Origin of the sequence: Tenacibaculum caenipelagi, from assembly GCF_004363005.1 — a bacterium.
Lineage (GTDB): Bacteria > Bacteroidota > Bacteroidia > Flavobacteriales > Flavobacteriaceae > Polaribacter > Polaribacter caenipelagi.
Genome location: NZ_SNYH01000001.1, coordinates 1 through 57,671 on the forward strand (window position 1 = coordinate 1; position 57,671 = coordinate 57,671).

General features: G+C 32.3%; 51 protein-coding genes and 1 other RNA gene (1 of these 52 running past the window's edge). 14 read left to right on the forward strand and 38 right to left on the reverse strand.

Annotated elements, in window-relative coordinates; translation table 11 throughout:
* Positions 1-355 precede the first annotated feature (355 nt).
* The 7 genes from DFQ07_RS00010 to DFQ07_RS00040 form a co-directional block, all read right to left on the reverse strand.
* Entirely contained in the window at positions 356-1,087 is a 732-nt protein-coding gene (locus tag DFQ07_RS00010) for a DUF4294 domain-containing protein (protein WP_133534238.1), read from the reverse strand.
* A gap of 107 nt (positions 1,088-1,194) precedes the next feature.
* Positions 1,195-2,448, reverse strand: a complete 1,254-nt coding sequence (locus DFQ07_RS00015; RefSeq protein ID WP_133534239.1) for an aminotransferase class I/II-fold pyridoxal phosphate-dependent enzyme — start codon at positions 2,446-2,448, stop codon at positions 1,195-1,197.
* Positions 2,449-2,590: 142 nt separating this feature from the next.
* On the reverse strand, positions 2,591-4,807 hold the full coding sequence (locus DFQ07_RS00020; protein WP_133534240.1) for a xanthine dehydrogenase family protein molybdopterin-binding subunit: 2,217 nt from the start codon (positions 4,805-4,807) through the stop codon (positions 2,591-2,593).
* Positions 4,808-4,819: 12 nt separating this feature from the next.
* Positions 4,820-5,281: a (2Fe-2S)-binding protein gene (locus tag DFQ07_RS00025; protein WP_133534241.1), complete on the reverse strand. Its 462-nt coding sequence runs from the start codon at positions 5,279-5,281 to the stop codon at positions 4,820-4,822.
* 125 nt (positions 5,282-5,406) lie between these two features.
* Positions 5,407-6,357, reverse strand: coding sequence for a phosphoribosylaminoimidazolesuccinocarboxamide synthase (locus DFQ07_RS00030; protein ID WP_133534242.1), 951 nt, complete (start codon positions 6,355-6,357; stop codon positions 5,407-5,409).
* A gap of 40 nt (positions 6,358-6,397) precedes the next feature.
* The gene (locus tag DFQ07_RS00035; RefSeq protein WP_133534243.1) at positions 6,398-6,991 is read right to left on the reverse strand and encodes a hypothetical protein; all 594 of its coding nucleotides are present in this window, start codon (positions 6,989-6,991) and stop codon (positions 6,398-6,400) included.
* Positions 6,992-6,993: 2 nt separating this feature from the next.
* Positions 6,994-7,947 carry a PhoH family protein gene (locus DFQ07_RS00040; RefSeq protein ID WP_133534244.1) on the reverse strand — a complete coding sequence of 318 codons (954 nt, stop codon included), beginning with the start codon at positions 7,945-7,947 and terminating at the stop codon, positions 6,994-6,996.
* A gap of 122 nt (positions 7,948-8,069) precedes the next feature.
* On the opposite strand from DFQ07_RS00040, the gene DFQ07_RS00045 reads away from it, so the two are divergent.
* From DFQ07_RS00045 to gldG, 4 genes are all read left to right on the forward strand, one after another.
* Entirely contained in the window at positions 8,070-8,930 is an 861-nt protein-coding gene (locus DFQ07_RS00045; RefSeq protein WP_133534245.1) for an SAM hydrolase/SAM-dependent halogenase family protein, read from the forward strand.
* Between the two features lie 4 nt (positions 8,931-8,934).
* Positions 8,935-9,231: a putative quinol monooxygenase gene (locus tag DFQ07_RS00050; protein ID WP_133534246.1), complete on the forward strand. Its 297-nt coding sequence runs from the start codon at positions 8,935-8,937 to the stop codon at positions 9,229-9,231.
* A 61-nt stretch (positions 9,232-9,292) separates the two neighbouring features.
* Positions 9,293-10,012, forward strand: a complete 720-nt coding sequence (gldF, locus tag DFQ07_RS00055) for a gliding motility-associated ABC transporter permease subunit GldF (RefSeq protein WP_133534247.1) — start codon at positions 9,293-9,295, stop codon at positions 10,010-10,012.
* On the forward strand, positions 10,005-11,645 hold the full coding sequence (gene gldG / locus DFQ07_RS00060) for a gliding motility-associated ABC transporter substrate-binding protein GldG (protein WP_133534248.1): 1,641 nt from the start codon (positions 10,005-10,007) through the stop codon (positions 11,643-11,645). Before gldF ends, gldG begins: the two co-directional genes overlap by 8 nt.
* Here the strand turns inward: gldG and DFQ07_RS00065 are convergent.
* Positions 11,642-12,400 carry an NAD(P)-binding domain-containing protein gene (locus DFQ07_RS00065; RefSeq protein ID WP_133534249.1) on the reverse strand — a complete coding sequence of 253 codons (759 nt, stop codon included), beginning with the start codon at positions 12,398-12,400 and terminating at the stop codon, positions 11,642-11,644. The genes gldG and DFQ07_RS00065 overlap by 4 nt on opposite strands.
* Positions 12,387-13,052, reverse strand: coding sequence for an MIP/aquaporin family protein (locus DFQ07_RS00070; protein ID WP_208107656.1), 666 nt, complete (start codon positions 13,050-13,052; stop codon positions 12,387-12,389). The genes DFQ07_RS00065 and DFQ07_RS00070 overlap by 14 nt, the downstream gene beginning before the upstream one ends.
* Positions 13,053-13,164: 112 nt before the next feature.
* On the opposite strand from DFQ07_RS00070, the gene DFQ07_RS00075 reads away from it, so the two are divergent.
* Positions 13,165-14,007 carry a DUF2911 domain-containing protein gene (locus tag DFQ07_RS00075; protein ID WP_133534251.1) on the forward strand — a complete coding sequence of 281 codons (843 nt, stop codon included), beginning with the start codon at positions 13,165-13,167 and terminating at the stop codon, positions 14,005-14,007.
* Positions 14,008-14,077: 70 nt separating this feature from the next.
* On the opposite strand, the gene DFQ07_RS00080 is transcribed toward DFQ07_RS00075, so the two are convergent.
* Positions 14,078-15,040, reverse strand: a complete 963-nt coding sequence (locus DFQ07_RS00080; RefSeq protein WP_133534252.1) for a succinylglutamate desuccinylase/aspartoacylase family protein — start codon at positions 15,038-15,040, stop codon at positions 14,078-14,080.
* Between the two features lie 11 nt (positions 15,041-15,051).
* Positions 15,052-16,485 carry an ATP-grasp domain-containing protein gene (locus tag DFQ07_RS00085; protein ID WP_208107657.1) on the reverse strand — a complete coding sequence of 478 codons (1,434 nt, stop codon included), beginning with the start codon at positions 16,483-16,485 and terminating at the stop codon, positions 15,052-15,054.
* Positions 16,486-17,050: 565 nt separating this feature from the next.
* Here DFQ07_RS00085 and DFQ07_RS00090 point away from each other — a divergent pair.
* Positions 17,051-19,408: a type IA DNA topoisomerase gene (locus DFQ07_RS00090; protein ID WP_133534254.1), complete on the forward strand. Its 2,358-nt coding sequence runs from the start codon at positions 17,051-17,053 to the stop codon at positions 19,406-19,408.
* Here DFQ07_RS00090 and DFQ07_RS00095 read toward each other — a convergent pair.
* A complete protein-coding gene (locus DFQ07_RS00095; RefSeq protein ID WP_133534255.1) occupies positions 19,401-20,072 on the reverse strand; it encodes a TrmH family RNA methyltransferase in 672 nt (223 codons plus the stop codon). The genes DFQ07_RS00090 and DFQ07_RS00095 overlap by 8 nt on opposite strands.
* A gap of 147 nt (positions 20,073-20,219) precedes the next feature.
* On the opposite strand from DFQ07_RS00095, the gene DFQ07_RS00100 reads away from it, so the two are divergent.
* On the forward strand, positions 20,220-20,900 hold the full coding sequence (locus DFQ07_RS00100; RefSeq protein ID WP_133534256.1) for an SIR2 family NAD-dependent protein deacylase: 681 nt from the start codon (positions 20,220-20,222) through the stop codon (positions 20,898-20,900).
* Positions 20,901-20,923: 23 nt separating this feature from the next.
* On the opposite strand, the gene DFQ07_RS00105 is transcribed toward DFQ07_RS00100, so the two are convergent.
* From DFQ07_RS00105 to DFQ07_RS00150, 10 genes are all read right to left on the reverse strand, one after another.
* Positions 20,924-22,042: a serine hydrolase domain-containing protein gene (locus DFQ07_RS00105; RefSeq protein WP_133534257.1), complete on the reverse strand. Its 1,119-nt coding sequence runs from the start codon at positions 22,040-22,042 to the stop codon at positions 20,924-20,926.
* Between the two features lie 8 nt (positions 22,043-22,050).
* The gene (locus DFQ07_RS00110) at positions 22,051-22,566 is read right to left on the reverse strand and encodes a DUF6495 family protein (RefSeq protein WP_317126674.1); all 516 of its coding nucleotides are present in this window, start codon (positions 22,564-22,566) and stop codon (positions 22,051-22,053) included.
* A gap of 20 nt (positions 22,567-22,586) precedes the next feature.
* Positions 22,587-23,297: a peptidoglycan DD-metalloendopeptidase family protein gene (locus tag DFQ07_RS00115; protein WP_133534258.1), complete on the reverse strand. Its 711-nt coding sequence runs from the start codon at positions 23,295-23,297 to the stop codon at positions 22,587-22,589.
* Positions 23,298-23,375: 78 nt separating this feature from the next.
* Positions 23,376-24,260: an anti-sigma factor gene (locus tag DFQ07_RS00120; RefSeq protein WP_133534259.1), complete on the reverse strand. Its 885-nt coding sequence runs from the start codon at positions 24,258-24,260 to the stop codon at positions 23,376-23,378.
* A 76-nt stretch (positions 24,261-24,336) separates the two neighbouring features.
* Positions 24,337-25,008 carry a Crp/Fnr family transcriptional regulator gene (locus tag DFQ07_RS00125; protein ID WP_133534260.1) on the reverse strand — a complete coding sequence of 224 codons (672 nt, stop codon included), beginning with the start codon at positions 25,006-25,008 and terminating at the stop codon, positions 24,337-24,339.
* A gap of 104 nt (positions 25,009-25,112) precedes the next feature.
* A complete protein-coding gene (locus tag DFQ07_RS00130) occupies positions 25,113-27,380 on the reverse strand; it encodes an aconitate hydratase (protein ID WP_133534261.1) in 2,268 nt (755 codons plus the stop codon).
* 172 nt (positions 27,381-27,552) lie between these two features.
* Positions 27,553-30,330, reverse strand: a complete 2,778-nt coding sequence (locus tag DFQ07_RS00135) for a bifunctional aconitate hydratase 2/2-methylisocitrate dehydratase (protein WP_133534262.1) — start codon at positions 30,328-30,330, stop codon at positions 27,553-27,555.
* Positions 30,331-30,885: 555 nt separating this feature from the next.
* Positions 30,886-31,194, reverse strand: an RNA gene (gene rnpB, locus DFQ07_RS00140) — RNase P RNA component class A.
* 182 nt (positions 31,195-31,376) lie between these two features.
* Positions 31,377-32,504 (reverse strand): molecular chaperone DnaJ, encoded by a 1,128-nt coding sequence (dnaJ, locus tag DFQ07_RS00145; RefSeq protein ID WP_133534263.1) that lies wholly within the window; start codon positions 32,502-32,504, stop codon positions 31,377-31,379.
* Between the two features lie 86 nt (positions 32,505-32,590).
* Entirely contained in the window at positions 32,591-33,166 is a 576-nt protein-coding gene (locus DFQ07_RS00150; RefSeq protein WP_243743902.1) for a nucleotide exchange factor GrpE, read from the reverse strand.
* A 197-nt stretch (positions 33,167-33,363) separates the two neighbouring features.
* Between DFQ07_RS00150 and DFQ07_RS00155 the strand changes: the two genes are divergently transcribed.
* Positions 33,364-33,555 carry a hypothetical protein gene (locus tag DFQ07_RS00155; protein WP_133534264.1) on the forward strand — a complete coding sequence of 64 codons (192 nt, stop codon included), beginning with the start codon at positions 33,364-33,366 and terminating at the stop codon, positions 33,553-33,555.
* Positions 33,556-33,635: 80 nt separating this feature from the next.
* Here the strand turns inward: DFQ07_RS00155 and murA are convergent, their stop codons facing one another.
* The 3 genes from murA to DFQ07_RS00170 are packed head-to-tail and all read right to left on the reverse strand — an operon-like array spanning position 33,636 to position 37,965.
* Complete coding sequence (gene murA, locus DFQ07_RS00160) at positions 33,636-34,952, reverse strand: UDP-N-acetylglucosamine 1-carboxyvinyltransferase (RefSeq protein WP_133534265.1); 1,317 nt, start codon at positions 34,950-34,952, stop codon at positions 33,636-33,638.
* The gene (locus DFQ07_RS00165) at positions 34,953-35,591 is read right to left on the reverse strand and encodes a DUF4290 domain-containing protein (RefSeq protein ID WP_133534266.1); all 639 of its coding nucleotides are present in this window, start codon (positions 35,589-35,591) and stop codon (positions 34,953-34,955) included.
* Between the two features lie 46 nt (positions 35,592-35,637).
* Positions 35,638-37,965 carry an ATP-dependent helicase gene (locus DFQ07_RS00170; RefSeq protein WP_133534267.1) on the reverse strand — a complete coding sequence of 776 codons (2,328 nt, stop codon included), beginning with the start codon at positions 37,963-37,965 and terminating at the stop codon, positions 35,638-35,640.
* Positions 37,966-38,193: 228 nt separating this feature from the next.
* Between DFQ07_RS00170 and DFQ07_RS00175 the strand changes: the two genes are divergently transcribed.
* The 3 genes from DFQ07_RS00175 to DFQ07_RS00185 are packed head-to-tail and all read left to right on the forward strand — an operon-like array spanning position 38,194 to position 40,023.
* Entirely contained in the window at positions 38,194-38,811 is a 618-nt protein-coding gene (locus tag DFQ07_RS00175) for a SatD family protein (RefSeq protein WP_133534268.1), read from the forward strand.
* Complete coding sequence (locus tag DFQ07_RS00180; RefSeq protein WP_133534269.1) at positions 38,808-39,521, forward strand: DUF3307 domain-containing protein; 714 nt, start codon at positions 38,808-38,810, stop codon at positions 39,519-39,521. The genes DFQ07_RS00175 and DFQ07_RS00180 overlap by 4 nt, the downstream gene beginning before the upstream one ends.
* Positions 39,511-40,023, forward strand: a complete 513-nt coding sequence (locus tag DFQ07_RS00185) for a DUF7935 family protein (RefSeq protein WP_133534270.1) — start codon at positions 39,511-39,513, stop codon at positions 40,021-40,023. Before DFQ07_RS00180 ends, DFQ07_RS00185 begins: the two co-directional genes overlap by 11 nt.
* Positions 40,024-40,049: 26 nt before the next feature.
* On the opposite strand, the gene DFQ07_RS00190 is transcribed toward DFQ07_RS00185, so the two are convergent.
* The 5 genes from DFQ07_RS00190 to DFQ07_RS00210 form a co-directional block, all read right to left on the reverse strand.
* Positions 40,050-41,207 carry a flavohemoglobin expression-modulating QEGLA motif protein gene (locus DFQ07_RS00190; protein ID WP_133534271.1) on the reverse strand — a complete coding sequence of 386 codons (1,158 nt, stop codon included), beginning with the start codon at positions 41,205-41,207 and terminating at the stop codon, positions 40,050-40,052.
* 26 nt (positions 41,208-41,233) lie between these two features.
* On the reverse strand, positions 41,234-42,064 hold the full coding sequence (locus DFQ07_RS00195; protein WP_133534272.1) for an N-formylglutamate amidohydrolase: 831 nt from the start codon (positions 42,062-42,064) through the stop codon (positions 41,234-41,236).
* A 7-nt stretch (positions 42,065-42,071) separates the two neighbouring features.
* Positions 42,072-42,908: a sulfurtransferase gene (locus tag DFQ07_RS00200; RefSeq protein WP_133534273.1), complete on the reverse strand. Its 837-nt coding sequence runs from the start codon at positions 42,906-42,908 to the stop codon at positions 42,072-42,074.
* Entirely contained in the window at positions 42,901-43,932 is a 1,032-nt protein-coding gene (gene gshB / locus DFQ07_RS00205; RefSeq protein WP_133534274.1) for a glutathione synthase, read from the reverse strand. The genes DFQ07_RS00200 and gshB overlap by 8 nt, the downstream gene beginning before the upstream one ends.
* 107 nt (positions 43,933-44,039) lie before the next feature.
* On the reverse strand, positions 44,040-45,365 hold the full coding sequence (locus tag DFQ07_RS00210; protein ID WP_133534275.1) for a dicarboxylate/amino acid:cation symporter: 1,326 nt from the start codon (positions 45,363-45,365) through the stop codon (positions 44,040-44,042).
* A gap of 121 nt (positions 45,366-45,486) precedes the next feature.
* On the opposite strand from DFQ07_RS00210, the gene DFQ07_RS00215 reads away from it, so the two are divergent.
* The 3 genes from DFQ07_RS00215 (at position 45,487) to DFQ07_RS00225 (ending at position 47,642) form a co-directional block, all read left to right on the forward strand.
* Positions 45,487-46,131, forward strand: a complete 645-nt coding sequence (locus tag DFQ07_RS00215) for a DUF937 domain-containing protein (protein ID WP_133534276.1) — start codon at positions 45,487-45,489, stop codon at positions 46,129-46,131.
* A gap of 84 nt (positions 46,132-46,215) precedes the next feature.
* The gene (locus DFQ07_RS00220; RefSeq protein WP_133534277.1) at positions 46,216-46,524 is read left to right on the forward strand and encodes a DUF6787 family protein; all 309 of its coding nucleotides are present in this window, start codon (positions 46,216-46,218) and stop codon (positions 46,522-46,524) included.
* Positions 46,525-46,679: 155 nt separating this feature from the next.
* The gene (locus DFQ07_RS00225; protein WP_133534278.1) at positions 46,680-47,642 is read left to right on the forward strand and encodes a hypothetical protein; all 963 of its coding nucleotides are present in this window, start codon (positions 46,680-46,682) and stop codon (positions 47,640-47,642) included.
* Between the two features lie 10 nt (positions 47,643-47,652).
* On the opposite strand, the gene DFQ07_RS00230 is transcribed toward DFQ07_RS00225, so the two are convergent.
* From DFQ07_RS00230 to DFQ07_RS00265, 8 genes are all read right to left on the reverse strand, one after another.
* Positions 47,653-48,519 (reverse strand): mechanosensitive ion channel family protein, encoded by an 867-nt coding sequence (locus DFQ07_RS00230; protein WP_133534279.1) that lies wholly within the window; start codon positions 48,517-48,519, stop codon positions 47,653-47,655.
* Positions 48,519-49,205 carry an aspartate/glutamate racemase family protein gene (locus DFQ07_RS00235; protein ID WP_133534280.1) on the reverse strand — a complete coding sequence of 229 codons (687 nt, stop codon included), beginning with the start codon at positions 49,203-49,205 and terminating at the stop codon, positions 48,519-48,521. The genes DFQ07_RS00230 and DFQ07_RS00235 overlap by 1 nt, the downstream gene beginning before the upstream one ends.
* Positions 49,206-51,911, reverse strand: coding sequence for a DNA gyrase/topoisomerase IV subunit A (locus DFQ07_RS00240; protein ID WP_133534281.1), 2,706 nt, complete (start codon positions 51,909-51,911; stop codon positions 49,206-49,208). It lies immediately after the preceding gene.
* A 222-nt stretch (positions 51,912-52,133) separates the two neighbouring features.
* Positions 52,134-53,990, reverse strand: coding sequence for a DNA topoisomerase IV subunit B (locus tag DFQ07_RS00245; protein ID WP_133534282.1), 1,857 nt, complete (start codon positions 53,988-53,990; stop codon positions 52,134-52,136).
* Between the two features lie 91 nt (positions 53,991-54,081).
* Positions 54,082-54,318: a hypothetical protein gene (locus DFQ07_RS00250; RefSeq protein ID WP_133534283.1), complete on the reverse strand. Its 237-nt coding sequence runs from the start codon at positions 54,316-54,318 to the stop codon at positions 54,082-54,084.
* A 12-nt stretch (positions 54,319-54,330) separates the two neighbouring features.
* On the reverse strand, positions 54,331-55,407 hold the full coding sequence (locus tag DFQ07_RS00255; RefSeq protein WP_133534284.1) for a type I restriction endonuclease: 1,077 nt from the start codon (positions 55,405-55,407) through the stop codon (positions 54,331-54,333).
* A 98-nt stretch (positions 55,408-55,505) separates the two neighbouring features.
* Positions 55,506-56,171: a helix-turn-helix domain-containing protein gene (locus DFQ07_RS00260; protein WP_133534285.1), complete on the reverse strand. Its 666-nt coding sequence runs from the start codon at positions 56,169-56,171 to the stop codon at positions 55,506-55,508.
* A 2-nt stretch (positions 56,172-56,173) separates the two neighbouring features.
* A protein-coding gene (locus DFQ07_RS00265) for a tetratricopeptide repeat-containing sensor histidine kinase (protein ID WP_133534286.1) crosses the window boundary here: on the reverse strand, positions 56,174-57,671 show its 3' portion. 284 nt of this gene lie beyond the right edge of the window; 1,498 of the gene's 1,782 nt are visible here — the last part of the coding sequence; its start codon lies off the right edge, out of view; its stop codon occupies positions 56,174-56,176.

Below are 57,671 nucleotides of genomic sequence, written 5' to 3' on the forward strand. Positions count from 1 at the left end.
TTTCTTATCGTATCTTAAACCCTATTTTAATGAACTCTTGCTAACTTCTAAGCCTTGCGCTTATCCGTTTGCGGGTGCAAATATAGAACCCTTTTTCCATTCAACAACTACTTTTTTCGCCTTTTTTCTAAACCTTTTTTTAACCTTTTATTTTCTAATTAGTTACAACCATTTTTTTTTACTTTCTCCTTTAAATCTCATAGCTACTAGGTGTCTTTTGAAGGCTTTTTTGTATACATCCCTCATTTAACCAAACGTTCTCTCCTATCTTAAGATTAATTTCTTACCTGTAAATAGTAGAGGTTCAACACTTATTATTGAGTAAATACATAAATCAGTAAACAAAACAACACTCCTACCTCCTCTTTTGCTTACGATCACGCTTCTTTCTCAACTTCGAAAACATCGCCTTATAATCTGAAACATCTACATAACCCCGACTCTTTGATATTATATTCATATAGTCTTTATTCAATTTCGGCAATTGATATTCTAACTTTTCATCTATATATGCACGTTGTATAATATCTTCTATCAGATAATCCTCGTTTTCAGTTTCTGGTTTATATTCTGACTTTAATGATAACTTAAACATATTTGCCGTGGTATTGTACCAAAAAGCTTTCCATCCACTTCGAATCTCTTTTACATTATCAAAGGCTGTTTTTCCTGTTTGACGATGAATTAACTTTAGCAATATTCTTCCTTCTGTCCTTGTCAACTTTTTTAAAGGTGCAGTTAATTCATTTTCGAGATACTTTTGTACACGTTTTACGTATTGTCTCTTTTTTCTTTTTGATTTGATTCTTGACAAACGAAAATTCACACTATCCACTCTTTTTGCCGCTAGAATTGCATAAGGATATGCTTTGAATACTTTTTTTCTCATCCAATAATAATAATGGATATCTTTTTTTTCTTCAAACTTTAATTTAGGTAAGACAGTTACTTCATTTAATCTTATCATTAAACTGTCTCCTTTTTTAATTAAAAAGTACTCGTCATTAAAATTAGGCAAACTGTCTTTTATTTGTCCATTAACTAAAGTAGCAAGCAATATTATATATAGGTAGAGTATTCTTTTCATGTTATTTTTATGTGCAAAAAGGATTCCAAATGTATCATTTCTGTTTTAAAACAAAAAACTCATGAAAAAATTCATGAGTTTTTTGTTTATATATAGCTAGCTCTTAATTATTCTGCCATTATAGATTCGGCCACTTTTTTGTAAGTTCCGTTTTCTAATTTTTCACGGATTGCTGTAAATGCTTCGATTGTTTCAGTTACATCATCCATTGTATGGCGTGCCGTTGGAATTAATCTTAATATTATTAATCCTTTTGGAATTACAGGATATACTACTATTGAACAGAATACTCCATGATTTTCACGTAAATCGTTCACCATCGCCATTGCTTCAGGAATTTCTCCTTTTAAGTATACTGGCGTAATACATGTTTGTGTTGTTCCTAAGTCGAATCCTGCTTCGCGTAAACCTGATTGTAAAGCATTGGTTATTTTCCAAAGATTTTCTTTTAACTCAGGCATTGTACGAATCATATCTAAACGTTTTAATGCTCCTTTAACCATTGGCATTGGCAATGATTTAGCAAACATTTGAGATCGCATATTGTACTGTAAGTATTGTACTACATCTTTATCTCCTGCAAAGAATGCTCCAATACCTGCCATAGATTTAGCGAATGTTGCAAAATACACATCAATTCCGTCTTGTACTCCTTGCTCAAATCCTGTTCCTCTTCCTCCTTCTCCTAAAGTTCCGAATCCGTGCGCATCATCAACCAATAAACGGAAGTTGTATTTTTCTTTTAATCCTACAATCTCTTTTAATCTCCCTTGCTCACCACGCATACCAAAAACACCTTCAGAAACCAACAAAATTCCTCCGCCAGTTTTTTCTGCCATTTTTGTAGCACGTTGTAAATTTTTCTCACAACTTTCAATATCATTATGACGATATACAAAACGTTTACCTGCATGTAAACGAACTCCATCAATAATACATGCATGAGTATCTACATCATACACAATAATATCATCTTTTGAAACTAAAGCATCAATCGCAGATACCATACCCTGATATCCGAAATTCACCAAGTAAGCAGCTTCTTTTCCTACAAACTCAGCGCACTCTTGTTCTAATTGTTCATGGTATTTTGTGTGACCTGACATCATACGAGCTCCCATAGGATACGCCATACCGTCAGTAGCTGCAGATTCTCCATCAACTTTTAATACTTCTGGATGATTTGCTAACCCTAAGTAATCGTTGATACTCCAAGTAATTAATTTTTTTCCATTGAAAGACATACGGTTAGAAATTGGTCCTTCTAATTTAGGAAACACATAATATCCTTCTGCTTTATCTGCCCATTTTCCTAAAGGTCCCTTATCTCCCTTAATTCTTTCAAATAAATCTTTAACCATTATTATTTTTGATTTTTATAGGTTGCGAAAATAGTGCTTTTTTAACAGATTTTCAAAATTGTCTATAGCTTCGTTTCTAATAAATTGGAGAAAGGTGCCCATACAGACACCTTTACCCTTCATTTAACGAACCTAATTAATCTTATCCCTGAATATTAGATTTTAATTCTTCTATAAATGGTTGTTTATACAATCTTTTACCTAAAGCTTTATGAATTGCATTTGCTACTGCTCCTCCTGCTGGTGGCAAACCTGGTTCACCTAACCCTGTTGGTGCTATCTCGTTTTCAACAAAGTGCACTTCAACTTTTGGAGTCTCATTTATTCTTATTAATCGATAGTTATCAAAGTTTCTACTGGATGGTTTTCCTTCATTAAAGGTTAAATTACCGTACATAGCATGCCCAATACCATCAATTACTCCTCCTACTACTTGGTTTTTAGCTCCTGTTGGGTTTACAACAATACCGCAATCAACTGCTGCGACTACTTTTGTTACGACAGGCACTCCTTCTTTTAGCTCTACTTCTGCAACTTCTGCTACATGGGTATTATGGCTGTAATAAGCTGAAAAACCTTGGTAAACTCCTTCTTTGGCTTTCCCCCAACCTCCTTTTTCAGCTGCTAATCGAATTGTATCTTGCATACGCTTTCCTGAATATTGGATTTTTTCGTCTTTGGTATCTTTTACATTTTCTAGTAAGTTTAAACGTAATTGTACTGGGTCAATTTCTAGTTCTTGTGCTAATTCATCAAAAAAACATTGTTCTGCATATCCTAAAAAATTGGTATAAGGTGCTCTCCATGCTCCTGTACTTATATTACTTTTGTAGTTTCCTGTGGATACTTTATAGTTTGGGATACATCCTGCTGGAAAGAAATGTGGAACCAATCCATACATATTATCATTAATTGCAGCTTCTTTTAAGTGATATCCTGTGATTTTTCCTTCTTTTATTGATGCAGCTATTCTGTATTTGATTGCTGGTCTATATGTTCCACTGATTACATCATCTTCTCTTGTTGAAACCATTTTCACTGGCTTCTTAATTTTATCAGATATTTCAAGAGCTTCATATACAAAATCTCCATACAGTCTTCTTCCGAATCCTCCTCCCATTCTTGTCATTTCTACATGTACCTGCTCTAAATCACACCCTATTATTTCAGCTGCAACTCTTGCTACAAATTCAGGTGTTTGTGTTGGCCCTACCAAATGTACTTTTTCTGAAGTTACATTAGCAAAGAAATTCATAGGCTCCATACAGTTGTGAGGTAAAAAAGGTGAATGATAAGTACGTTCAATTACTTTATCGGCTTCTTTAAAAGCTTTTTTCACATTTCCATCTTCTCTTCTTACATCTAAATCATTAGCCTCTAACAAGCTTGTTAGCTTTTCATCATGAAGTTTTGTATCTTCTAACTCAGAGTTATCTTTCCATGTAGCCTTAATAGCTTTTGCTCCTTTGATTGCTCCCCAAGTATTTTTAGCTAATACAACTACTTTATCTGTTTTTGTTAACTTAAACGTCCAATTAGTTTTTCCTGATTCGATAAAGTTTCTTGCTTTTTCTCCTATTGTTATAACATCTACTACTCCTGATATTTTTTTTGCTTCTGTTGCATCATACGATTCAAGTTCTTGTCCAAAAGACGGAGGTCTTACTACTGAGGCGTACAACATACCTTCTTCTTTATAATCTAAACCAAATAAAGGTTCACCGGTCACAATTTTTTCTAAATCTACATTTGTAGCACTTTTACCAATAATAGAGAACTCAGAAGGCTTTTTTAAAGTTACATCTTCAGGAACCTCAAGCGTAGCAGCTTCATTAACTACTTCACCATAACCTAAAGTTTCTCCTTTTTCATTTGTAATAATTCCTTTTGAAGCTGAACAAGTAGCAGCATCTACACCCCACTTTACCGCTGCTGCATTAATTAACATTTGTTTGGCTGTAGCTCCTGTTTGTCTTAAAACAGGCCAACTTACTCGAATAGATCCGCTTCCTCCTGCTAACTGACGTGTATAATTTTTTGTATCTAATGGTGCTTGTACTACATGTACTTTATCCCAATCGACGTCTAATTCTTCGGCAATAATCATCGGCATTGAAGTTTTTACTCCTTGACCTATTTCTGGATTTGGTGAATAAATAGTTACATAACCCTCTTTAGATATTTTAATAAATGCATTAAAATCATTAAAATTCAGGTTTTCTACATCTACAGATGGCTTTACATTAGGCTTACACGCTGTAAATAAATTAAACCCAATCATAATTCCTCCACTGGCTAGTGCTGAAGCTCTTAAAAAATTTCTTCTACTAAACGTTACTTTGTTTTCTTGTGTACTCATAATTGAATTTTTTTAAGACATTTTATCTGCAGCCAAAGCAACCGCTTTTTCTATTCTATTGTATGCAGCACAACGACAAATATTTCCTTGCATTGCTTCTCTTATCTCTTCTTTTGAAGGATTTGGGTTTTCTTTTAAAAAGGAAGCTGCAGTCATAATTTGTCCTGTTTGACAATATCCACATTGTGGCACATCAACTTCTTTCCAAGCTTCTTGTAACGGATGATTGCCTTCTGCTGACAAACCTTCAATAGTAGTAATTTCTTCATTCTCTAACGTTGAAACTTGTAATTGACAACTTCTCATTGCAGTTCCGTCTACATGAACTGTACAGGCTCCACATTGTGCTATTCCACAACCGAATTTGGTTCCTACCATATCGAGTTCATCACGTAAAACCCACAACAGTGGTGTATCAGCATCTGCTATAAAAGACACTGATTTTCCATTAATTTTTAATGTATAATTTGGCATTTTGAGTAGTTTTAAGAATTCGTAAAAGTTACAAAAAAAATAAATGCCAGTTTGTTAACGAAGTAATTTTAAAGTAATTTTAAAAAAAATTAAAAAAAGAAAGAGAAGCAATTGCTTCTCTTTCTTTATCTATTTTGTAAAAATGCATTCACATTTTTTTCTATTCTTTCGAGTACGTTTTCAGTACTTGCTTTTACAAAGGTTTCTCCTGTAATTTGTTCATACAACTCAATATACCTATTTGATATTTCATAGATTTTCTCGTCAGACATTTCAGGAATTTCTTGTCCTTCTTTTCCTTGAAATCCGTTTTCAATTAACCACTGACGTACAAACTCTTTTGATAATTGTTTTTGTTTTTCTCCTTTTTCTTGACGTTCTACATATCCCTCAGCATAAAAATAACGAGAAGAATCTGGTGTATGGATTTCATCAATCAATACAATTTTACCATCTTTAGTTTTTCCGAACTCGTATTTGGTATCTACTAAAATCAATCCTCTTTTTGCTGCTAATTCGGTTCCCCTTTGAAATAACTTTCTTGTATAGTCTTCTAATACTAAATAATCTTCTTCAGAAACAATTCCTTTAGCTAAAATATCTTCACGAGAAATATCTTCATCATGTTCACCATTATCTGCCTTTGTTGAAGGTGTAATAATCGGCTCTGGGAATTTATCATTTTCTTTCATTCCCTCTGGCATTGCTACTCCACAAAGCATTCTTTTTCCTGCTGCATATTCACGAGCCGCATGTCCTGATAAATAACCGCGGATTACCATTTCTACTTTAAAGGGTTCGCATAAATGACCTACTGCTACATTTTCGTCTGGGTTCGCTAATAACCAGTTTGGAACGATATCCGCAGTATCATTCATCATTTTAGTAGCGATTTGATTTAGAATTTGCCCTTTGAAAGGAATTTGACGGGGTAAAATTACGTCAAATGCAGAAAGACGATCAGAAGCAATCATTACCAATAACTCATCATTGATATTATAAACTTCTCTTACTTTTCCTTTATAAACTGTCTTTTGCCCTGGAAACTGAAAGTTAGTTTCGTTAATTGTATTCATTACTATTTTGTTGTGTTGTTGTGGCGCAAATGTAAGTAATCTAGTCTAGTTTTTGAATAGTTTTTATTTGTTTTATATTTTCTAAAATTGGTGTGACAGTTACATATTTATTCCCTTCTTCTACATAAAATATATAGGCACTATTTTGTCCTATTTGGGTCACTTTTAATTGAGAATCATCTTTAAAAACTAATGTTATATTATTCTCAAGCTTTCCATCTAACAAGTGTCCTCTAAATTTAATTCCCATCCCTAATCTGAACCCTATTAACAAAGAAGACATCATGAACGAAACAGAAATCATAAACGCTATTTTATTACTATACTCCACCTTTTTAGCTTTTGAGTCTACTCTCTTCTTTAACCATTTTATCTTATTTAATTTTTCATCTATTTTTTCTGAATTTTTAATATAAAAATACATAAGTGTAGAACATAGTAATACAATTACTGATAACGACCAATTATTTGCCAATAATGAAATTGGCGATAAAATTGTGTCAGTAATTGATATATACTGTAAATAATCTACACCTATAAAACGATAAAAAATAGTATCACTAACTAGTCCTAAAACAATCAAAAATATATACCCTATAGATAAATACTCTTGAATACCAAATCTTTTAAACATACTTACTCCGTTTCTATACTTTTATATGCTGTTATAATTTGTTTTACTAATCGGTGGCGGATTACATCTTTATCATCTAAATGTACTTGTGCAATTCCTTTAATATCTTTTAAGGCCAATAACGATTCTTTTAATCCTGACACTTGTCTGCGAGGTAAATCAATTTGCCCAGGATCTCCTGTAATAATAAACTTTGCATGCATCCCCATACGAGTTAAAAACATTTTCATTTGCGCATGAGTAGTGTTTTGTGCTTCATCTAAAATTACAAAGGCATTATCTAGCGTACGACCTCTCATAAAAGCTAATGGTGCTATTTGAATCGTTCCATTTTCTAAATAAGCTTGTAACTTTTCGTGTGGAATCATATCTCGTAAAGCATCATACAATGGTTGCATATACGGATCTAACTTCTCTTTTAAATCTCCTGGTAGAAATCCTAAGTTTTCACCAGATTCAACCGCTGGTCTTGTTAATATAATTCGTCTTACTTCTTTTTCCTTTAATGCTTTTACAGCTAATGCAACAGCTGTATATGTTTTACCTGTACCTGCAGGTCCTACAGCAAATAACATATCGTTTTTTTGCATCAACTCAACCATTTTATGTTGATTGGCTGTTTGTGCTTTTATTAATCTTCCGTTGACTCCATGAACTAAAACGTCATTAGGGCTTCCAGATTTGCGAATCTCTTCTTCTTTACCTGTTGATGTTAAAATACGTTCAATACTATTTTCATCTAACTTATTGTACCTATTAAAGTACTTAATAAGCATTTCCAATCGTTTCTCAAATTCGTCTAAGAGTTCAGGTTCTCCAAAAATTTTAAGTTTATTTCCTCTTGCTACAATTTTTACTTTAGGAAAGAATGTTTTTAACTGAGCAACTGTGCTGTTTTGAGCTCCAAAGAAATCATTTGGATTGATTTCTGTTAATTCAATTATACGTTCGTTCAAATGATAAAGGTTTTAATAATATTATTCACACTAAAAATAATGATTATTTTTATCGAATTACGTAGTTTTGTTTAAAATTTCAGCGTAATTTTTCACAAACTAATTAACAAACACCTAAATTAATGTCTCTTATTACATTAACTACTGATTTTGGAACTAAAGACCACTTTGTAGGTGCTGTAAAAGGAGCTATTTACTCTGAATTACCTGATGCTAAGATAGTAGATATAACACACCAAATATCTCCTTTCAATATTACTGAAACAGCTTATATTTTAAAAAATGCTTATAAGAGTTTTCCTGACAAAACTATTCATGTGATAGGGGTTGATTCTGAATTAAGCATCCGTAACAAACACATTGCCTTAGAGTTAGACAATCATTATTTTATTTGTCCTGATAATGGATTAATTTCTATGATTGCTTCTGAAATCAAGCCAACAAAAATTTTTGAGATTAATATCCATGACCGTATAGAAAGTAGTTTTCCTGTTTTAGATGTTTTTGTACAGGTTGCTAGCCATATTGCTCGTGGAGGTAGTTTAAGTGTTATTGGTAAAGAAGTTGAATCTTACAAGAAAATTATTGAAATACAACCTAAGGTAAATGAACAACAAAATATCATTTCTGGTGGAGTTATTTATATTGATAACTACGGAAATGTTATTACCAATATTAGCAAGAAACAGTTTAACACTATTGGTAAAGGGCGTGATTTTAAAGTTACTGCAAGACGTTATATTTTTACCAAAATTTACAACAGATATAATGAGATTGTAGATTATTCTGCCACAGATAATAGGCAATACGATGGTGAGAGGTTAGCTATTTTTAATTCTGCAGGATTTTTAGAAATTGCAATTTATAGAAGTAATTTAGAAACTGTTGGAGGAGCTTCTACCTTACTAGGATTAGAATATAGAGACACCGTTACTATTGAATTTGAAAATCCGGTTAAACCTGAATTTACCGCTTTAAATTAATTATATGTTTGTACGCATTGTAAAAATGAGCTTTCAGCCAGAAAAGATTGAAGAATTTTTAAACAACTTTAACGCTAAAAAAGAATTTATACGAAACTCTTCTGGTTGTCGTTTATTAGAATTGTACAGAGACAAAACAAATCCGAACATTTTTTTCACCTATAGTTACTGGGAATCTGAACAAGACTTGGAGAATTATAGAAACTCTGATTTATTTAAAGGTGTTTGGGCACAAACCAAAGTGTTATTTAATGATAAACCATTTGCTTGGAGCGTGGATAAAGTAGCTTCGTTACTTTAATTTTTTACAGACAAAAATATTTCATTAAATCAACGTCTAAAACTCAACATTTAAACTAAGTATGATTCCATTACTAAAAAAAGAATTTAACTCATTTTTTGCCTCACCTATTGCCTATTTGGTAATTGGAGTATTTCTACTCATAAATGGCTTATTTTTATGGATCTTTAAAGACAATTTCAACATTCTAAATGCTGGCTTCGCTGATTTAAATAGCTTTTTTTATTTAACTCCATGGTTATTTTTATTCTTAATTCCTGCCATTACCATGAAAAGTTTTGCTGATGAATTTAATAGCGGAACGATTGAAATTTTAAAAACCAAACCACTCACAGATTGGCAAATTGTATTGGGAAAATTTTTTGCTTCTCTTTTACTAGTTATTATTGCATTAGTACCTACATTAACGTATGCATATACTGTGTATCAACTAGGGAGTCCTGTTGGAAATTTAGACCTAGGTAGTACTATTGGTTCATATTTAGGTTTACTTTTTTTAGCATCAACCTATACAGCTGTTGGATTATTTACTTCTACGCTGTCTAAAAATCAGATAGTAGCTTTTATCCTAAGTGTATTCATCACTTTTGCCTTGTTCTACGGATTTGATGCTGTGAGTTCCTCTTTAGGAAATTCAGGATATACTTTACAACAATTTGGTATTAACGAACACTTTAAAAGTATTAGTCGTGGTGTGGTGGACACTCGTGATTTAATCTATTTTATCAGTGTTACATTCTTCTTTTTATTCATCACTAAACAACAGTTAAAAAATGAATAAGAAATTACAACATATTGCATTAGCACTTATCGGACTGTTAATTGTTAACTACATAGCTAACTCTGTATACAAACGTTTTGATTTGACACAAGACAAACGTTATACCTTATCAAAAGTAAGTGAAACTCTTATTGATAAAATCGACACTCCACTTAGCATTAATGTATATTTAGAAGGAGACTTTCCTGCGGAATTTAAACGTTTACAAATAGAAACTCGTCAGTTTTTAGAAGAATTACATGCCAAAAATGCTAATATCCGTTTCCGATTTATCAATCCTGATAACATTCGTGAACGTTTGGTAAAAAAAGGAATGATGCCAAGTCAGTTAACTGTTGAAGAAGATGGAAAACTATCGGAAGCTATTATTTTTCCTTGGGCAGAAGTAACCTATGGCAAAAAAACAGAATTGGTTTCACTACTACCTAACTCAATTGCTAAAACGCAAGAAGCTCAGTTGCAGAATGCAGTTGAAAAACTAGAATATTCGTTTGCCAATGCACTACATAGCATTACCCTAAAAGAAAAACAAAAAATAGCAGTATTAGCCGGTAATGGTGAGTTACAAGATATTTACCAATATAGCCTACTTAGTGAAATTGGTAAAAAATACCGTTTGGCTAAGTTTACCTTAGATAGTGTTGCTAGTAATCCGCAAAAAACCTTAAAAGATTTAAGAGCTTACGATTTAGCAATCATAGCAAAACCTACCAAACGTTTTTCTGAAGAAGAAAAATTCACACTTGACCAGTTTATAACAAACGGAGGAAAAAGTCTTTGGATGATTGATAACAATTATGCTGATACCGATAGTTTATATAATGAAGGAAAAATGTTATCCTTTCCACGTGATTTAAATTTAACCGATTTATTATTTGGATATCAAGTGCGTGTAAATAACAAACTAATTCAAGATTTATACTCTGCTAAAATTCCACTAGCAACAGGAAATGTAGGCAACCAAACACAGTTTCAGCACTTAAATTGGTTTTATCATCCACTAGTTAATGGAAATCCAAACCACCCAATTACCAAAAATGTGGCGCCAGTTCGTTTTCGTTTTACTACTCAGATAGATACTTTAAAAGGAAGCCTAAAGAAAACTCCTTTATTGGTAACCTCAGTACTTACCAAAAAAATAGGGACTCCAAATTTTGTAGAGTTACAGAGTATAGCAAAAGAACCACAAGAAAATGAATATTCTGCAGGTCCGCAATTGTTAGCTGTATTATTAGAAGGCGCTATTCCTTCTGCCTATAAAAACAGAATAAAACCTTTTGAAACTCCTGATTTTAAAACTGAAAGTGAAACGAATAAAATGATTGTAATTGCTGATGGTGATGTAGGTAGAAATCAAATTTTAAAAGGAAAACCACATGATTTATCGGTAGATAAATGGACGGGTGAACAATTTGGTAATAAAGAATTTTTAATCAATGCTATTGATTATTTATTAGACGACTCTGGATTGATTCAATTACGTAACAAAACGATTCAAATTAACTTATTAGATAAACAACGTGCTTTTGCTGAAAAACGCTTTTGGCAGTTTATCAATATTGGTATTCCACTAGTTTTATTAACTCTTTTTGGTTTTGGATTTAATTATTGGAGAAAGAAAAAATATTCTTAAATATCTAATAAGTTATTATATTTAAACTGATAGTTTAATACTCTTTGAAGTTTTTTACTGCTAATTATTTTATATGTTAACGGTTTTGAAGTATCAAATTCAGGAGCTGGTTTTTCTAAACTTTTTCTAGCGTTTATATAAAAATCTTCTCTGGTTGGATGATGATTAGCACATGCATTAAATACTTCTCCAAAAATATTTTGCTTGATCACCTGCTCTATAATAGCTATGCAATCTTCTCTGTGAATCATGTTTACATAGCCTTTAGGATGTGGTATTTTTCTATCAGTAAACCAATTACCTGGATGTCTTTTTCCTCCAAATAATCCGGAAAAGCGAATGATTGTTGTTTCAAAATTGGTATTCTTTAAAAATAGATTCTCAATATGAGATAAAGGAATATCAACAGTTTGATCTTCTTCAGTCATCTCTTTATTCAAACTGGGATATACCGAGGTTGAGCTAATAAAAATAACTTTCATTAAATTACTTTTTTCTATTTCAAAAATCAATCTTTTAAAATCTTCTATATTTTTTGAAGTGATTGCAATTACTAACACATCTGTTTCTAAAAACTCCTGATATGAGCTTTCCTTTGAAATATCAATTAAAAAAGGCTCAATATTAACTGTTTTGAGTTCATCAAACTTCTCCATTGAAGTTGTAGAGCCTTTAACGGTATATCCTTTCTTTATAAGGTCTATTCCTAATTTCTTGCCTAACCAACCGCAACCTAGTATACTAACAACTTCCATCACAACAATTATCCTCTTTTACTAGTTTACAAGAAACTACTGCTAACAAAGCTCCTAAAATTGGAGCCAATATATACAGCCATAAATGTTCTAAGTGACCAGAAACTAATGCCGGTGCTATAGAACGAGCTGGATTCATAGATGCTTTAGTCATTGGACCTGCAAACATTGCTTCTAGTAAAACTACTCCACCAATAGCAATACCTGCCATTACTCCTATTTCTTTACTTCCTGTAGAAACATTAATAATGGTTAGCATCAGAAAGAAAGTCAGTAATAATTCTAGAATAAAAGCACGCCAAGGTACTATTGAAGGTAGTGTAGCTCCATAAAACTCACTCGCTGGAAACAACAGCCAAAGCATACCACTGGCAAACAATGCTCCTAATATCTGCGCTATGATATAATTAGGAACTTCTTTCCAAGAAAACTTTTTAGCATATGCAAAAGCAATAGTAACAGCGGGATTAAAATGTGCTCCTGAAATTTCTCCAAAAGCATAAATCATTGCCATAACTATTAATCCCCAAGTAATGGCTACTCCTATATGTGTTAAGTCTGTACCATTAGTAATTTCACTCACTGTCATAGCTCCTGTTCCACAGAAAACCAAAGCAAAAGTTCCTATAAATTCAGAAATATATTTTTTCATAGTGCAAATATCGTTAAATAACTTCCTATTATTTTAAGTTTTTGTTAACATTAATCCGATTAATTCCTTGTAATTTTAACAAAACTAATTTTTTAAACACAACCCTATCATTATGAAAAAAATACTTTTAAGTTTGTTTGTTGTAGCTCTTTCTACAAACATCAATGCCCAATTAAAAACACCAGCCCCTAGCCCTGCTTCTAAACTAGAACAAAAAGTAGGTTTAACCGATGTTACTGTTGAATATTCTCGACCAAGCATGAAAGGAAGAACCATTTTTGGTGATTTAGTTCCTTACGGAAAAGTATGGAGAACAGGAGCCAACGCTAATACCAAGGTTACTTTTAGCGACGATGTAACCATTGATGGAAAAACCTTGAAAAAAGGAACCTATGCTTTATACACTAAACCAGGTAAAGATTCTTGGGAAGTAATCTTTTATTCTGACGCTAATAACTGGGGAACTCCTGGAAAATGGGATGATACTAAAGTAGCAGTATCTACAACAGCTAAAGTTGAGACAATGTCTACGAAAATTGAGTCTTTTACTATTAGTATTGATGAATTAACTAACAATTCTGCTGTCTTAGGAATTTTATGGGAAAATGTATATGTTGGTGTAAAATTCAATACTCCAACTGATGAAGCTGTAGAGAAAAGTATTGCTCAAGTGATGGGCGGACCTTCTGCTAATGATTATTTTTCTTCTGCTGTATATTATTTACAAGAAGGAAAAGACATTAACAAAGCTAAAGAATGGATTAACAAAGCTGTAGATATGACTAAAGATAAACCTCGTTTTTGGTACTTACGTCAACAATCATTAATCTTAGCTAAAGCTGGTGACAAAAAAGGTGCTATTAAAGCTGCCAAAGCTTCATTAGCTGGTGCTGAAAAAGCAGGAAATGCTGACTATGTAAAAATGAACAAAGAGTTTATAGCAGAAATGAAGTAATCTAGTTATAAATTTTAGAAATAAAAAAGACTGTTTCATTTGTTAAATCTGTGAAACAGTCTTTTTGTTTTTACTTTATAATTCCTAAATGAATTATACGTCCACCTGACTGATTTACAGGATTTACACTTTTACCTACTACAATTCCTTTTTCTGGCGCGTAATATTTTTTAATTGTGTTACCAAACACATCTCTTAATGTTGCGATGTGATCTCCTTCTTCTACGATATCTCTTAAATCGACATGCACAGTTAACAAACCACCTTCTTGAGTGTATATCCAATAGGATTTTTTACAAACTACCGTATTTCTTTTTGATATTTCATATTCATCATCTGTTATTCCTAAATATGCCAACACATTGTGTACTCCCGAAAGCCCACTCTTAATAATTTTCTTCTGAAAGCTATGTGGATTCCCAACCTCAATAGTGATAGATGGAATCCCTAGCTCTTCTGCCGCACCTCTCAGGGTACCATCAGATGGTGGTGTATGTACTATGATTTCCGCATCTTGTAATAACGCTAATTTTTTAGTAACCTCATTATTCATATCACTTCTGATGTAAAATGAATTTACCCTACCAAAACTAGCGGTATGAAGATCTAATAGATAATCAAACTTTTTTACTACTAAATTCAAAAACCGACTGGCATATACTTCACTTGTATTTCCATTGTCTTTCCCTGGCATAATTCTATTAATATCAACACCATCACTAAAAACTCGGGTACCTCTAACAAATGAAGGCACATTTACAATAGGAATTCCAACAATAGTTCCTTTTAAATTATTTGTATCTAAATCTTTAAATAATCGTTGAATAACAGATATTCCATTCAGTTCATTTCCATGAACTGCCGCTGTAAGCCCTAATACAATACCGTCTTCTTTTCCTCTTGCAATCATAATAGGAATACACGTAGGAATTCCCAGTGCATTAGAAGTTACTTTTAACCAATAATTTTTTATAGAATTTGGTGGTGTCTGATTTACATCAAACTCTGTAATATACTCAATTTGGTGTCCCATAAATTTTAGATTTAGTACAGCTCATTTAATAAAGTACTATCGTTATTTAAAGAAGTAAATAGCTTCTTTTTAAATTTTTTGTTAGAATTAATTAAACTAATACACATTTTATCGATAGCTATGGTTGAAAGTACTGTTTGTATAAATGTTTCTATTAAATCATCTATTCCTAAACCTAGCTTATTATAATCTCTCCTATCCATAATCAACAGACGATTTGTGTCCGACGTCCATTCATTTTCTCCTAATTTGACCGATAAATTAGTTCCTAACATTTGCCAAGAATCTTTACTATTCTCTAAATCATTTACAAGAGGTAATAGTGCTCTTCTCGAATACATACACAAAGGTTTAATCCCATCTTTTGTGCTGCTTATCATCATACGAATATCTGATACAAAAGTTTCTCCTTTAGCATTTGGCATAGTACCAACATGATAATATTTACCCTTGGTACTTACTGAGCTCCAATTATAATTTCCTATTAAACTTTGTACAATAAAACGTTCGTATTCAATATCCAATTTCATAAACTCTTCCAATTCTTCTTCATTCACAATAGTGTATACTCCTTGACCTGCATTGCTGTAAGGTATTTTTATAACTGCTTGTCCGCCCATTTTTTTTACCCATAACGGAATTTCATTCTTACTAACGTCCCAAATAGTGTCTGGGGTATTAATTTTCATTCCGTGTTCTTCTAACTCTGTGTTATAAATATCATATGCTTTAGCAGCTACCATTTTATTTCTTCCTCCCGCTAAACAAGTAATGATCGGATTTAAAATCTTTGTTTTACTATTTACAGGAAATCTATTCCATGGTTTTTGAGTCACATATCTAAAAATACCTCGTAACGGAATCCATTCTTCATCTTGTTTCAAATAAAAGATTTCATTTTCAATTTTAATATGATTATTCTCCTTATTTGAAAAATACGGAACTAAAAAGATATTCTCTTTAAAAACATCTGCTATTACTGCCGCATACCCTGATGTTTCCATATAATTTTTATCATAAAATACCGCTAACTTACCATCTTTAACAAGCTTACGTTTTTTATCTAAAATAGGTTTAAAAGTTCGCTCTATTAATAAACGATAGGCACCATCTTCTTTATTATCGTCCAATAAAGGCATTGACTTTTGACCTGATGGACATGAATTATTTTCTATAATAACCATATTTTTATCTCCATCTGCCGATGTTGAGTTGATTAAATCAGCTCCTCCCCACAAAAAATACTTGCATTCATACGACAAAATCTCTCTTAATTTTTCAGGATTTACTTTGGGATGCAAGTGACAATATCTGGCAATAATTCGTTCTTTATCTAAGTTTAAAAAGAAGTTTACCATGGGGTGAATCGTGGCATTCAAGACTTTAGGATACCAATGGTTCTCGTTATTAAATGTATTTGGTTGTATAAGCTCTACTGCTTTCATTTTTGGTTTGTCTATTTTATTTTCTCTTAGGAATACGCTCTCTGTTTAGATTAAAAGTAAGAAAAAAATAAACAAAACACTTTTATGAGTATGAATTTATAAAGCTTCATTTTTAAACTATATCACACTCTTTATTCATTAAAAAATTATGATAGAATTAATGTAACAATTACCTTATTTACGATACTAATAGAGTAAAATAAAATCATGAAAAAATTAATCAGTAGAAAATCTTCAATTTTATTATTTGTTAGGAGCTTTAACAATTGCAACATCACAAATACTTACTCGTTATACTAAAATGTCAGATACAACACAAGGCTTGGGTATTGGTATAGGGATTGGTTTATTAGTTACTGCCATTGCAACTAGGACTCCAAAAACAACTTAATAGTTTTAAAACTTCTTCTAAAAACGGAGTACAACATTCACAAATAATTTAGTAATTTCGGTCTTCTAAATTGTATTGTAAATAATCCGATTAGTAAAATAAAACAAGCCTAGTGCTTAAACTTAATTTACAAGTATTTACATAACTAATAATTATCCATAAGGACTCCATATAATGAAAGTTTGTATCGCCGAAAAACCTAGTGTAGCCCGTGAGATTGCTAATATCTTAGGAGCTAGTACCAAACGAGATGGATATTTCGAGGGGAATGGCTATGCGGTTACCTATACTTTCGGTCATTTATGTACACTTTTAGAACCTAAAGACTACAAACCGCACTGGAAAAGTTGGGATTTAAATAACCTCCCTATGCTTCCTGAGCGCTTTGATACTAAGGTTACCAACGATAGTGGTATTCAAAAACAGTTTAAGATTGTAAAATCCTTATTTGAAAAAGCCGATGTAGTTATCAACTGTGGGGATGCTGGACAAGAAGGAGAGCTCATTCAGCGTTGGGTAATTAACCAAGCAAATTATAAAGGTAAAATTCAACGTTTATGGATTTCTTCTCTTACTGAAGAAGCCATCAAGGAAGGTTTTGACAACCTAAAAGACAACGATGATTACAACAATCTGTATTATGCAGGGTATTCACGTGCAATTGGCGATTGGTTGTTAGGCTTAAACGCTACACGCTTGTACACCGTAAAATTTGGTGGTTACAAACAAGTGTTATCTATTGGTAGAGTGCAAACTCCTACCCTAGCCATGTTGGTAGATCGTTATAAGGAAATTCAAAATTTTAAACCAGAACCTTATTGGGAACTTCAAACCTTATATCGCGATACGCTATTTAGTTGCGAAGAAGGTCGTTTTTTAAAAAAGGAAGAAGGGCAAGCGTTTGCTGATAAGGTAAAAGAAAGTGATTTTGAAATCACTTCGGTTACCAAAAAGAAAGGAAAAGAATACGCCCCTAAACTATTCGATTTAACAGGCTTACAAGTATATTGTAATAATAAATTCGGATTTTCTGCGGATGAAACGCTAAAAATTGTTCAGAAACTCTACGAAATGAAAGTAGTTACCTACCCTAGGGTTGATACTACTTTTTTACCAAACGATATATATCCTAAGGTTCCGAATATTTTAAAAGGACTAAAGCAATACGCAACCTTAACGCAACCTCTTTTAGGAAAAAAAATACGTAAGTCGAGTAAAGTTTTTAATGACAAAAAAGTAACTGATCACCATGCGATTATTCCTACAGGAATAGAAATCAACTTACAATATAATCAGCAGCAAGTGTATGATATCATTGTTCGCAGATTTATTGCCGTATTTTATCCAGATAGTGATATTTCGAACACTGCTGTGATTGGTGAAGCTGATAAAGTTTCTTTTAAAACTACTGGAAAAGAAATCCTTATCAAAGGTTGGCGTGAAGTTTTTGAATACGGAAAAGAACCTAAAAAAGATACCGAAAAAGATGTTTTACCAACGTTTACCAAAGGTGAAAAAGGTCCACACGAGCCCTCTTTTTTAGAAAAAGAAACCAAACCTCCTCGTAATTATACCGAAGCTAGTCTACTTCGCGCTATGGAAACTGCAGGGAAACAGGTAGACGATGATGAAATGCGTGAACTGATGAAAGAAAACGGTATTGGTCGCCCATCTACACGCGCAAGTATTATTGAAACTTTGTTCAGACGAAAATATATCGAGCGTCAAAAAAAATTAATCATTCCTACCAAAACGGGTATCGATTTGATTAATTTAATCGATAACGAACTACTAAAATCTGCAGAGTTGACAGGATTATGGGAAAAACGTTTAAAAGAAATTGAACGAGGTGAATACAGTGCTGCTCATTTTATTCATGAAATGAAAAAAATGGTAGATCGTTTGGTATATGAAGTACGTTCTAGCAACAAATCTGTACGATTATCTGCCGAAAAAAACATTTCTACAAATACAAATAAAACTAAGAAAAAGACCACTTTTAAAAAGAAAGAGGTCGTTGGTAAAGAATGTCCAAAATGTAACAACGGGCAATTATTAAAAGGAAATACTGCTTACGGATGTTCTTCCTATAAAAATGGATGCGATTTTAAACTTCCATTTGAATTTATGGATAAAAAAATATCTGAAAGTCAATTAATCCGTCTGCTTGATAAAGGTTGCACTACCAATTTAAAAGGCTTCAAACAAGAAAATAAAAAAGTAGAAGGATTGGTACATTTTGATGATAATTTCAATTTAAAATTTGAAGGTAAAAGTAACGTCATTGCGAATGAAATAAAGCAATCTTATGATAAACAGATTACTTCGTCGCAAACTCCTCGTAATGATAATGATAAAATTTCCTGCCCTAAATGTAACAAAGGAACCGTTTTAAAAGGTAAATCTGCCTACGGATGCTCAGAATATAAAAATGGATGTGACTTTGTGTTTACTTTTGAAAACATCAAAAAAAATGCCAATGGAAAACCATTGACAAAAGAATTAGTGTATAGTATTTTAATTTCTAAGTAAGCTCTTTATAATAATACTCAATTAGTTTCTCTGGATTTTTAATCGTGTTTTTAATCCATTTAAAATACAATTCCTTTTTCTCTACATCTGATAATTCCCAATCAATTGGTAACTTCTTCATACGAGTAGTAATATCTTGTAAGATAATTGCTGCTGCTACCGAAATATTCAAACTTTCAGTAAAACCTACCATCGGAATTTTTAAAAAGCCATCTGCTTCTTGTTTAATATAATCAGAAATACCATCTTTTTCAGTTCCAAAAACAAAGGCTGATTTTTTTGTTACATCAAAATCGGACAACACACAAAAATCCGTATGCGGTGTAGTTCCTATAATCTGGTATCCTTTTTTTCTTAAATCTTCTAAACATATTTTGGTGTTATCTCCATCTTCTTTAAAACGTTGTATATCCAACCATTTCTGACTTCCTTTAGCTACATGTCTTGATACTTTATTCGTAACCTTATTTTCAATGGCATACACATCTTGTATTCCAAAAATATCGCAACTTCTAACCACTGCACTTGCATTATGTGGTTGATAAATATCTTCTAACACCACTGTAAAATAGCGTGTTCGTTCATTTAAAACTCTATAAAAAGTCTCTTTTCTTTTTTCGGTAATATACCCTTCTAAATAAGCTAATAATCCTTCATCAATCATATAGCAAACATAGTAATTTTTCCTATTTTTAATCGCAAGGCGATAGCCAAGTATTTATTTTCTTAAACTTGCAACGAAATAGAGAATGCTTTTTAATAGCATACCTCATATCTTAGATTTAAGATTATTAATCTCTCAATTTTATCTATGAAAAAACGTTTAGTGGTATTAACAGGCGCTGGTATTAGTGCCGAGAGTGGTTTAAAAACTTTTAGAGATGCTGATGGCTTATGGGAAGGACATGATATTTATGAAGTAGCTTCTCCTGAAGGCTTTAGAGCTAACCCTGAATTAGTTTTAGACTTTTATAACCAGCGTAGAAGGCAACTTTTAGAGGTAACACCTAACAAAGCACATTTGAATTTGGCTGATTTAGAGAGCACCTTTGAAGTTAATATCATTACTCAAAATGTAGATGACTTACACGAACGTGCAGGTAGTACTAATGTATTACACTTACATGGTGAATTATTAAAAGTACGTAGTACAAAAAATGAAAACTTGGTATATTCTTGGAAGAAGGATATACTTTTAGGAGATGTCTGTGAAGAAAATGCACAGTTACGACCACACATAGTTTGGTTTGGAGAAGATGTTCCGCTACTAGAGAAAGCGGTTGAAATTACTTTACAAGCAGATATTTTGGTTATAATCGGAACTTCAATGCAAGTATATCCAGCAGCAAGTTTAGTAGATTATGTAACTTCAAATACTCCGATTTACTTTATTGATCCTAACCCTGCTGTAAACAAAAACGCCTTTAATAATTTAACTATTATTAAAGACGTTGCCAGTACTGGTACTGATACATTAATCAGTATGCTTTGATAAACTATAAAAGAAACTCTTTTTTACTCATTTAAAGCTTTAACCAGTCCTAAACATAATTTATCTATATTTTTCTTTTGCCTGTGAAAAGCTGACACATTAGATAATATTATAACACCATTTTCACCATCAACATCTAATGCCATAGAAGAAGAATACCCTCCAGTTCCTCCATTATGCCAAATAAAATCCTCTCCCTTTCTATTTGTTATAATGTGCCAACCTAAACCAATAGCCATGTTTTCATTTATCTTAAAAGTTGGTTGTTGTGTAAGCTTTAATTCTTTATTTTCTTTTTTAAATTGAGCCTTACCAAATTTAGCTAAATCATTTACTGAAGATAAAATTCCACCAGCACCTACAAGCACATTCATATCCCAGTTCTGAGTTTCCTTTCCCAATTTATTTAACCCTTTTACAAGTTTATCTTTTACTATTTTTCTATCTGTAGTTGAACTTGTCATCTTATATTTTGAAAAAATTTTTTCTTGTACTAGTGTTTCATAATTAGATTTAGATACTTCTTCAAGTATAAAACCAAGTAAACCTGCTCCAAGATTTGAATATCCATATTTAGCTCCTGGTTTTTGTTTTAGTTTAACTTCTTGTGTCAAATACTGTTTTAGCTTTTCTAAATCGTAATTTTTATATGGATTTTTTTTATCAACCACTAATAAATTTAAATTTGAAGGTAATCTTGGTAAACCTGAAGTATGATTAACCAATTCTTTAAAAGTAATTTTTTGATCTGTTCTTATATTAAATCCCAAATATTTTTGTACGTCGGCAGTTAACTCTAATCTATTTTCTTGAACAAAATTTGTTAATAAAGTTGCAGTAAAAACTTTACTGATAGAACCTATTTCAAAAACTTTTTTACTGTTCTCTACTTGTATTATAGTATCGTTTACTCTTTTTAATCCTACAAACTTGGTTTTTCCTTTCTCAATAATAGCTATTGAAAATTCAGACTCATTAGGAAACACTTTAACTTGTTCAAACAACAATTCAGCTTCCTTAGCTTTAAGTGCTATTGATTTAAAATAATTTCCTTTTTCTGCTATTTTTACTTGACCTCTTATATGACTTGCTAATAAGAATATGACTACTAATACAAATTTCTTTTTAAATACAATTTTCATTATCCTTATTAATCCTTTGAGGTTAATCTATCGAAATATTCGTATAATTCTCCTTTAGAAATGTTGCTTCCTTTTTCAATTAAATCAAACAATTCCACATTTCTTTCTTCTTGATACGCTTTTGATCCTCTTAAAAATTCTATAGCTTCATCTTGTGGATTTTTTAATAGCCATTCAAACCCTTCTTGTTCAAGTACGTTTACTTCTTTATCTATTGTTATAACAATACGATGAATTTCTTTTTCATCACATTTAAATAAATTGACCACTTTTGGAGAAAAATGCTCTAAATAGTTCGTTTTGGTAAGTACATCGTCCCAAACGACATCACTAAACACATTCATTTCATCTTCAGCTACATGGGGCTTCTCTTTTTTTAACTCATCCCATTCATTTTTATCAATGTTTTGTGAAGCTAAAAAACGTGCAAACTCCTCATGTAATCCTTCAAACTGCTCTTTTGTAAGTTGTCTATATTTCAAACGTTTAAATTTTTGTAATTGATTAGCTCTAGCTTTATTCATTTTCTTTAATTAGAGCTACACTATCTTGTTTTGCTTAATCCCTCTATGAGAGTTTCATTTGGCAATTTTAGTAATAAATTGGGGTTAGGGCAATTTTGTTTGTAAAAATCTAAGGTCTTTTTTGAAGATACTCCTGGATAATCTCCATAATAATCTTCTATATCTATAATTAATTGAAAATGTAAATGTGTCGCATAATCTCCATTGACAGAACTATCACCTAAAGTTCCTATTTTTTCTCCTTGTCTGAATTTTGTCCCAACTTCTAAGTTTTTTAACGATTCTAAAGATAAATGACCGTATAATGAATAAAACTCATTTCCTTCAATTGAATGTTTAAGAATAATCGTTGGACCATAATCTCCATAGTTTGTATTATTTTTAAAACTATGGATTTCTCCATCTAACACAGCTAAAACATCAGTATCAGCATCACACCACAAATCAATACCTAAGTGAATATTTCTTTGGTTTTCTTCTGACAACTTATTAAAATGCTCACTTCTACTATAAATATCTCTTTGCTCTAAATATCCTCCAAAAGCAACCTTTTTTTTATGCTTTAAGAAAAAGCTTTCTAAATATGCTTCCCATTCTTTTGATGAAGAAACATCAAAAACTAAGTCTTTGTTTGATGCCACTATAGAAATTGGAATGTATTCATCAAAAGATATATTGGTATTAATTACATGCAATGGGACTTTGGATATGTTTTTTAAGAAATCTATCATAAACTAATTTATATATAAAGTAAAAGAGTAACCAAAGATAATTGATTACTCTTACATCTGTAAATTACACAAGTTTTTCTATCGTGTCACAGTTCCACTAATTTCTCTAACAGGCCCTGCTCCCATATCAAATGTTACATGATCTTCTGCATCAGACGGAACACCATGAGCTAAAGGTTTTAATGTAAATGGACTTGGACTGTTATCAGGATCTGGTTCAACAGATATAACCGCAGTAGTTCCCCTTAAATCTGTAGGAAAAGTTAAACCTGCTGGTGCATTTTGAATAAAATCTTCTCCTGGAAATGCAGGTCCATTATTTACATCTCCCTTAAAATTTGTTGTTGCTGCATTATCATCTGCCATAGATACATTAGTAAACGTTCCTGTGCTAATTGGCATCCCATTCATAATTACCCATCCTTCATACTTCCATCCTGCTGGTAATGTTGGTAATGATAATCCTGTTGCTGGAGTTCCACTCGCTAAATCTAAAAACCAAATACCACTTCTCTCATTATTATTCATTCCGTCTGTTGGTGTAGCCAAAATATATTTTCCTGCCGAATTTGAAAAATCTCCTACCATTCCTGTTGAAGATATGTTTGCTGAACTTCCTGAGAAATCTCCTACTAGAATTTTAGTAGCCGCAGGTGCAGGATCAGGATCGTTTGATGGTTCAATAGATAGTACAAAAGTAGATGCTGCAGACAACATATCTGAATCTACAACAAAAGAAGATTGTGATAGCTGTCCTGAATCATTTACACTAAAAGTACCTGTCGAAACAGGGGATCCACTGACAATAATCCAACCTTCGTAAACGAAATCCGATCCTAAATTTTCTAAACCACTAATATTTAAACTTAGGTTTGAAGTTCTTGGTGCATTATCGTCATCATCGTTACAAGCAACAAAAGTTAACGCGCTTACTGTCACTAATATTAAAAGTATTTTTTTCATTGTTTTTGTATATTTTGATTTTTACAAAAACAAAGTTATTTTTCTATTTCCTTATAAAATGTTAGCTAGCTTACACTTATGCAATTTTTTCGAGTAATCTTATTTCTTTTCGGTTAAAATCAATTATTCTTTCTTGTTTTAACTCATTCAACAAAGTATTTAAAGTAGGTCTTGAGGTTCCAATTAATGTTGCTATATCTTTTTGTGTATATGGATGTTCTATTACTTGATCTCCTGTTTCTTCACATTCATGACCATATTCTTCACAAAGCTCCTTAAAAAACTCAAGTAAACGAGTACGTGTATCTTTGAATAATAATAGTTGAAGTCTTCTTTCTAATTTTTTCATTCGTAAACCTATGAACTTATAAATCTTAAAGCTAACAGATACATTATCTCTCATTAATGAATACATTGTATCTCTTGATACTGGACAAATTTCTGTAGCATTATCAATTGATTGTGCAAACTCATTTCTTTTGTCAATCCCTAAAATAGCTTTCTCTCCAAATATCTCTCCTTTAGTTAAAATTGCTTTGATAATTTCTTCTCCCTCTTCTGTATAGTAGCCTATTTTTACCTTTCCTTTATCTATTAAATAAATTTTGTTTGCAGCATCTTCTTCAAAATAAATATAATCCTTCTTTTTATACTTATTTAATGTATGATCTTCCTTGTAAGCAGGATATTTATGTGGGCATAATATTTTAAATAAATTAACATCCTCAAAATACCAAAGTGCACTCATAGTTTTTACTTTTAAATTTAGGTCGAAAGAATAGAATCTTCTTTACAAAAAAAGCTCTGGGATTTTCCAGAGCTTTTTTTTATTTACTATCAAATTTTATTTGATTAGTCATTTTGCTTTTTAATTAAATTTAGAGCAGAACCTTCTTTATACCATTCAATTTGCCCTTCATTATAAGTATGGTTTGCAATAATTGTGTTTTTTGAACCATCTGAATGAACCACTTCAATCGTTAATGGTTTCCCTGGAGCAAACTCATTTAAATCTAAGAAATTGAATGTATCGTCTTCTTGAATTAAATCGTAATCTGCTTCATTTGCAAACGTCAAACCTAACATTCCTTGCTTTTTCAAATTTGTTTCATGAATACGTGCAAACGATTTTACTAATACAGCTGCCACTCCTAGATGGCGAGGCTCCATAGCTGCATGCTCACGTGAAGAACCTTCACCATAATTGTGATCTCCCACTACGATAGTTTTGATTCCTTTTGCTTTGTACTCACGCTGCACCTTAGGTACTGCATCATACTCACCCGTTAATTGATTTTTCACAAAATTTGTTTGCATGTTATAAGCATTCACTGCTCCAATTAACATGTTATTCGAAATATTATCTAAGTGTCCGCGGTAACGTAACCAAGGTCCAGCCATAGAAATATGGTCGGTAGTACATTTACCATGTGCTTTTATTAATAACTTCGCTCCATTAATTGTGTCACCAATTGGCTCAAACGGAGTTAATAATTCTAAACGCTCTGAATTAGGGTTTACAACTATTTCTACATGACTTCCGTCTTCTTCTGGTGCTAAATACCCATTATCCTTAACTTCAAAACCTTTAGGCGGTAATTCCCATCCTGTTGGTTCGTCTAATTTTACTTCTTCTCCATTTTCATTGATTAGCGTATCGGTAATTGGATTAAAATCTAAACGTCCTGAAATAGCAATGGCTGCGGTTAATTCTGGTGAGGCAACAAACGCGTGTGTATTTGGATTACCGTCTGCTCTTTTAGCAAAATTACGGTTAAACGAGTGTACAATACTATTCTTTGGTGCATTTTTAGGGTCACTATATCTAGCCCATTGTCCAATACATGGTCCACATGCATTGGTAAATATTTTAGCATCTAATTTTTCAAAAAGTTCTAAAATACCATCCCTTTCTGCTGTATAACGAACCTGTTCTGAACCTGGATTAATTCCTAATTCAGACTTGATCTTTAATCCTTTATCAATTGCTTGTTGCGCAATAGAAGCCGCACGTGATAAGTCTTCATAAGAAGAGTTCGTACAAGAACCTATTAACCCCCATTCTACTTGTAATGGCCAATCATTTGCTTGAGCTTTTTCTGTCATTTCTTTACCTACCGAAGTAGATAAATCAGGAGTAAAAGGTCCATTTAATAACGGTCCTAATTCTGATAAATTAATTTCAATAACCTGATCAAAATATTGCTCAGGGTTTGCATATACTTCGGGGTCTGCCGTTAAATATTCTTTAATCTCATTTGCTGCATCTGCTACATCGTTTCTATCGGTAGCGCGTAAATAACGCTCCATAGATTCATCATATCCAAAAGTAGAGGTGGTTGCTCCTATTTCAGCTCCCATGTTACAAATAGTTCCTTTACCTGTACATGACATTGCTGTTGCACCAGGACCAAAATATTCTACAATTGCTCCTGTTCCTCCTTTTACTGTAAGAATTTCAGCAACTTTTAAAATCACATCTTTTGGAGCTGTCCATCCTGATAATTTTCCTGTTAATTTGACACCAATTAACTTTGGAAATTTTAATTCCCATGGCATACCTGCCATTACATCTACTGCATCAGCACCACCAACACCAATAGCTACCATTCCTAATCCACCTGCATTTACAGTATGAGAATCGGTACCAATCATCATTCCTCCTGGAAAAGCGTAGTTTTCTAATACTACTTGGTGAATGATTCCTGCTCCTGGTTTCCAGAAACCAATACCATACTTATTAGATACAGATTCTAAAAAATTAAAAACTTCACTACTAACATCATTTGCATGTTTTAAATCTGTAGCTGCTCCATCCTTAGCTTGAATTAAATGATCACAATGCACAGTTGTTGGTACGGCTACCTTTGTTTTACCCGCTTGCATAAACTGTAACAACGCCATTTGTGCAGTTGCATCTTGACAAGCTATACGATCTGGGGCAAAATCAACATAATCTTTTCCTCTTTGAAAAGTTTTAGTAGGTGTACCATCCCAAAGGTGCGTGTATAAAATTTTCTCTGCTAATGTTAAAGGTTTGCCAGTAATTTTGCGAGCAGCATCTACTCTTTCTGCCACTTTACTGTATACCTCTTTTATCATATTAATATCAAAAGCCATATGTATTATTTTTGTTTAATGCACTAATTTACCAAAAAATAATAGCATAAAATATAGTTATTATATAATTATAATAAGTTTAAATAACTTTTTTCTATTGTTTAATTTTTTTAGTAAAAAAATAAAGCCCGAGTTTTCACACGGGCTTTTATATTCTAGTAAATAATTTAAATTAAATTACTAATTGCTTTTGAGATGGTTTAAACTTAGTTAATACAATACCATCAACAGCTTTTTCGTATTCTTCCATCGTAGGAGTTCTTCCTAAAATAGTAGATAATACTACAACTGGAGTAGATGACAATAAAGATTCTCCTTTTTTCTCTCCAGAATCTTTTACAACTCTTCCTTGGAATAATCGTGTCGAAGTAGCCATTACAGTATCTCCTGGTTCTGCTTTTTCTTGGTTACCCATACATAAGTTACAACCTGGACGCTCTAAATACAACATGTTTTCATACTTCGTACGTGCTGCCCCTTTTGGTGCATTATCATCAAATTCAAATCCTGAATATTTTTGTAATACTTCCCAGTCTCCTTCTACTTTTAACTCATCAACAATGTTGTATGTTGGTGGAGCTACTACTAACGGAGCATTGAATTCTACTTTACCTTGTTGCGCTTCAATATTTTTCAACATTTGAGCTAAGATTTTCATATCTCCTTTATGAACCATACAAGACCCCACGAAACCTAAATCTACTTTTTTAGTTCCTCCATAGAATGATAATGGTCTAATAGTATCGTGTGTATAACGTTTAGAAACATCTTCGTTATTAACATCAGGGTCAGCAATCATTGGTTCAGCTATTTCATCTAAATCGATAACAACCTCTGCATAATATTTAGCATCAGCATCTGGTTTTAACGCTGGTTTGATACCTGTTTTAACCTCTTGAATTCTAGTATTCGCTTTGTCAACTAAACCTTTTAATACTTGCTTTTCATTATCCATTCCTTTATCAATCATGATTTGGATACGATCTCTAGCAATTTCTAATGATTCAATTAATGTTTCATCTTCTGAAATACAAATAGAAGCTTTCGCTTTCATTTCTGCAGTCCAGTCAGTAAATGTAAATGCTTGGTCAGCAGTTAAAGTACCAATATGTACTTCAATAACTCTTCCTTGGAAAACATTTTCTCCATCAAACTGTTTCAACATTTGCTGTTGAGTTGCATGCACTACATCACGGAAATCCATGAAACTTCTCATGTTTCCTTTAAAGGTTACTTTTACAGATTGTGGAATTGGCATAGTTGCTTCACCTGTTGCTAAAGCTAATGCTACAGTACCAGAATCTGCACCAAAAGCAACACCTTTTGACATACGTGTGTGAGAATCTCCTCCAATAATAATATCCCAATCACTTACTGTAATATCATTTAATACTTTATGAATTACGTCAGTCATTGCAGGATATTGTCCTTTTGGATCACGACCTGTGATTAAACCGAAATCGTTCATAAACTTCATTAATCTTGGAATGTTTGCTTTTGATTTATCATCCCATACTGAAGCTGTATGACAACCTGATTGATAAGCTCCGTCCACTATTGGAGAAATAACAGTCGCTGCCATCATTTCTAACTCTTGAGAAGTCATTAACCCTGTAGTATCTTGAGAACCTACAATATTCACTTCTACACGTGCATCAGAACCTGCATGTAATGTTTTTCCTGGAGTTGTTCCTACCGCATTTTTGTTGAAGATTTTTTCAACAGCAGTCAATCCTTGACCTTCAATAGAAATTTCTTTAGAAGTAGCATATACTTGAGGAACTTCGATTCCTAATACCTTAGCCGCAAAGGTTTGCAATTTTTTACCAAAAACAACTGCATAAGATCCTCCTGCTTTTATAAACTCCATTTTTTGTGGAGTTAATGCTGCTGAAATATCTTTTAACTCTTTATCTCCGTTATATAATTTCTTAGTTTTTGTATTAATAGTTAAAACAGTTCCAGTTTCAACAGAATATTCTTGCTTTAAAATAGGTTCTCCATCTTCATCTACAATCGTATTACCATTAGCATCTTTTTGTTTCACCCAGTTTTTAAGATCGATACCAATACCACCTGTTACCCCAACTGTAGTTAAGAAAATTGGTGAAATTCCATTAGTCCCTGCAATTACTGGTGCAATATTGATAAATGGGACGTATGGACTAGACTCAATACCTGTCCATAAAGCAACATTATTTACACCTGACATTCTTGAAGACCCTACTCCCATAGTTCCTTTTTCAGCGACTAACATCACACGTTTGTCTGGATGCTCTTCTTTCAATGCTAGCAACTCTTTTTGCATATCTTTATTATGCTCAAAAATAGACTGTCCATGTAGCTCACGATCAGATCTAGAGTGCGCATCAGCACCTGGAGATAATAAATCTGTAGAAATATCTCCTACTCCAGCAATATAAGTAACTACATTAATTTCTTCTTCTATTTCTGGTAGCTTTGTAAAAAATTCTGCTTGTGCATAACTTTCTATAATTTCTTTTGCTATTACACTACCCGCTTTATAAGCTTTTTCTAAACGCTCAGTATCCGCTTCATATAAAAACACCTGTGTTTTCAATACTTTTGCTGCTTCTTCAGCTATAGCAGCATCGCTACCTAAAGCTAAATCAAGTAAAACTTCTATAGAAGCTCCTCCTTTCATATGCCCTAATTGTTCAAAAGCAAAAGCTGGTGAAATTTCTTCAACTACTGATTCACCAAGAATAATTTCTTTTAAAAATTTTGCTTTTACCCCTGCAGCACTTGTTGTTCCCGGTAAGGTATTATAAATAAAAAACTTAAGAGAATCTTCTCTGTGGGGATTGTTTACATCTTTAATTTGTGAGATAATTTCACTCAACAATTCCGAACCATCAATAGGTTTAGGATTTAAACCTTGTTTTTTTCGTTCTTCAATTTCTTTAATGTAATCTTCGTAAATGTTCATAAATAAAAAATCTTTTCAGCTTTAAGGCAGTTTTGTAAACAGCAATTATTTATAATTGCTTTTCTTTTTCCCGCCTAAATAAAATTGTAACGGTTTTATTTGTAGGAATTGCACTTAAAAATGCAAATCTACTTGTGCAAAAAATACAATCTACAACTAAACCAAATGAAGAAGTTTTAATTACTAACTTTTTGTAAGAATCTAAAGCTTTCTTAAATAGTTTACACAAATTTACACTTGCTTTACTTCTTTAAATTATATTGATAACTACCATTAAGTATTAAGTAATTATTCTCTATCACAACTATGTAAAAACATAGGAATAATTATGCTATAGTTGTTAATTTTTGCAGAGCAAAACTACAATTTTAAAACGATATTAAAAAATAATCAATACATTATCAATATCACTGAATTTAATTCAAAAAAATATTTGAAATTTAATTTTAACTCAACAAAAAGGTTAAAAAAAGTTAAAATTTTAACAAATAAGCAAAATAGATTAGATTACTTATTTGTTAAATTGATTATAATTATTCTAAATAAGAAGTAAAAGAAAAAAGCAGACCCATAAGCTGGATTCTGTCCCTCAAAAATGAGGTTCTTATCATTTATCTAGTTCCGAAATTACTTACGGAATCAATCTGCCTACCCCTTAGAATCGCGCGAGTAACGCTCAAGCTCTAATGTACATGGCATTGCACCGCATAGAGTTTACCTGGTTTCACTACAGCATTACCTGTACATACTTTCTGTTGCACTTGTCCTCGGTTTACACCGGACGGATGTTATCCGCTATGCTACTCTATGGTGTCCAGACTTTCCTACTTATATTAATATAAGTCGATAAGATAGGTCTGCTCTTATTTTATTTTTACAAGGTTCATACCCTCATTCATAAAAAAACCCACTCAAAAGAATTGAGTGGGAAAATTGCTATGAAAAAGAAAAAGTGTCTAGAACGTCTCCTAGACACTACAAATATATAAACGTTTTTTAATTAAAAAAAATTTTATTTAAAAAAAATTATCTTTTTTAAGTTTTATTTAAGAAAACATGTCTTTAACTTTCTCAAAAAAGGATTTATCTGACTTCTGTGGGTTCGGGCTAAAGTTCTCGTCCTCTTGCATTTCCTCAAAAAAACTACGTTGTTCTTTCGATAATTCTTGAGGTGTCCATACATTAATATGAATTAAGAAATCTCCGTGCCCGTAACGCTCTATACTAGGCAAACCTTTTCCTTTTAATCGTAAAATCTTACCTGATTGTGTTCCAGCGTCTATCTTTATCTTTACTTTTCCTGTAACAGTTTCTATTTCTTTTGATGTTCCTAAGACAGCTTCAGAAAAATTAATGTACAAATCGTAATGAATATTACTTCCCTCTCTTTTAAGAGTTTCGTGAGGAACTTCTTCTATTAAGACTAATAAATCACCTGGAATTGAATTTTTACCAGGTGCTTCATTTCCTTTCCCTCCTACTTTTAATTGTACTCCTTCAGTAACCCCTTCTGGAATATTAATAGAAACGGTTTCTTCTTTTATCACCATTCCTTGCGCATCAGCTCCACTAGGCTTTCTATCTAACATTTCTCCTGCTCCATGACAAGTACTACAAGTAGTAGCAGTTTGCATTCTACCTAAAATAGTATTGGTAACTCTCATTTGTTGCCCACTACCATTACAAGTTGAACACGTTTTATAAGTTACTCCTTCTGCTTGAACTTTTCTACGAACTTTTACCTTCTTCTCAACTCCTTTAGCTATTTCTTCTAAGGTAAGTTTTACACGAATACGTAAGTTACTTCCTTTAACTCGTGCTTGACGACGATGACCACCGCCTCCAAAGCCTCCAAAGCCGCCACCAAAAGCACCTCCGAAAATATCACCGAATTGGCTAAATATGTCATCCATATTCATACCGCCGCCACCAAAGCCTCCGTGACCACCTTCAAAAGCTGCATGTCCGTACTGGTCGTAACGAGCTTTCTTATTCTCATCACTCAATACTTCATAAGCTTCAGCTGCTAGTTTGAATTTTTCTTCAGCATCTTTATCATCAGGATTCTTATCTGGATGATATTTGATTGCCATTTTTCGGTATGCTTTCTTTATTTCAGCCTGTGATGCCGATTTAGATATACCTAATATTTCGTAATAATCTTGTTTTGCCATAATTTTCAATGTTCAATTATCAATAAACAGTTATCTCAACTATTTTTATTAAACAACAACCAATAATTGTATTAATGATAATTGTTTTACGCTTGCCCCATTACTACTTTAGGGTGACGAATTATTTTATCTCCTAACTTATACCCTTTTTCAACACAATCGATAATCTTTCCTTTTAAATCATCTGTCGGTGCTGGTATTTGTGTAATTGCATCGTGAATTTCTGCATCAAAATCATCACCAGGCTTCACTTCTATCTCTGTTAATCCTTTTTGAGTTAATGTACTTTTAAACTTATTGTTAATAAGTTCCATACCTTTAAACAATTCAGTATCCTCAGACTTTTTAATTTCTGCCAAACCTCTGTCAAAATCATCCATAATTGGCAGTAAAGCTGTCATTAATTCTTGACTAGCAGTTTTAAAAAGTTCAATACGTTCTTTAGAAGTGCGCTTTTTATAGTTTTCAAACTCAGCAAATAAACGTAAATATTTATCTTTTTCTGCTTGAATCAACTCTTCTGCTGTTGGTTCTTCTTTTGCCTCAACCTCTTTATTTTCTTGAGTTTCTTCTTGATTCTCTCCTAACTCGCCATTTTTAACAGCGTCATTAATTTCGTCTTCTTTTGTATATTGATCTTTACTCATTGTAAATCGTTTCATGTATTTTACATCTTTTGACTAACAATAATACTGCCAATAAAAAAATAGTGTCATAATGACATTGTACAATATCCCTCTTATTTAGGACACTTAAATTTAACATATAAAAGTATGCTTATATTTTTTTAAGATATTTCAATACCATATCTTAGAAGAAATTTTTATTAATTAATTTAAAAACATTTAAGTCCCTCGTTATGAAGAAAAATTTTTTAAACATTTCAGGAGTTTCTATTCTTTCTAAAGAACAACAAAAAAGTTTAACTGGTGGTGCTATAGTTGACCTTAACAAATGTGGATGTGATTGTGCAGGTAGAGTCACAGGTCCTATATATTGCCAACAATATTTTGCTTGTACACAAGAATATACTTGTAATGAAGAAATCTAAATAATAATTTTCATTAATTATTAAAAAAAACAGCTACTTTGAAAGTAGCTGTTTTTGTTTGTTTTATAAAATTGATTGATTTATAAATCTTCTATTCTTTCAATTTTTGCTCCGATAGATTTTAAACGAGCCTCAATATCTTCATAACCTCTATCTATCTGTTCAATATTATTGATAATACTCGTTCCTTTAGCTGAAAGTGCTGCTATTAACAATGAAATACCCGCACGTATATCTGGAGAAGTCATTTTAGTAGCTTTTAACTGCGACTCAAAATCATGACCTATTACCGTAGCTCTATGAGGATCACATAAGATTACTTTAGCTCCCATATCTATTAGCTTATCTACAAAAAACAAGCGGCTTTCAAACATTTTTTGATGCACTAACACCGTTCCTTTTGCTTGTGTTGCTACCACTAATACAATACTTAATAAGTCTGGCGTAAACCCTGGCCAAGGTGCGTCGGCTACCGTTAGTACAGACCCATCAATATAACTTTGGATTTCATAACTTTCTTGTTCCGGAATATAAATATCGTCTCCTTTTTTTTCTAGTTGAATTCCTAACTTTCTAAATACATTTGGAATCTGCCCTAAATCATCCCAACTAACATTTTTAATTGTTAACTCAGAACGTGTCATAGCTGCCATACCAATCCAACTACCGATCTCAATCATATCAGGTAAAATAGTATGCTCGCAACCACCTAAAGACTCTACTCCTTCAACTGTAAGTAAATTAGAACCTACACCTGAAATCTTTGCTCCCATAGAATTCAACATTTTTGATAATTGTTGAATATACGGTTCGCATGCGGCATTATATATTGTGGTAGTTCCTTTAGCTAATACAGCTGCCATAATAATATTAGCGGTACCTGTAACTGAAGCTTCATCTAATAACATATCGGCACCTACCAATCCTGTTTCAGTTTCTACCCCGTAAAAATATTCTTCACGATTGTAACGGAATTTTGCTCCTAAATTGATGAATCCTTCAAAGTGGGTATCTAAACGACGACGTCCAATTTTATCACCTCCAGGACGTGGGATATATCCTTTTCCAAAACGAGCTAATAACGGACCAACTATCATTATAGATCCTCTTAATGAACTTCCATCACGCTTAAACTCTGCTGACTCTAAATAATTTAAATTGATATCATCAGCTTGAAAGCTATACGAATTTTTAGATAGTCTCTCTATCTTAACTCCTAATTCTCCTAAAATAAAAATTAGTTTATTAACATCAATAATGTCAGGAATATTGTTGATAATTACTTTTTCTGAAGTCAATAACACCGCACAAATAACTTGTAATGCTTCGTTTTTAGCTCCCTGTGGTGTAATTGTTCCTTTTAATTTGTGACCTCCTTCAATTTTAAATGATGCCATTTACTTTTTTCTGTATTTTGTGTTTGACTTTCCTTTTGGGTGACTTTTGTGTTGTCCTTGACTAGTACGCTTTCTTAATAAGCTTTTACTATCTGTTAAATCTTCTTCAAGACCTCGAATATCAATTCTTCCATCAGACAATTCATATAAATGATCAAAAATCACATTATCATCCACCGTGTCTTTATTCCAATTTAAATAGCATTTTTTCATATGGTTTGCAATGGTAAACACCAAGGCTTCTTTTATATCACCATCTTCCCATGTTAATGCAACATCAATCATGGTTTGGATATTAGTACCATAAAAACGGTATTTTGAAGCTGATTTAGGATACGCCATTTTTTCTGGCTTTTCAGTCAGTTCTTCCTTTGAAGGTGTCTCATACGGAGAATCTACATCTAACTTAAAATCAGACATGATATGTAACTGATCCCATAACTTATGCTTAAAATCGGGTACATCACGTAAATGTGGCTGTAAATTACCCATGACATCAATTATTGCTTTAGCCATAGTATTACGTTCTTCTCTATCTTCTAGAGCAACGCAATGATTAACCAGTTTTTGTATATGTCTTCCGTATTCTGGAATTATTAATTTGGATCTTTCTGAATTGTATTCTAAATCAAACGTCATTTCTCTATATTTTATCCATGCAAAATAGGTAATTATTATGAATTATCTATCCGATTACCCTCAATTTTGCAAATTGTAATAATAATTTCTTCTTGCCTGCTGTACTAAACTCTATTTCAGCTTTTTTATTGGGACCTTTTCCTTCTAATGCTAATACTTTTCCTGTTCCAAAACGATTATGTTCAACAATATTACCTACCGTAATTTCTCCATCAAACAAATTCATTTTCGGACTCAATTCTGAAACCTTTTTCATGTTCCCTTTTGGCGGAACCGCTGTTGGTTTTTCTTTCTTAGCTAAAAACTCTTTTCTTTTTTTCTGAATAGGCTTTTGAAAACGAATTTTCTTTGGTTCATCGTCAAACAGACTTGCATCTATAAACCTATTTGCAGAAGGCTCTGGTACTTTTGGCGTTAAATACTCTAAGTACTGATCGTCAATTTCTTCTAAGAATCTACTCGGTTCTCCATCCGTTAATTTCCCCCAACGATAACGTGTTTGTGCATAGGTTAAATAAGCTCCTTTTTCAGCTCTTGTTAAAGCTACATAAAACAAACGACGTTCTTCTTCTAATTCGCTACGAGTATTCATACTCATCGCAGAAGGAAATAAGCTTTCCTCCAAACCAACAATATATACATACGGAAACTCTAATCCTTTGGATAAGTGAATGGTCATTAATGAAACACGTGGTTCTTCATCTTGCTTATCAGAATCAAAATCGGTGGCTAATGCTACATCTTCTAAAAATGAAGTTAACGAAGCGTCTTCTCCTGTTTCAATTTTATCCGTAATAAAATCTTTTATTCCATTCAGTAATTCTTGTACGTTTTCAACTTTATTAACCCCTTCAGGAGTTCCATCTTTTTGTAAATCTTTAACTAACTGCGTTTGCTTTACCACCAAATCAGCTATCTCAAACGCATTTTTAGTCTGCGCTTCTATTTGAAAACGCTGTATCATGTTTACAAAATTCTGCAACTTTGTTTTAGTTCCAGAATTGATATTGATATCAATCGTGCTGATATTCTTTAAAATATCAAACATCGATTTTTTATAATGATTCGCTGCAATTGTTAATTTATCTATCGTAGTTGCGCCAATACCTCTCGCAGGGTAATTGATGATACGTTTTAAGGCTTCTTCATCATTCGGGTTGATTAAAATTCGCAAATACGATAGTAAGTCTTTAATTTCTTTACGTTGATAGAATGAGATTCCTCCATAAATCTTATACTTGATATCTTTTTTACGCAACGCATCTTCTATCGCTCTCGATTGTGCATTGGTACGATATAAAATAGCAAACTGATCGCTCGTTAGTTGATGATTCATTTGGTTTTCCCAAATAGATTGTGCTACAAAGCGTCCTTCTTCTCCATCGGAAATTGTACGCATTACTTTTACACTATCTCCTGCATCGTTTGCTGTCCAAATTTCTTTGTCTAACTTCGTTTTGTTTTTATCAATTACGCTGTTTGCAGCACGAACAATATTACTAGTCGAACGGTAATTTTGCTCTAATTTGAATGTTTTTACATCTGGATAATCCTTCTGGAAATTCAAAATATTTTGAATATTCGCTCCACGGAACCCATAAATACTTTGCGAATCATCACCTACCACACAAATATTCTGGAAACGATCTGCCAACGCCCGCACAATTAAATACTGTGAATGGTTGGTATCTTGGTACTCATCTACCAAAATATAACGAAAACGGTCTTGATATTTTGCCAATACATCAGGAAAACGTGCTAGTAACTCATTGGTACGCAACAACAAATCATCAAAATCCATTGCTCCAGACTTAAAACATCTATCTACATATTCTTTATAAATATCTCCAGTTCTAGGTCTACTAGCTTCTAAATCGGCTTGTTGTAAATCAGAGTTATTAAAATAGGCTCTAACCGTAATTAAACTATTTTTAAAAGACGATATTCTACTCAAAATTTGCTTTGGTTTGTATCGGTCTTTATCCAAATTCATTTCTTTGATAATCGCCGTTATTAATCGAACAGAATCTTGTGTATCGTAAATAGTAAAATTTGATGGATAACCTAATCTATCTGCTTCAGAACGTAAAATACGCGCAAAAACCGAGTGAAAAGTTCCCATCCATAAATTTTTAGCTTCGCTATACCCTACCACCTTACCGATACGGTCTTTCATTTCGCGCGCAGCTTTGTTAGTAAAGGTAAGCGATAAAATGTTAAATGCGTCCACCCCTTGCTCCATTAAATACGCAATTTTGTAGGTTAACACACGTGTTTTACCCGACCCTGCTCCGGCAATAATTATCATTGGACCGTCTTTTTGTAAAACGGCGGCTCTCTGTGGTTCGTTAAGTTGCTCTAAATAAGTGCTCAATGAAAAATAAATTGTAAGAATTTAAAAATGGGAAATTAACTATTCTTTTAGGTTTTTTAAAGATTCTAAGCCTTTTTTTATTCACGAATTTTATTCTCTTAAAATTCGATTCCCTACCCGAACAAACAAGTATTCGGTATATAAGCCGAATAAACAAATATTCGCTTTAAAACCCGAATTAATTTGTGTTTTCAATCTAAAAAACTATTTTTACTAAAATTTAACTGCATGACAAGTGTAATTACAGGAGACATTATCAATTCTAGAGATGTCTTAACTAAAACATGGCTCTCTGTGTTAAAGCAAAGTTTTAATACCATTGGAGAAACGCCGAAAACCTGGGAAATATTTCGCGGTGATAGTTTTCAAATTGAGATTGAAAATATTGCTGATGCCTTACTTTTTGCTATTGAGTTAAAAACAAGCATTAAAAAAATAAAAGATTTAGATATTCGTTTAGCTATTGGCATCGGTACTAAAAATTTTGATGCCGCAAGAATTACTGAGGCGAATGGTGAAGCTTTTATTAACTCTGGATATGCTTTTGATTACCTTCTTAAAAAACAAAATTTGGCTTTAAAAACGCCTTGGGAGGAAATTAATGAAGAGTTTGAAGTTTCTTTAGGATTGAGTTTACTCATCATGGATAATTGGACAGTGAATTCTGCCGCTTTTGTAAAAATGTATTTAGAAAATCCTAAGAGTACTCAAAAAGTAATTGCTAAAAAATTAGCCATCTCAGAAAGTAGTGCTAGTGAACGAAGAAAGCGTTCTGGTTTTGATGAAATTATGAAATTAGAAAAACGCTTTAGAACCCTTATGAATCAGAAACTAACCAACCTATGATACTGTTTTTAAAACTTTTAGTAGCTCATTTATTGGGTGATTTTGTTTTTCAACCAAAAAACTGGGTAAAAGACAAAGAGAAAAATAAAATAAAATCAACAAAACTTTATGCCCATATAGGTATTCATGCTGTATTGTTACTTTTATTCCTACAGTTTAACCCTATATATTGGAATGTATTTTTACCGGTAATTATTTCTCATTATTTAGTTGATCTTGGAAAATTATATCTTCAAAAAAAGAAGAACAAACGTTTATTTTTCTTTTTAGACCAGATTCTACATATATTCTTTTTAGGTTTAGCTACGTACATATATTCTCCTTTTAAAGTTAGTATCGACGCTATTTTAACCCAACAAAACTTATTACTTTTTGCTTGTTTAATTTTTGCCACTTATACTTCGTCTATTATCATAAATACATTAATTTCTAAATGGAATCCAGAAAAAGGTAATAAATCAATAGAACAATCGTTAGCTAATGCAGGGAAGTATATTGGATTTTTAGAACGCTTGTTAATTTTTATTTTCATTATTATTAATCAATGGGCTGGTGTAGGTTTTTTACTTGCTGCAAAATCAATATTTAGGTTTGGAGATTTAACTGCTTCAAAAGATAGAAAATTAACAGAATATGTGCTCATCGGAACTTTATTAAGTTTTGGATTGGCAATTTTAACAGGACTTGTATATTCGTATTATGGAAGATAAAATTTTAGAAGGATTAGCTTATGCCTTACCCGCCTTGGTTACTGGTGGCGTGGCATACCTTATTTTAGGTCGCTTTATTGAGCAAGACAACAAAGAAAAAACGTTTAATGCTTTGGTTGAAAAAAAACGCCAAAGTTTGCCTACTAAATTACAAGCATATGAACGTATGTTATTATTTTGTGAACGTATTAATCCTTCAAAATTACTATTAAGAGTAAACCCTATTGGAGATAAACCTGATGATTATTTACAACTTTTAATTGGTAATATTGAGCAAGAATTTGAACATAATTTAGTACAACAATTATATATTTCAGATGATAGTTGGAAAGCTGTTTTGGCTGCTAAATTAGCTATTATTGCTAAACTACGATCAACTGCAGAAACTGCAAAATCTGCAAAAGACTTAAGAGAAAATGTGTTAATTGATTACGCAAAACAAGAAAGTCCTGCCAATACTGCTATTACCTTCTTAAAACAAGATGTAAAAAACTTGATATAAAAAAAACCTCTATTTAGAGGCTTTTTTTATTTTAAATTCTTCAATATAAAATCAATTGTAGTATTGGTATTTGAATTTGCTACATACGAATCGGTAATATATTTCGCATGTTCAGCATACCCTTTATTAATCAAATACTCTATATCGTTTACATACTCTAACGATACTTTTCCTGTTAACAATACACTTAAGTCTTTTCCAGAGTGGAAATAGTCATATATTTTCTTTAAGCCTGTTAAATATAGATAGTCTTTTGTGAATCCTCCTCCTCTATGTATACGAGTCGTAATATAAAATGCTTGATTTCGTTCTAAATCGTAATTATTATGTAATAACCTGAAAGTTTTTGAAAACGAAGAACCCTTTACCAAACTATTTACAGCAATTACGCGGTACGCTAATTCTTTCAAACGTTTTATCGTCAAATTACCCGACATATATTCACTAAAAACAGCTAATCCTTCTTGTGTTTCAACATTATTAGGAAAACCATGAGAAAATATTTTTAACGGATGCAGCACACCATTCATTGTAGTTACCATATGCACTCCAATTTCATGGTTGGTTAAAATGCCCATTTCATTTTTTGAAAAGGTGTGATTACTATTTAACACTAATGTTTGCGTACTATTTAACACCATAGCAATAGCCCCCATAGTATCAGACTCTTTTATATTAAAAGAAAAATCATACCTATCAGCATATTCTCTAAACAGTTTTTCAGCTTCTTTTATAGAGTAGTTTGGTTGAAATATTTCTTCGGAAGTATCTTCAGCATCAAAATGAAGAATAAACTTTGCATTCTCTACATCTTGTTCTGTAGGTTTACCAAATGAACGTAAACTATTATAATAGAATCTCTTTCCTTCACCAACTGTTTCGATACATTGTACCATTCCTGAATAATAGTAGATAATTTCTTCGTATAAGCCACGGATTTTTTCATCTTCTATTAATTCTAAGGGAAGTGTAAAAAATTCTCGATGCAGCTTAAACTTATCAAAATCTCTTTTTGGATATTCAAAAACAGGGTCAGTTAAATATTTCGATTTAAAAAAGCGTTGCTTTTCTTCCTCAATATTAATAGGGTTTACGTAACGTAATAACTCTATTTTTTTAACGAGTTTATCTATTTTTTTATCTATATCAGCAATCGCTTCTGCGGTGGCATTAATTTCTTTCATTATAATTTATTAAAACGACTGCAAATTTATTGTTTATGCGTTTCATAAAATGATTGTGCATGCAATTTTAACTCCTTTTTTAAGTAGTTTTCTACTGCATTTACAACTTCTGGGTACGTGATTTGCGCTAACTCATCACAATACACCTTCGCTATTTCTGTTGCCAACACTAAAGTATTATCAAAGTTTTGGGTAATGTATTTTAAAAAATACCCATTTCCTTGAAAAGTATCATTGATTTTAGAAATCGATTTTATATCATTGGGTAACGGCATTTGTTCTAATACATCTCTCCATGCCTCTATTTCATTACCGAAACGATTGTTATCAACATTTGCAGTTCCTAAATTCCATATAGGCACCTCTCTATCCCAACGCTTCCAGTTATACGAATGCATATCATACACGATACAAGTACTAAACTTCTCTTCAATTTTTGAAATCAATGCATGAACAACTTCATAAAAATTGGCATGTTTAGCCAAACTTTTTGTTTTCATTTCTTCGGAAAGTGGTTGGTGCCACAACTGCTTACCCCAAGCATCAGTATAAATTGCTGTTTCAGGAGCGCGATTCAAATCATACTCAAAACGAGAGTCCATTCCTGCAATAACAATCGGGTGTGATTGTACCATTGCTTTGGTTTCTGGATCTTCCTCATACCAACGCTCATATTCAGTATGAATACAATTCTCCCACAATTCTTGTCTGAATTGATGTCCGTCATGAACCGCTCCGCATACATACGGAACATACTCTTCAATTTTTATAGTAAATGAATAATCATTAGAAACGGCTTCAAAAATTTCTTCTTTTTGAATTTTCTCTATAATTTCTGCTATCGAAAGTTTTTTCATCATGCTGCTATTTTTCAACAGGCAACTCTAATCTGCTACCCCACTCAGTCCATGAACCATCATATACACTATAATTTGTATATCCTGATACTTCAGCTCCTAAAGCTAAAATACAAGCGGTAATTCCTGATCCGCACGAAAAAGTCATGTGTTCTTTTTCAGGGTTTATTACAGAAAATAACTGTTGAAGTTCTGTTACTGATTTCATTTTTCCTTCAGACTGTAATATCCCATAAGGCAAACTCTTTGAATTCGGAATATGACCACTCCTAAGATCTTCTCTAGGTTCAGATTCTGTTGCATCAAATCGTCCTTTAGAACGTGCATCTAAAATCAATTCTTTATTATTTGAAGCTTCCAAAACTTGTTTGGTCACTCGCAACAAATTTTCTTGATACTCTGCCTTAAAATCACCTCGTTTGATTTTACTTTCTTCTTGAGGTTCCACTTCATATCCGGCTTCTTTCCATGCAGGCAATCCTCCATTTAAAACAGCAATATTCTTAAATCCATAAAGATGGAACAACCACCATACTCTTGGAGAAGAATATACACCTAAATCATCATATACTATAATACAACTATCGTTACTCACTCCTAGCTTCTGAGCTTGCTCTTCGAAATGCTTTAGAGACGGAATTGTATTCGGATAAGTTCCATTAACATCTAAAAAAACATTCTTTAAATCGAAGAAAATAGCATTTTTGATTTGCTGCTTTTCTTCTTCTGTGCCGTTTGTTGCTCCTACTTTAGGAATGGTTGCATCTAAAATGATTAGATTTTTCGCTTCTAAATTCTCCTGCAACCAATCAACCGAAACAATAGGTGTATTTATGTTAAGCATTGTCTACTTTACGTTTTAAATCGGTCATTCTTCTGAATGCCGCATTTTTTTCTAACACTTTACTTTCTAAAAAGTCAATTACCTTTTCTTGAATCTTAACTTTTGATACTTTATTGATATAAACGATTCCTCCTGGGCTCATTACATTTACTTCTACCAATTTACCTCCAATTACATCAATACCTACAAAGTATAATCCATCTTTGACCAATTTTGGACCTATCTTTTCACAAAGCAATTTTTCAGCTTTGGTCAATTTATGTTTCTCTACTCTACCTCCTGCTGTAATATTTGAACGGTGATCCTTATCTCCCGGAATACGCCTCATAGCCCCAATAGGCAAGCCATTTAATATTAAAATACGTACATCACCTTTATCAGCACCTTCTATATAATCTTGCAGAATAACATAATCGGAAGATCCATCACTTTTATTAATATAAAAATCTAATAACGAGTTAATATTCCCCATCGCTGACTTTTCTATTAAAATTACTCCTGAACCTCCATAACCATTCAAAGGTTTTAATATCATTTTATCTGACTCAGATTCTTCAATAATATTAATCAAATAATCTTTGTTCTTAGAAACGTGAGTTACTGGAATTATTTCATTATTTGGATCTTCAAAAACAGCCGTATACAATTTGTTATTTGCCTCACGCATTCCCTGTACAGAATTGATAACAAACACATCATCTTTAACCGAATCTAAAAAGTTTAGCATCAACGGATCTAGAGGCGGGTTTGCTCTCATAAAAATAGCATCAAATCCTGCTAAAGGAAGCATTTCTTCTCTAGTCGTTGCCTTTTTATAGTACGATTTTATGCTTACAGGCACTTTATCCATTCGTTCTATAATTGTACAAAAAGCATTTGTTACACTATTACGAATAGTTAAGTTAGATGGTGTACATATTGCAACTCCATGTCCTCTTTTAGCACACTCATGTATCAACGTTAACGTTGAATCTTTCTCAGGATTTATTTCTTCCCAAGGATACATTAAAAAGCAAATATTCATTTGGTTTAATTAATTTAAATCTTCTTTTAAAAATTAAAGCTAAAAAAACACCCATGATACATACACATCGGTGTTTATAAAGATACTATTTTATCTGATATTCTATATTATATAACCTCTTTGAGATGGTCATCCCAATTTTTCGGTTTAGGTTTTCTTAATTTTCCAACAGATTTTGCTACTAGAGTTGACACCGTTGCATCACCTGTTACATTAATTACTGTTCTACACATATCTAAAGGTCTATCAACAGCAAAAATTAAAGCTAATCCTATCGCTAATTTATCAGCTGGAAATCCTACAGATTCTAATACAATTACCAACATTACCATTCCTGCTCCTGGTACAGCTGCTGACCCAATAGATGCTAATAAAGCAGTAAGTATAATCGTTAACTGATCTCCAAAAGTTAAATCAAAACTCAATGCTTGTGCAATGAACACTGCAGCAACAGCTTGATATAAGCTGGTTCCATCCATATTAATAGTAGCTCCTACTGGTAACACAAAACTCGACACTTCTTTATCAACTCCTACATGCTCTTCTACACGTTCCATTGTAACAGGTAAAGTTGCAGCACTTGAACTTGTTGAGAAAGCTAATAATTGTGCAGGACTAATTTGTTGTAAAAACCAAAATGGATTTTTCTTCGTAAAAACACTTATTAGAATCATGTAAAATACAACTAGTATTAATAAACCACCTACAACAGTAAACGCATATTTTAATAAAGCTAATAACAAATCTGGGTCATTTGATGAGACTACTACATTAGCTAATAATGCAAATACCGCATATGGCGCTGTCAACATAATTAAATCTACCATCTTTAATACTACCTCATTTAGTGAGTCAAAGAATTTTTTTAATGGTTTTGCTTTCTTTTCTCCTACCAACAACATTGAAATTCCTAAGAAAATAGTAAAGAATATTACTTGCAACATAGCTTTATTATTACTCATGGCTTGCATAGCATTGTCTGGTACCATATCAACCATAAACTGCAAAGGTCCGCTCGCTTTTTGTTTACTTGCTTCAGCTATTTTAGCTTGAACGCCTCCACTATTTGCATATGTTTCTGTTAGTTTCGCAATCGTTTCTTCTGAAATTCCATTACCTGGTTGAACTATGTTTACTAATAGCAACCCTACTGTAATTGCTATAACTGTAGTACCTACATAAATTGTTATGGTACGTAATCCTATATTTTTAAACTTAGAAATGTCTTTTAAATCTGATATCCCTTTTACTAATGAGGCTATAATTAATGGTACTGCTATTAGTTTTAATAATTTTACAAAAATTGTTCCCAAAGGCTTTATCCAGTCAGCTACAAATGATGCTCCTCCATCAACAGAGGTCATTCCTAAACCAAATAAAATCCCCAAAATCATTCCTATTAAAATTTGCCAGTGTAGTGCAAGTTTCTTCATGTAATCTGTTCGTTTTTAAAAGGGTGTAAGGTAAAAAGAAATATTTAAAAAAAAGTGACCTTCATTTTGTAATTTGTGTCTAATTATCTAAACTTGAATACTAATCTTATCACAACAAAAAATGGCAGGAATTTTAGATTTATTAAATAGCGATTTAGGTAAAACAATTGTTTCTGGTGTAGCTGAATCAACAGGACAAGATACCAACAAGACAAGTAGCGTATTAACCATGGCACTACCTGTTTTAATGAAAGCAATGCAACGTAACACTTCTACTCGAGAAGGAGCTGAAGGATTAATAGGCGCCTTAAATAAACACGACGGAGGCATCTTAGATAATTTAGGAGATTTGTTTACTGGTGGTGTAAATACCGATATTTTACAAGATGGTAGTAAAATATTAGGGCACGTATTAGGTAACAAACAACAAGGAGTTGAACAAATTATTGGACAAAAATCTGGTATTAGTGCTAGTGCAGTAGCAGATATTCTAAAAACTGCTGCCCCTATTTTAATGGGAATATTAGGTAAACAATCTCGTCAAGAAAATGTGAGCACCTCTGATGATTTAGGAGGACTTATAGGTGGTTTACTTGGAGGAAACTCTGCTCAAAAAGAACAAAGCTTCTTAGAACAAATTTTGGATGCTGATGGAGATGGTAGTATTGTTGATGATGTAGCAGGTATGGTTTTAGGAAATGCTGACAAACAAAAATCTGGTGGACTATTAGGCGGGCTCTTAGGTGGTGTATTTGGGAAAAAATAACAGCATATTTTTATTAATAATGAAAGGGCTAACATTTGTTTGCCCTTTTTCTTTTAATTACTTTTGCACCGATTATTAGAATTCATGGAAAAATTAAAACAACGTTGGGGAATAGACAACAACTGGTCTTTAGTAGCAATTTTTATCGTTTTTGCTATTAATGGTTCTTTTGCTGCATGGATTGCTAAACCAATTACTAGTTTATTGGGGCTATCTCCCGACACTATGTCTCCATGGATATACTATCCTTTAAGAATCTTATTAATTTTCCCTATATATCAGTCTACCTTACCTTTGGTTGGTTGGTTATTTGGTCAGTTCAAATTTTTTTGGGCTTTTGAAAAGAAATTTTTAAGTCGTTTGGGATTAGGTTTTTTATTCAAAAGAAACTAGCCTCATCCAATTTAGCACTAACAATCAGTATTTTACCTTATGTTTTTCTTTAAGAAAAGCAGTATTTTCGTGTACAGATGAGATTTTTTCATCTTAATCTCATTCATTACTTCCCTCATTTTAAATAGAACTACGATTAACTAAATCTTTTTTATATGAAATCTTTACAAAAAAGAATTCTGTTTTCTACAGTAATTGTATGCTGTACACTATTCTTACAATCTTGTAAAACAGATAAGAAACAAACTCAAATCAACACCACACTAACAGAAGAAAAAGTAGAAAAAGAAAACGTAATTGAAATAATTACAGAAAACATGGACTTTCAAATGCCGGATACCATCCCTTCTGGATGGAATACTTTTCGATACTTTAATAAATCTCCACAAACTCATTTCTTTCTCATAGATAAGTACCCTGAAGGGAAAAACTCAGAAGATGCTAAAAAATTTGTTGCTCCTGTATTTGACAATGCAATGAAGCTTATAAATGAAGGAAAAACCAAAGAAGGATTTGCTGAATTTTCTAACTTACCCGAATGGTTTAGTAAAGTAGTTTTTTTAGGAGGTAGTGGATTACTTTCACCTGAAAAAACTGGAGAAACCACTTTACATTTGAAACCTGGAAACTACATGTTAGAATGCTACGTTAAAATGAGTAATGGTATATTCCATACTTCTATGGGAATGGTTAAAGATGTTGTTGTTTCTGATAAAAATTCTGAAAACTCTAAACCTAAAGTTGATGTTAACATCACTATTTCAAGTACAGACGGTATTGTTTTTAAAGATTCTATTTTTGCTGGAAAGCGTACATTTTCTGTTCTTTTTAAAGATCAAATCACATATGAAACATTTGTAGGCCACGATATTAACCTTGTTAAACTACAGCACAATACAAATCTTAAAAACCTAGAAAACTGGATGAATTGGGCTGACCCAAAAGGATTGATCGAACCTGCTCCTTCAGATGTTACTTTTTTAGGCGGAGTGAATGACATGCCAACAGGAAGTACTGGATATTTTACAGCTAAACTAGAAAAAGGAACCTATGCTCTAATTTCAGAAGTCCCTAACCCGTCTGCCAAAAACTTATTTAAAATTTTTAAGGTGAATTAAAATAATAAACTTAGTTTTCTTTTTTAACAATTTCATTGATATTAATTGGAATTGGTAAATCTACCCCTTCGTGTAAAAAACGTTTATGTACAGTTTCTTTTAAGGCACACTTTGTTTTAAACTCCTGAAAAGGTTCATTTAACCACACATATGCTCGCATATGAATATGATCTGGATGAATATCAATAACACGTACATCTACTTGATGGATATCTGCCATTACTTGTTCTGGAGTTCGATAATCTATTACAGTAGGCAGTTTTACTGCTTCTTCTTGAATTATTTTTCTTGCCAAATCAATATCAGCTTTAATACCTAGTTTAAAATTATTAAAACTTAAAATATGCGAATCTTCTATGGTATGATTTAAAATAGAATCGGTACTAATTACTGAATTTGGAATAATTAACCGTTTGTTCTCAAAATTATTAATTACTGTATGACGTAATGTAATATCTTCAACAATTCCTACGCGTGTTTCATCTAGTTTGATATAGTCTCCTACACGAAACGGACGAAAAATAACAATAAATGCCCCGGCTATTAAATTAGAGAGTGCTGCTTGTGCTGCAAAACCAATAATAGCTGCTAAAATACCAGCTCCAGAGAAAATTAAAGTTGCCTTACTTCTAAAAGCAGGCACTGTCATGATAATATATACAACACTTAAAAGACCAATGATAAAAGTTACAGAATTGCGTAAAAACTGAATACTTGTTCTACCAAAGCGATCTTCCTTTTTATGTTTAATTAACTGCCAAATAATAGCTCGTACTACCCTTGAAACTCCCCAAGCGATGAGAGTTACAAGTAAGATATACCCTATTATTCCGAAAAAGGAATTTAAATTGAATTTGTATGTTAATAATTCTTTCATTATAAAGAAAGATTAAATGCTTTTGTTGCATGAATTGTGGTCGTATCAAAAACAGGAATCTCTACATCGTTTTGTTTAATTAATAAGGGGATTTCAGTACATCCTAATATAACTCCTTCCGCACCTTCAGTACATGCTTTTTCTATAATAGCAAGATACTTTTCTTTAGTTTTTTCACTAAGAATACCTTTTGCTAATTCAGCATAAATAATATGATGAATTACATTTCTATCTTCTTGATTGGGTATAATCGCATCTATACCAAAGCTTTTTAACACATCTGTATAAAAAGTCTTTTCCATGGTATACTTGGTTCCTAATAATAGAACTTTTTTCAATTGCTTTTCTACAATTGCTTCTGCTGTTGCTTCTGCAATATGAATTGCTGGTATCGTAACTTCATTCCTTACTGCTTCAATACATAGATGCATTGTATTTGCACAAATTACAATACAACTCGCACCTGCCTTTTCTAAACTTGCAGCTGCATTGGCCATAATAGTATCTAAAACATCCCATTTGCCAGCTACTTGTAATGCTGATATTTCACCAAAATCAACAGAATTCACCAATACTTTTGCTGTATGTTCTCCTCCATACTTCTGCTGTGCTAAATCATTTAGCACTTGATAATATGTAATTGTTGATTGAGGTGTTATCCCTCCTATAAGCCCTATTATTCTCATTTAAAACAATGCGGTTTGACTTTCGTCATCCTTGCTTTTTTTCTTTTTTTGAAGTGCACGTTCAAGTGCCTTTCTAGCTTTTTCTTCTTTTGATTCTTCAAAATCTTTCTTTACCTCAGACACTTCTAATGGTAAAGCTTCTTCTACAATTTCTTCCTCTTCATTCACCTCTATGTCCTCTACCCTTTCTTCCTCTGGCTCTTCATATGGAAGTGATTCTAACAAATTAATTGTTTTAATCTTATCTGCAGTTAACTGATTTCCTAAAGCTTTAATTCCTTTAACTGCTATAAACTCTTCAAAGTTCACCTCGATATTTTCTAAACTACGTTTCGAAAAAAGAACCTCGGCCATCGGACGATAATCAGTAGCAATTATTTCTAACTTCGATTTTTCGTGTTCAGAAATAAAAATTTCTTCTTTATCAGGAGCTTCTATTAAAAAACGTTTTACAAAATAACGTTCTTTGTTTCCATCAAAATAAACAGCTGAAATCGGTTTTTTAGGCTTCCATTTCTCTAAGACAATCATATCATCTTCAAAATGCATCCCCAAATCTGGAGTTACCGCTTTAATCTTACCTGATTGTGTAGCGATTAAAATCTTATCTTCTGCTTTAAATTCTCCCAACAACTCTCCTCTTCCATCTACATTTAAACGTTGAACTGTATCGTCAAACCAAATTTTACGAGGTTTTAAAGTAGATACTCCTGCTTCTTTAAATTCAACTTTTTTAATAGCATATTTAGTTACCTGGTTACCACGTACGCTACGGCCTTTAATAGCTAAATCAGCAAAATCGATATCCCATTTTAACTTTTTAATACTACCTACCGCACGTAATAAAATAGTAACTACCTCAGCTTCTCCATTCGGGTTTGCAGAGAAATACAATACTTTAGATTTTGGATCCTCATTGGCTAAATTATACTCTTTATCGCGTGTAACCGATGTTACGTTAAAACGCTTCATGTATGACGCTCCTTTAGCTCCATCTCTATAAATCATGTTATATACGGTGCGTCTATCTTTCTTTTTGAAAATTGCAACGTGAATAATTCCTTTACCTACGAAAGTTTTAGAGTCTACTTTAGTCACAATCATCGATCCGTCTTCTCTAAACACTATCACATCATCGATATCAGCACAATCAGTAACATATTCATCTTTTTTCAACGATGTCCCTATAAATCCTTCTTCTCTATTTACATACAACTTAGAGTTACGCATTACTACCTTGGTAGCTACAATATCGTCAAAAATTCGGATTTCTGTTTTACGCTCCTTCCCTTTTCCGTATTTGGTTTTTAATTCTTTAAAGTAGTCGATAGCAAACTCTATTAAATTTGCCAAATGATGTTTTACCTCAGCTATTTTTTCTTCTAAGCTTTCAATAAATTGTTTTGCCTTGTCAATATCAAACTTAGAAATCTTTTTAATTCTGATTTCTGTTAAACGCACAATATCTTCCTCAGTAACTTCTCTTCTTAAATGCTTGATATGAGGTTGCAAACCTTTGTCAATAGCCTCAATTACCCCTTCCCATGTTTCAACTTCTTCAATATCACGATAAATTCTATTTTCAATAAAAATACGTTCTAATGAAGCAAAATGCCATTGTTCTTCTAACTCATGTAGTTGAATTTCTAATTCATTTTTTAATAATTCAACTGTGAAATCTGTCGATTTTTTTAGAATCTCAGTTACACCTATAAAAATAGGTTTATTGTCTTCAATAATACAACACAGTGGTGATATTGAGTTTTCGCAGCTAGTAAAAGCATATAACGCATCAATTGTTTTATCAGGTGATACGTTAGGTGGTAAATGCACCAAAATCTCTACTTCAGCAGCGGTGTTATCCTCTATTTTTTTTATCTTAATCTTCCCTTTGTCATTCGCTTTTAAGATACTGTCAATTAACGACGAAGTAGTTGTTCCGAACGGAATCTCATTAATAACCAATGTTTTCTTATCGAGAGCCGATATTTTAGCACGTACTCTAATTTTACCTCCTCTTTTTCCGTCTTTATAATCGGTTACATCTACGATACCACCTGTTAAAAAATCAGGAACAATAGTAAAGCTTCTTCCTTTTAAATACTTGATAGAAGCATCTATTAATTCATTAAAGTTGTGAGGAAGAATTTTGGTTGACAATCCTACCGCAATACCTTCTGCTCCTTGTGCTAATAACAACGGAAACTTTACAGGTAAGTTTACAGGCTCTTTTTTACGACCATCATAAGATGCTTGCCATTCAGTAGTTTTAGGGTTGAAAACAACATCTAAGGCAAATTTTGATAAACGTGCTTCAATATAACGAGATGCTGCTGCACGGTCACCAGTTAAGATATTACCCCAGTTACCTTGCATATCTATCAGCAATTCTTTTTGTCCCATTTGCACCATTGCATCGGCAATAGAAGCATCACCATGCGGGTGATATTGCATAGTATGCCCAACAATGTTCGCTACTTTATTGTAACGACCATCGTCTAAATCTTTCATTGAATGCATAATACGACGTTGTACGGGTTTGAAACCGTCTTCTATCGAAGGTACAGCACGTTCTAAAATTACATACGAAGCATAATCTAAAAACCATTCTTTATACATACCAGTAACTTTGGTAATGGTCTCAGCGCTTTCTAAGGGTTGGTTTAATTCTTCGTCGTGTCCGTAATTATTGTTTTCTTCACTCATGTATGAATGTTTAAACGTTTATTCGTTTAAGATTTATTTTTTATTGTTTTTTTCGCAAACTGCATTACAGCTATAAATAAGACTGCTGTAATTATACCTAAATAAGGTGATGAATTACTTTCAAAAGATAAATCACTATAGTTTATTTGGGTTAACCAAAAAACCAATATTATCGCAAAAAGAACTGATACTACATCAAAGATTTTTCTTACATTTTTCATACTATACTTCTTCTACGATATCTAACTCAACTTTTAAGTTGTTAATGATAAATTTTTGTCGGTCTGGAGTGTTTTTACCCATATAAAACTCTAACATTTGCTCTATAGACATTTCTTTATCTAACATCACAGGATCTAAACGAATGTCATCTCCAATAAAATGGACAAACTCGTTAGGAGAAATCTCCCCCAATCCTTTAAATCGAGTAATTTCTGGTTTTCCTCTTAATTTCTTAATTGCTGCTTGCTTTTCTTCTTCTGAATAACAATAAATGGTTTCTTTTTTATTTCGTACTCTAAACAGCGGAGTGTCTAGAATATATAAATGTCCTTCTTTAATAACTTCTGGGAAAAATTGTAAAAAGAAGGTGATTAACAGCAAACGAATGTGCATACCATCTACATCGGCATCGGTAGCTATTACAATATTATTGTAGCGTAAATCTTCTAACCCATCTTCAATATTCAGTGCTGCTTGCAATAAGTTAAACTCTTCGTTTTCATACACGATTTTTTTAGACAATCCGTACGAGTTTAGCGGTTTTCCTTTTAAACTGAATACCGCCTGTGTGTTTACATTTCGTGATTTGGTAATCGATCCACTTGCCGAATCTCCCTCCGTAATAAACAAAGTCGTATCTAAATAACCATCTTTTTTGGTATCGCCAAGATGAATACGACAATCACGAAGTTTTTTGTTATGTAAACTTGCTTTTTTTGCACGCTCGCGAGCTAACTTTCGAATTCCAGATAACTCCTTACGTTCTTTTTCAGCTTGTAAAATCTTCTTTTGAAGTTTGTCTGCTATCTCGGTATTCTTATGTAAATAGTTATCTAATTGTGTTTTTACAAAATCATTAATGTACGTACGAACGGTTGGTAAATCACCTCCCATTTCGGTAGAACCTAACTTAGTTTTCGTCTGACTTTCGAAAACAGGTTCCATTACTTTAATAGAAATCGCTGCGATGATAGATTTACGAACATCAGATGCATCAAAATTCTTTCCGAAAAACTCACGTACCGTTTTTACCACAGCTTCTCTAAAAGCATTTAAATGTGTACCTCCCTGCGTGGTGTTTTGACCATTTACAAACGAATGATATTCTTCTGAATATTGCGTTTTACTATGCGTCATCGCAATTTCAATATCCTCACCACGTAAGTGAATAATTGGATACAACATATCATCTTGATTGTTGTTGTCTTCCAATAAATCTTTTAATCCGTTTTCTGAATGAAACTTTTCTCCATTAAAAACTATGGTTAACCCTGGGTTTAGATATACATAGTTTTTTAATAACTTTATAATATACTCCGGACGATACTTGTAATGTTTAAAGATTGTATCATCTGCAATAAAAGTTACTTTGGTTCCTCTTCTACGTGAGGTTTCTTCTAAAAATTCTTGATTGGTTAAATTTCCTTTTTCAAATTCTGCAGTAGCCGATTTACCATCACGGGTAGACTCTACTCTAAAATAAGTTGACAAGGCATTTACCGCTTTGGTACCTACTCCATTTAGTCCTACCGATTTTTTAAAGGCACGTGAATCGTACTTACCACCGGTATTCATTTTCGATACTACATCGACTACTTTTCCTAACGGAATACCACGACCGTAATCGCGTACAATTACTTTTTCACCTTGTACCGAAACTTCGATCGTTTTTCCTGTGCCCATTACAAACTCATCTATAGAGTTATCGAGCACTTCTTTTATCAAAATATAAATTCCGTCGTCTGGAGAAGAACCGTCTCCTAATTTTCCGATATACATCCCAGGACGCATACGAATATGTTCTTTCCAATCGAGCGAGCGAATATTATCTTCGGTATATTTTGTTTCTTGAGTCATAAAAATAAAGGAAATTGAAGTCTCTGCTAAAATAGTGTTTACAACGTAAAAACAAAAAACTCTGTTAATTTAATTATCAACAGAGTTCAAGTTATTTTTCCTTCAATTGTTTGGCCTCAATTTTGCATAGTGTTCTTCCGTAATTTTCTGCTTTCTTCTTCAAAATTGTTTTAATTTCAGTTTTACAAACAGTAAGTCCCCTGCATGTTTTCTTCAAATGATAACGATTACTTGCCACACTTTTACATATGAATACTTTTTCTTCTTTTTTTTCTTGAAAGGCCATTAGTATTAATGTTGCAAATATGAGTAGTATGTATTTTTTCATTGTTCTTTAACTTTAATTAACCTTTTCTACCTCTAACTCTTCATAATAATCTATTGTTTTTAAAAGTAAAAAGTCTAACTTATAGATATCATCAATTTTCTCTATTTTTTCTCTAACCTCTTTTTTGTTAGCATCGAATAATCCAACATATTTAGTCTTCCCATTAAAGTGAAATCTACATAACGGTTTACGATTATTATCATCTAATAGAACTCCGAAATAGGATTGTGTATCTCTATAAGCCACTCTTTCTACTTGTATTTTTTTTCTCAAAATAGCTACTACTATTCTATACGCTTCCATTTCTTCTTCTGTCGTTACTATCTTACTTTCATTTTTCTGTTCAGACTCTATATTCTCCTCCACTAATTTTTCTTCTTCTTTGTTCAACGCACTATGCAGTCGATCATTTACTCTCTCGCTTATCAATTGATTAATCGATTTTGACACTAATTCTTTAAACTGTTCTAGAACTCTTTCTGTTTGTCTTCCTGAATAAACTCTTGAAGAGAAAAATCGAATAAAATCATTTTCAGGATCCACCAATTGGGTATTAAAAATCTTTTTTATCTCTTTAGAATATTTTAAAGAACTGGCATTATTAACTATTTGATCAATATCAAAATTTGATTTATGAAACTTTAGTATTTCATTAATTGTAGGCTCTTTCAACTTGGTAATATCAAACTCTAAAAATGGTTTCTCATCCATTTTATTTGTCGCTTCTAAATCAGTAAAAAACTTATATTCTATACCATTTGTTAAAAGTGCAAATCTCGATTTTGAAGTATGAAAATATCTGAATAATTGTGAATTATGTGTATTTAAATTTTCCTTCCAATGTTTACACTCTATAATTAAAATAGGAACATTATTTTCAATAATGGCGTAATCTACTTTTTCTCCTTTTTTTAATCCAATATCGGCTGTAAATTCTGGTACTACTTCTGTTGGATTAAAAATATCATACCCTAATATGTCTATAAAAGGCAACACAAAAGCTGTTTTTGTAGCTTCTTCTGTTTCAATTTGATCTTTTAATGTTGTAATCTTCTGAGAAAGTGCTTTTAGTTTGTTAGCTAGTTCCATTTCATAAGTTTTGTTAATATGCTACCAAATCTAAACTTACTAAAAAACAAAACCTTACGGTTTTCCGTAAGGTTTTAAAAAAAGTATATTTATATCTTTTAAATCAATCCGAAGTCTTTGGTTATAGCTATCAATTGAGTAGGATTATTGGCGTTAAAATTTTCTTTTAATAGTTTTAAGCGTTTTTCTACTGAACTTATACTACTTGGTTTGATGTTCTTGTTTTTTAACTCTCCGCTAATCTCTTTTTGATCCAATCCCTCAGCTAAATGTTTTAATAAAAACACATCGTAATCTGTAACTTCAAATGCTTCTTTATTTCGTAAGGCATGTGCTAATTGCGGAGTAATAAAAAACTCATCGTTATAAACAGATTGTACTGCTTTTTTGAGTTCTTTTTGTCCATGGTTAGATTTCCATACATACGCATTTACCTCTAATTCATTACATAGTTGTTGAATTCGGTACGGTTTGTCTTCTATAGAAAATACTATAGTTTTTAAATTAGGTTGCAATTTTTTTGCTTCAGCTATGAGATCTTCTCCTGATTCTAATCGTTGTGGATTAACATTATCTTTAAATGATAGATCACTTACTAATAAATCAAATGGCTCTTTATCTAACCATGCCTTTTTTAATTTTAAATAAGCTTCATCACAGTATTGTGCGTATTCTATAGTAGGTATTTGCATGTCTTCTAAAGCTACTTTAATTCCGCTTGACATGAAATCGGCATCTTCGGCTATCAATATTTTTTTGAACATAACTACTTTTTAAATTGAAACTTTGCTTGAAATCCTTTTTCTTGCTTTGATTCAAAAGTAATAATCCCTCCTACCGATTTAATACGGGTTTCCATATTTTGTAAACCGTTTTTTATTGATAGGCTCTTAACTCCTTCTCCATTATCTTGATATACAACAGATAACATTTTTTTAGACAACGAGAATGTAATAAGCACCAAGCTTGCTTCACTGTGTTTTTTCATATTTACCAAGAGTTCTCGTAACACTCTGTATAATACTATTTGCTTTTCTTTTGGCAACTCATTTACTACTACTTCTTTCAATCCTTTATGGATTACTTTACAAGTATCATTTGTAAAATCTATAAATAACTGCTTTAAAAAACTCTCAAAATGTTCTCCTGTAAGTACTGGGCTATTCTCATGAGAAATATCTCTGGTTTGAGCGTATATTTTTTCTACCCTTGCTAGTAGTTTGGTATCTGTTTCTGCTTTATTTTGTAAAGTATTCATTACTGCATACACATCGTTTGCTAATTCATCGTGTATTTTTTTAGACAAACGGGTTTCTGTATTATATACTTCTATGGCTTTTTCTTTTTTAGTTTTTTCTCTTTTATAGAAGAAGTATACTATAGAAGTTACTATGGTAAGAATAGCTGCAAAAAGCCAGAGTTGTTTTTGTGATCTTTGTTGTTCTAAACTAAAGTTTGATTCTGCTAACCGAGCTTTTGCTTCTAATTTTTTTCGTTTTTCTTCCTCTGCATCATATTTTATTTTTGCAAACTTTATTTTCTTTTTTCCTTCTGACAGTTTTATACTATCCTTTAATTCCTTTAGCTCTTCAAAATAAACACTTTGTTTAGAACTTGGATAAAGTACTAATTTATTTAACGCTTCTACTCTACTCCTTATACTTTTTTCCTTAACTGCATAATAATACATCTTTTCAGCATTCTTATATGATTTAAATTTATCTACTTTAAAATAATAATTAGATAAGTTTTTATAACTGGATATTAATCCTACATAATCATCTTCTTTTTTTCTTAAATCTCTTGCCTTTATGAAATCTTTTAAAACATTTTCATCTATTTTGTTTTCCCATTTAATTCTTGCCAAATTATCTATAACTTTAGATTTTGTATTTCTTAAATCACTAAAATCAGTAGTATCTAGTAAGTTCTGATAAATAGTTAAAGCCTTTTTATAATCACCATTATAGCCATATGAATTGGCCAAGTTACTGTAGAATTTAATCAAATTACTTTTATTATTTGGTAACTCTATTGCTTTTTTATAATATTTAATAGCATCTCCATAATTAAGCCTTTGTTTAGAGTTTATGGCTAAAGAATTGTAAACCATTCCCTTGTATTTGTTTTCATTTTTACTCAAATACCTCAAAGCCTCTACAGCTGCTGAATCACTATCACTAAAGTTCTCAAAACTTGATAAAATAAAGGATATATTAATTAGACTTTTAGAAACTCTTAAACTATCTTTTAATTTCAAAAAA

Excerpts from the sequence above, each read along its gene's own strand:
- DFQ07_RS00010 (WP_133534238.1), bottom strand. The coding sequence starts at position 1,087 with ATGAAAAGAATACTCTACCTATATATAATATTGCTTGCTACTTTAGTT.
- DFQ07_RS00015 (WP_133534239.1), bottom strand. The coding sequence starts at position 2,448 with ATGGTTAAAGATTTATTTGAAAGAATTAAGGGAGATAAGGGACCTTTA.
- DFQ07_RS00020 (WP_133534240.1), bottom strand. The coding sequence starts at position 4,807 with ATGAGTACACAAGAAAACAAAGTAACGTTTAGTAGAAGAAATTTTTTA.
- DFQ07_RS00025 (WP_133534241.1), bottom strand. The coding sequence starts at position 5,281 with ATGCCAAATTATACATTAAAAATTAATGGAAAATCAGTGTCTTTTATA.
- DFQ07_RS00030 (WP_133534242.1), bottom strand. The coding sequence starts at position 6,357 with ATGAATACAATTAACGAAACTAACTTTCAGTTTCCAGGGCAAAAGACA.
- DFQ07_RS00035 (WP_133534243.1), bottom strand. The coding sequence starts at position 6,991 with ATGTTTAAAAGATTTGGTATTCAAGAGTATTTATCTATAGGGTATATA.
- DFQ07_RS00045 (WP_133534245.1), top strand. The coding sequence starts at position 8,070 with ATGTCTCTTATTACATTAACTACTGATTTTGGAACTAAAGACCACTTT.
- DFQ07_RS00050 (WP_133534246.1), top strand. The coding sequence starts at position 8,935 with ATGTTTGTACGCATTGTAAAAATGAGCTTTCAGCCAGAAAAGATTGAA.
- gldF (WP_133534247.1), top strand. The coding sequence starts at position 9,293 with ATGATTCCATTACTAAAAAAAGAATTTAACTCATTTTTTGCCTCACCT.
- gldG (WP_133534248.1), top strand. The coding sequence starts at position 10,005 with ATGAATAAGAAATTACAACATATTGCATTAGCACTTATCGGACTGTTA.
- DFQ07_RS00065 (WP_133534249.1), bottom strand. The coding sequence starts at position 12,400 with ATGGAAGTTGTTAGTATACTAGGTTGCGGTTGGTTAGGCAAGAAATTA.
- DFQ07_RS00070 (WP_208107656.1), bottom strand. The coding sequence starts at position 13,052 with ATGAAAAAATATATTTCTGAATTTATAGGAACTTTTGCTTTGGTTTTC.
- DFQ07_RS00075 (WP_133534251.1), top strand. The coding sequence starts at position 13,165 with ATGAAAAAAATACTTTTAAGTTTGTTTGTTGTAGCTCTTTCTACAAAC.
- DFQ07_RS00080 (WP_133534252.1), bottom strand. The coding sequence starts at position 15,040 with ATGGGACACCAAATTGAGTATATTACAGAGTTTGATGTAAATCAGACA.
- DFQ07_RS00085 (WP_208107657.1), bottom strand. The coding sequence starts at position 16,485 with ATGAAAGCAGTAGAGCTTATACAACCAAATACATTTAATAACGAGAAC.
- DFQ07_RS00090 (WP_133534254.1), top strand. The coding sequence starts at position 17,051 with ATGAAAGTTTGTATCGCCGAAAAACCTAGTGTAGCCCGTGAGATTGCT.
- DFQ07_RS00095 (WP_133534255.1), bottom strand. The coding sequence starts at position 20,072 with ATGATTGATGAAGGATTATTAGCTTATTTAGAAGGGTATATTACCGAA.
- DFQ07_RS00100 (WP_133534256.1), top strand. The coding sequence starts at position 20,220 with ATGAAAAAACGTTTAGTGGTATTAACAGGCGCTGGTATTAGTGCCGAG.
- DFQ07_RS00105 (WP_133534257.1), bottom strand. The coding sequence starts at position 22,042 with ATGAAAATTGTATTTAAAAAGAAATTTGTATTAGTAGTCATATTCTTA.
- DFQ07_RS00110 (WP_317126674.1), bottom strand. The coding sequence starts at position 22,566 with ATGAATAAAGCTAGAGCTAATCAATTACAAAAATTTAAACGTTTGAAA.
- DFQ07_RS00115 (WP_133534258.1), bottom strand. The coding sequence starts at position 23,297 with ATGATAGATTTCTTAAAAAACATATCCAAAGTCCCATTGCATGTAATT.
- DFQ07_RS00120 (WP_133534259.1), bottom strand. The coding sequence starts at position 24,260 with ATGAAAAAAATACTTTTAATATTAGTGACAGTAAGCGCGTTAACTTTT.
- DFQ07_RS00125 (WP_133534260.1), bottom strand. The coding sequence starts at position 25,008 with ATGAGTGCACTTTGGTATTTTGAGGATGTTAATTTATTTAAAATATTA.
- DFQ07_RS00130 (WP_133534261.1), bottom strand. The coding sequence starts at position 27,380 with ATGGCTTTTGATATTAATATGATAAAAGAGGTATACAGTAAAGTGGCA.
- DFQ07_RS00135 (WP_133534262.1), bottom strand. The coding sequence starts at position 30,330 with ATGAACATTTACGAAGATTACATTAAAGAAATTGAAGAACGAAAAAAA.
- dnaJ (WP_133534263.1), bottom strand. The coding sequence starts at position 32,504 with ATGGCAAAACAAGATTATTACGAAATATTAGGTATATCTAAATCGGCA.
- DFQ07_RS00150 (WP_243743902.1), bottom strand. The coding sequence starts at position 33,166 with ATGAAACGATTTACAATGAGTAAAGATCAATATACAAAAGAAGACGAA.
- DFQ07_RS00155 (WP_133534264.1), top strand. The coding sequence starts at position 33,364 with ATGAAGAAAAATTTTTTAAACATTTCAGGAGTTTCTATTCTTTCTAAA.
- murA (WP_133534265.1), bottom strand. The coding sequence starts at position 34,952 with ATGGCATCATTTAAAATTGAAGGAGGTCACAAATTAAAAGGAACAATT.
- DFQ07_RS00165 (WP_133534266.1), bottom strand. The coding sequence starts at position 35,591 with ATGACGTTTGATTTAGAATACAATTCAGAAAGATCCAAATTAATAATT.
- DFQ07_RS00175 (WP_133534268.1), top strand. The coding sequence starts at position 38,194 with ATGACAAGTGTAATTACAGGAGACATTATCAATTCTAGAGATGTCTTA.
- DFQ07_RS00180 (WP_133534269.1), top strand. The coding sequence starts at position 38,808 with ATGATACTGTTTTTAAAACTTTTAGTAGCTCATTTATTGGGTGATTTT.
- DFQ07_RS00185 (WP_133534270.1), top strand. The coding sequence starts at position 39,511 with ATGGAAGATAAAATTTTAGAAGGATTAGCTTATGCCTTACCCGCCTTG.
- DFQ07_RS00190 (WP_133534271.1), bottom strand. The coding sequence starts at position 41,207 with ATGAAAGAAATTAATGCCACCGCAGAAGCGATTGCTGATATAGATAAA.
- DFQ07_RS00195 (WP_133534272.1), bottom strand. The coding sequence starts at position 42,064 with ATGAAAAAACTTTCGATAGCAGAAATTATAGAGAAAATTCAAAAAGAA.
- DFQ07_RS00200 (WP_133534273.1), bottom strand. The coding sequence starts at position 42,908 with ATGCTTAACATAAATACACCTATTGTTTCGGTTGATTGGTTGCAGGAG.
- gshB (WP_133534274.1), bottom strand. The coding sequence starts at position 43,932 with ATGAATATTTGCTTTTTAATGTATCCTTGGGAAGAAATAAATCCTGAG.
- DFQ07_RS00210 (WP_133534275.1), bottom strand. The coding sequence starts at position 45,365 with ATGAAGAAACTTGCACTACACTGGCAAATTTTAATAGGAATGATTTTG.
- DFQ07_RS00215 (WP_133534276.1), top strand. The coding sequence starts at position 45,487 with ATGGCAGGAATTTTAGATTTATTAAATAGCGATTTAGGTAAAACAATT.
- DFQ07_RS00220 (WP_133534277.1), top strand. The coding sequence starts at position 46,216 with ATGGAAAAATTAAAACAACGTTGGGGAATAGACAACAACTGGTCTTTA.
- DFQ07_RS00225 (WP_133534278.1), top strand. The coding sequence starts at position 46,680 with ATGAAATCTTTACAAAAAAGAATTCTGTTTTCTACAGTAATTGTATGC.
- DFQ07_RS00230 (WP_133534279.1), bottom strand. The coding sequence starts at position 48,519 with ATGAAAGAATTATTAACATACAAATTCAATTTAAATTCCTTTTTCGGA.
- DFQ07_RS00235 (WP_133534280.1), bottom strand. The coding sequence starts at position 49,205 with ATGAGAATAATAGGGCTTATAGGAGGGATAACACCTCAATCAACAATT.
- DFQ07_RS00240 (WP_133534281.1), bottom strand. The coding sequence starts at position 51,911 with ATGAGTGAAGAAAACAATAATTACGGACACGACGAAGAATTAAACCAA.
- DFQ07_RS00245 (WP_133534282.1), bottom strand. The coding sequence starts at position 53,990 with ATGACTCAAGAAACAAAATATACCGAAGATAATATTCGCTCGCTCGAT.
- DFQ07_RS00250 (WP_133534283.1), bottom strand. The coding sequence starts at position 54,318 with ATGAAAAAATACATACTACTCATATTTGCAACATTAATACTAATGGCC.
- DFQ07_RS00255 (WP_133534284.1), bottom strand. The coding sequence starts at position 55,407 with ATGGAACTAGCTAACAAACTAAAAGCACTTTCTCAGAAGATTACAACA.
- DFQ07_RS00260 (WP_133534285.1), bottom strand. The coding sequence starts at position 56,171 with ATGTTCAAAAAAATATTGATAGCCGAAGATGCCGATTTCATGTCAAGC.